This is a genomic window from Bacillus cereus group sp. MYBK30-2 (assembly GCF_051915945.1).
Taxonomy (GTDB): domain Bacteria; phylum Bacillota; class Bacilli; order Bacillales; family Bacillaceae_G; genus Bacillus_A; species Bacillus_A paramycoides.
Genome location: NZ_JBQAFR010000002.1, coordinates 1382957 through 1440627 on the forward strand (window position 1 = coordinate 1382957; position 57671 = coordinate 1440627).

Genomic DNA, 57671 nt, shown 5'->3' on the forward strand with positions numbered 1-57671 from the left:
CCTTTGCGACTTCAGGAACTGACCGATTGGCGGCCCTATACACGTAAGATTCTTGTTTACCTTCCTTTGCGACAGACTCAAGCGGATAGCGGTCTTGAATTGACTTCGCTTGACCACTTTGACAGCCTGATAAAGCATAACCCGCAATAACAAGTAATGTAACGATAGCAAGTATAGGGATTACGAACGATTTAATCATGGTAAACAATCGGTTTGACATGATTACGCCCCCCTTATGTTGCTCTTATGATTTGTACATCAGCAGGAATAATTGTTTCTCCCTCATACATCATTGTGCGACCATTTTGCCATTCAATACGTAATAATTTACGATTATCAGACTGGAATTCCCATACGTACTGTTCCTCCGAAGCAGCGAATGGTGTTTTCCCCATTACAACAACACGTCCATTATATTGTTCTTCCATGTGGTACTCTGTATCATCCATTTCAATTGTCGTCGGAATTTCATCAATTGAATCTAAACGACCGTCAATCGGTGTATATAATTTGTAATACGTATTTTCACGGTCTTCAATTTTTAAATAACGAATGTCTTTCCCGTCCTGCAGGGTTAAAACAATCTCCTTACGAGAATGCATGCTCGTTTTCCCAATCAATTCGTACATTACTAACGAAACTTCAATCATATCGCCAGGAGCTAACGTTAAAAGACTCTTTTCTGGTTTCGGCTGCTCCGGACTTTTCATTATATTTTTAATACGTTTGAATAAGCTCACAATATACCCCTCCTTCTCTATTTATAAACAAGCACCTAAAATAAGTGCACCAACAATATGTAATGAACCAGCTAACATCGCATGTGCTACGCTGCCTTCTTTCGTTCCTTCTTCTAAATCAAGACCTGCCATTTTTCTTAAAACAAATTCAATAAACATTTCTACAACTAATAAAATAACGAATGAAACTGCTGAGGCAAGAAGCGCTTGCCATAAATCATTTGCTTTCGTTATTGATTGTGACAAGATGTATCCTTGAGCGAATAGCTTCATAACGAAACGTGTTGTCACAGCCGTGTTCCCATTTTTTATTTCTTTTAAATCATTGTACTTTGTAAAAATCGAATCAATCCACATAATTGCAAATAAAAGTACCGCACTCGCCCCTGTCCATACGAGCATAGCTAACACATTCATCCATGTCATTGCAAAACCTCCTCTAAAATATAATAGAAAACCGACATGAATATATTTAGACATGTCGGTCCATTTGTCTCTATTCTATATTATTTCTCATACTGCTTCATAATACGAGCTAATTCATCGTCAACAGCAGAATTTTTGTTTAAGCTTGCGAATTCATCATCTAATGATTTTTCTTTTTTGTAAATTTCACCGCTCGCTTCTGCCTCAGCCTCTAATTGAAGAGCTTTCTCTTCCATACGGCTTAAACCAGCTTTTGCTGTATTTGCATCAAATCCAGACATCGCCTGATTAATATTCTTTTGTGCTTTCGCTGCATTTACACGTGCTACAAGTGTTTCACGTTTATTTTTCAGCTCTGTTAATTGCTTACGCATTTCTTCTAGCTTCGCACGAAGGTTATCAGCAGCAGCTTTATTTTGTTCATAGCTCACTTTATATTCATTCATCTTTTGCTCTGCATTTTGTTTTTCTTCAAGAGCACGACGCGCAAGATCTAAGTTACTAGCTTGAACAGCCATATGTGCTTGCTCTTCACGTTTTTTCACAAGTGCTTCTTGCTCTTCAAATAATAACTTGAACTTTTTCTCAAGTGCGATTTGAGCAGCTACACTTTTCTCAGCTTCTTGTACATCCGCTTGCATATCACGTAAATATTGATCCGTCATCTTAACTGGATCTTCAGCTTTTTCAATTAATGAATACACATTTGACATTGTTAAATCTCGTAATCGTTTAAATACAGACATTCAAATTCCTCCTATGATATACCTCATATTTCAAATTCACTACTTAGAAAAATTAAAAATCTCCCTTTACAGTAAGAATATTCATTTTTACAACCTATGTGTTTATTATAACAAAACTAAGATATCCTTACATGTTATTTCCAAAATACATCCAATATAATATGACATTCTAGATAGAATATTGTATTCCTACTATATTCTTATTATTTCTTTTCTCGAAATTAACTTATTTTTACGTACTTTCACTAAATTACATCATTGTAATGCTACTGTAAGCTAGCTCGATAGTTACATCTCTATATTTCTTATACACTAATACCAGAAGCAACGGAATAACAAAAAAGCTTCTCATAATGTAAGGACTAATACAGAAACTGTATTCACTATAAAACATATAAAAGGAGAAATCATCATGAAAAAATTAGTAGGAATCGGATTAGCAGCAGCAATTTCATTCGGAGCATTATCAGGTTGTTCTTTATTAGGAGAAAAAGCGAACGGCTTTGTATTATACGGAACAGAAGAGCAAGTTCAACAAATCGCAGATAAAAACAAAAAAGATGTAAAAGAAAAAGATATGTATAAAATGAAAGTTGCAACACTTGAAGGTAAAAAAGTACTTGTAATGGATAAGAAAACTGGCGAAGAACTTGTTAAGAAAGAACTCATTAGAAAAGTCGATAAAAACGACGACACAAAAGCAATTGATAAATTACCAGCTGTAACAGCAGAGCAAGGCGTGCTGTTTGCAAAAGATAAAGTAGAAAATGCTACACTTGATGGGGCAAAATTAAAATATGAAGGTAACACAATTATCGGAAGCGGCCGCGCATATGCAGACATGTTCGCAATTGTTGACGATGCAACTTACGGGAATGTAAAAGGTGAAGAGAAATCTGTAGGTGTACTAAAGTTCGATAAGGACCCTAGTAAAGAATTCCCTGGAAAAAATGGTGTAGAAGCATCACAACTTGTAAAAATTAAGAAATAAGTAAAAAAGCTTTGCGAAATTCGCAAAGCTTTTTTCTATTTATGAGCAATTTGCTCCATATCTGGACTACAAGTTTGCGACTGACACGACTTATTTAAAGAACATGCTGCGCATTTTCCCTTTTTACTTCTCTTTACAAAATTAACTAACGTATATGCTGCATAACCAAAAATGATAGCTCCAATTATAATATTGACCATCATTGTAATACATCTCCTTCTAGAATCCGAGTAAGGATCCAACTTGATATATAATGAGCGTTAATACATAAGCAACAACGAGTGGATAAACGACAGAGAAAATCGTCCATTTCACTGATCCAGTTTCGCGTTTAATAACAGCTACTGTCGCTAAGCACGGAACATATAATAAAATAAAGAACATAAATGCATATGCTGATAACGCAGTATAATGTGCCCCCATTACATTTCCTAGCACATCTTCTTTAACCGCATAAATAATTGCCATTGTAGAAACGACAACTTCTTTTGCCAAAAATCCTGTTAAAAGGGATGCCGCAGCTTGCCATGTTCCAAAACCGAGCGGTGCAAAAAGTGGTGCGATAAATCCGCCGATTACCGCTAAGAAACTATCTCCCATAGCAACACCGAATCCTGATGGGCCTGCATAGTTTAATAACCAAATGACAACAGAACCACCGAAGATAAATGTACCTGCTTTACGAACAAATCCTTTACCTTTCTCCCACGTGCTCAGCCATAGTGTTTTCACTTGTGGCACACGGTAAGGAGGTAGTTCAATTACAAAAATAGATTTTTCCGCTTTTAAAATAGTAAGGGACATAATTTTTGTAACGAGTAACGCAAGAACAATACCTGCAACATATAAAGAAAACACAACAGTCGCCTGACTATGAGGGAAGAACACTCCCGCAAATAATGCATATACAGGTAAACGTGCTGAACAAGACATAAATGGTGTTACTAAAATTGTAAGTAAACGTTCTTTCTCCTGCTCAATCGTTCTCGCTGCCATAATACCTGGAACGTTACATCCAAAGCCGATAATCATCGGGATAAATGCTTTTCCGTTTAAGCCGAAAAACTCCATAATTCTATCCATAACAACTGCAATTCGCGCCATATATCCTGAGTCTTCTAATAATGAAATGAAGAAGAATAGTGCAAAGATTTGTGGAACGAATACTAATACCGCACCAACACCGGCAATAATACCTTCTGTAACGAGCGCTTGAATAAAGTCAGAAGCCCCAACACTTGCGAGACCAGCTGTAACCCAATCAGTAAGTTGCCCGCCAAAAAATCCATCAAGCATATCAGATAAAGGTGTACCAATCCACGTAAACGTAACTTGAAAAATAAAAAACATAACTGCTAAAAAGATTGGAAGTCCTAAAATTTTATGTGTAATTAACTTATCGATTGTTTCCGAAAAAGGAATTTTTCCTTCTTTCTCATGCTGAATGACATTTGTTTTTAACTTTTCAATATACGCTTCACGAGTTTTGTAAATATGCTCCTCCAACGTACAATCAAGTTTTCCTTCTAAACGAGATCGAATGGCTATAAGTTCCTTATAAATTGGTAATGCTTTCATTTCTTTTTCTACTACTTCGTTATTGCTTAAAAATTGAAGGGCTAACCATCTTGGATGCTCATAATTCGCTGTCTCTAAAAGAGCGATTACCTCTCCAATCCCTTCATCCATTTGTACACCATATGAAATAACGAATGGTTTTTTCTCTTTTTGCTTCTCTTCATGAAGAGTAGCAAGTAATTCTTCACAGCCTTTTCCGCTTCTTGCAACGACAGGAACGACTGTTACTCCTAATATTTCTGATAATCGTTTTACATCAATAACAATTCCTCTTTGCTTTGCCACATCAATCATATTTAAACCAATTGAAACTGGCTTACCAAATTCAAGTAATTGCAATGTTAAATGCATATTTCGCTCAAATTGCGAAGAGTCCACTATATTTAACATATGATGAAATTCGTCTGTTAATAGAAAATTCGTAACGACACCTTCATCACGTGAAACTGGATTTAAATCATAAACGCCTGGTAAATCAATTAATGTTCCTTGCTTACCTTTTAATTTACCAACCTTCTTTTCTACTGTTACACCGCTCCAGTTCCCTACATATTCATAAGAACCAGTGAGCGCATTAAATAATGATGTTTTCCCTGTATTCGGATTCCCTAGCAAAGCAACCTTATTCACGCTAATTCCACCTTTATCATTTTCGCGTCACAATGACGAATACTAATTAGCTGTCCGCGACACTCCAATGTACAAGGACCTTTAAACATCGCTTTCTGTTTCAGGCGAAGTTCGCTTCCTTCCGCGAGACCGAAAGCAGCCAGTCTTCTCTTTAGTAAATTATCTAGCGACTGAATACTTTGTACTAACACTTTCTCACCAATTTTAATATCTACTAAGCTCATAACCTTCCCCCTCAGAAGAGAATGATAATTATTTTCAAGAAAATTATATCATACTCTATTTCATTTGGACTATATCTTTTTGCTTCATATTTATTAACATTTCAATACAATTATATTTCAATTATTGTCATACAAGGTTCATTTGCCATTCTCATCCATTTCGCTTACAATAAACAATAGCAAATAAAGAATCTCGTTATCACAGGGGGAGCCTTGCCGCTGAGAGGGAACACTTCGTTCCGACCCTTCGAACCTGTTAGTTAATGCTAACGCAGGGATTGTGCAAACGTCCGAAATACATACCTCTTTTTCATTTACGTATTTCGTATCCCTCCTATGATAATGTTCTTTTTTGTGCAACTTGGATTTAGGGGGAGACAACATGCGTAACACCAATTTACAAGCGATGATCGAATCTGCAATTCTTGCAGCCTTCGCCTTGATTATCGACATTTTACCATTATCAATTAAACTTCCAACAGGCGGTTCCATTTCATTTGCTATGATTCCTATTTTTATTATCGCATACCGCTGGGGCTTCAAAATGGCTTTCTTGGGAGGCTTAATTTGGGGACTTTTACAAATTGTCGTAGGTGATGCTTACATTTTAACGCCAGTGCAAGCATTCATTGAATACTTCATAGCCTTTGCATTTATCGGCTTTGCTGGATTATTCTATCGTCCAATTCAAAAAGCTCTTGCTTCAAACAGCAGTGATGCAGAACATTCAAGTTTTGGCAGTCGCAAAGATAAACCTACATCAAAACAAAACCAAGGAAAAAAAGCACTCGTATATATTATCCTTGCGACATTTATCGGTAGCTTTGCACGTTATTTCTGTCATTTTATTGCTGGTATTATTTTCTGGGGACAATACGCGCCGAAAGGACAATCAGCTGTTTTATATTCATTAATTGTAAACGGCAGTACAATGATCGGTTCTTTCATACTATGTACTGTATTACTAATTCTTTTATTTACAACTTCACCACGCTTATTCAAAAGCATGAGTGCTTATCAAATGAATTCACAAAAAAAGGGCGCTTAATTAGCGCTCTTTTTTCATATCGTAATATCAATTAAAAATACAATAAATGCACAAAGAAAAATAAAAACCATCACACCTAGTAAATTGCTATTCACGGCTAATCTACTCCTTACATAACCTCTTTTTCTAACCAGATTATATCGCTTAAAAATAAAGATTAAGTAAAGATAATATGAAATTAAATTAAAAAAGCGTAGATTGTATCATCTACGCTTTTTTCGGTAAATAGAAGTAAAATAACACACCATCTTCTGTATTCTTTGCCCCATATTCAGCATCGTGCAATTCTAAAATATTTTTAGAAATGGCCAGCCCAAGCCCCGTTCCACCTTGTGAACGTTTCCGTGCCGCATCCACGCGATAAAAACGGTCCCAAATCTTATCTAATTGTTCTTCTTCAATGTGAGCACCTTTATTTTCAATACACACTTTTATATGATTCGTCTCGTCTATTGTGGAAATAATAATATCTTCTTTATTTGGTGTATAACGTATTGCATTCGTAATGAAGTTCACGATGACTTGTTCAATCCGACTTTGATTTGCAATTACTTCAATTGGACATACATTTTTATGAACATGAAGTTCTTTTTTCTCTATCTCCACGGAAAGCTGTTCGCATATGTCTTCAATTACTGTATCAATATAAAATGAATCTTTTTTCATTTTATATGTGCCAGACTCAAATTTTGCTAACTCAAGCATATCCAAAATTAAAGTATCCATCTTGTCTACTTCTCGCTCCATCGCTTGAAAATAGTACTCTTTTTTATGCTCCGCTACCCCATCTTTTAAAATAGAAATACAGCTTTTCATAATACTTAACGGTGTTTTTAATTCATGTGAAACACCTGAAATAAATTCTTTTCTCGTATTTTCTAATTTTCTTTCCTTCTCAATATCTTGTTCAAGCTGTCCAATATGTGAATGTAGTTTATTAGATAGTGTATTAATATTTTGTGATAAATCACCAATCTCATCTTTTGAAGTAATCGGTATTTTTTCTGTGAAATCTAAATGAGCTATTTTCTTCGTTGTATCATTTATTACTAGTAATGGTTTTGCAATTTGTTTTGAATAGTAAAATGAAGCTAGAAATATAAGAACGACTACAAATGCAATGATGTAGATGTAATAATCTTGCACCATTTGTACAGCTTCATCTACAGGCTGTAAAGAAGCCATTGCATAAATATATGTTACCGATCCGTCTTTTTCTTTTATTGGTTTGATTAATAATTTATATTTTATATCATTTTTTCCATAGTCCATTGTCTTTGTTGAATACTCTATTTGATTACTCTCTTTTAGTAATACATCCGTTTGAAATTCTTTTATACTATCCAAAAATAAAGTGTTTTTATAAATTGGATTTACAGGTCCTTTTACATCTGGAAACTGTACTTTCGTAACACGCCCTCCTATGTAAACATCTGGTTCTTGGGCAGCTTGCTCCTGAACGGCCGGCTTCTTTTCCTTAACAACTTGTTCCTGAGCTACTTTCTTTTTCTCCTCATTTAATTTACTCATTTTCTCATTAAATGCTTTTTCTAACGGTTTATTAGATCCGCTTAAATTCTGCTTAGCTAACGAGAAAGAGAATGGAATAAAACTATCTTCTTGTTTCACTCCAGAAAAATAAATTTCTTGTCCTAAAAACTGCTCTGATGATTTATTATCAATCTCCTCTATATTGACGAGATTGTATAAGGGAATTTTGAATATTTGTTGTCCAAAGCTCTTTTGTTGCCTACGATCTATCGTTACCTCAAAATAAAAATCATCTGCATGTTTTAAATTCCCATTCTGATCTAATGTCGTGACCCACGTATTATTTTCTCTTAAAAAGTCTTGCTCCAATTTCTGAACTTCTTCTGCACTTCCTGTATGATTTAAATAATTCTTCTCAAAGGAATTTAATTTCACTTTAATGTCTTCTACTTTTCGATTTGCATAATATTGTTTAAAAAATATCGTTTGTCCAATAAAAATAGTTGCTAAAATTAACATACATAACGCTGTTGTGAGAGTAAATAATTTTAGTACAATCCCTTTTCTCATACATTCCCCTCAAATTTATATCCAGTTCGCACTACAGTTGTAATATACTTTGCTTTCTCTCCTAATTTATTTCGCAAATTACGAATATGGCTATTAACAGTTCGATCATCGCCAGCAAATTCATATCCCCAAATTTTTGAAATTAATTGTTCTCTTGTTAGTACAATTCCTTGGTTTTTCATGAAATACACTAATATTTCAAACTCTGTATGTGTTAAACTAACGTCTGCCTCATCAACAGTAACAGTACGTGACGGAAAATGGACGTGAATGCCATGAATTGATAACGTATCATCTTCATTCTCTAAAGGTTTCTTTGATGCTTTTCTACTTTCTAATAATCGTTTCGCTCTTGCTAATAAAATAGGCGGACTATACGGTTTCGTCACATAATCATCTGCTCCAAGTTCAAAACCAAGTAGCGTATCATCCTCATCAACACGTGCCGTCAGCATAATAATCGGAACTTGGGACGTCTTACGAATTCTTCGGCAAACAGACCATCCATCTAGTTCTGGTAACATAATATCAAGTATAACTAAATCAACCTCTTCTTCTTCAAATAAAACTAAAGCTTCTTTCCCATCTCTCGCTTCAAACACTATATATTGTTCACTCAAAAAATAATCTTTTAATATTTCACGTAAAATCTCTTCATCTTCAACAATTAAAATGTTTTTTGACATAATCTATGTCTCCCCCTCTCATTTTAAGTAGCTAGCATGTATCACTCTATAATTTTATTTTGAATTGCTCGTAACTAACTTTGCCTCGATAATATATCGATCTGGTGCATCCCCTATATAATCAAATGGATAGCAAGTCGTCAGTGTCAAAGTCGGTTCTTCTTTTTTCACAATGACAGTGCGATCATCCGCATGTGTAATCCACTTCTTTTGAATTTCATATGTGTAAATTTTATTGTCATACTCCACCAAAAGACTGTCTTTCTCTTTCAGGTCTCCCAATTCTGTGAATACAGTATCCCTGTGCCCACTTAATACAGTATGCCCTCCACCAGATGGCGTTGTCGTTAAATCACTAACAAACATACCGACTCCTTTTTTTAAAGTTGCATCGCTTGCTCCCCAATATATAGAAAACTTCTTCTTTATTTTTGGAATATGCAACATGGCTGCTTTTTCTCCTTCTTTATATTGTATTTGAGTAGAAGGCACTTGGGAAGTTACTGGTTTTTCATTAGAAAGCTGATTATCTTGTATATTTTTAAGACTCTTTATTTCTTCTTTTGTTAATTCTTGAGCGGCGCTTTTTCCTTTATACCATTCCACCGCATAATATGATCCCATACATAGCCCTATAGCCATTAATATAATACCGATATAATTGAGTAGCTTCATGTTTCACCCCTCCATGCAAAAAATGGTAGGAGTAACCTACCATTTTTAATATATGAAATTATCCCATTCTTTATAGGCTAATATTTTATTTACGCTTTAACCTTATTGCGACGATTCAATCCAAATAATGTACCTATTGCGACAAGACAGGCGCTTAATGCCATCATTGCTACATTGCTTGATGCTGTGTTTGGTAATTTTTCACCTTGCACAACTGGCTTCGCTACTTCTTTTTTGGCTACATCATTTTTTTGCCCGGCTTTTATCGCTTCTTCTTTTTTGGCCATATCACTTTTTAACTGTTCTTGTGCTATTCTCTTTTTCTCTTCTTCACTCTTTTTCTCGGCTTTTATTGCTTCCTCTTTTTTAGCCATATCACTTTTTTCTTGTACTTGCGCCGCTTGCTTTTTCTCTGCATCATTTTTTTGCTGTGCCTTAATTGCTTCTTCCTTTTTAGCTACATCTGACTGCACTTGCGCTGCTTCTTCCTTTGTCAGTGTTCCAGTTGAAGCACTCGCTACCGAAGAATAACCTACTGTTAAAAGTGCCATTGCACAAATTGGTAATAGTCTCTTTTTCATCTTCATTCTCTCCTTATACTTTATTCACATCACTTCGCACCGGATGTATTACTAGAATAAATAACAGATGTAAATATGAGATGCAGATGAAATATATTTCATTTAAAGATTTCATCTCAGAAAAAGAAAAAAACACCGTAATATATACGATGTTTTTTTGGATGTGTGTCTCGATATTTATTTGTTACTTTCGCGTGATTTAGAAGTAGGAAGGGCCGGAGTGATAACTAATTGTCTCGGCTCAGTTTTCTTGAAGTGATTTTTGACGTTACACTTACGACGTTGAACGACCCATGCTTTAATAGGGTTTGTTAAAATAATTTTTTGCCTTTCGTTAGGGGCCTCTTCTTCCGATTTACAACTATCGCTCCATTTACGCCATTTCATTGTAAACTTAGAAGAAGAATGATCGTCTTCTCGATCAAACATATGCAAAAAATCCATTTCTCCAGCTAGCATTACGGTGTTACTAGTAGCTAAAAAAGAAAAGGTCGTCCAACGTTTCTCCATGCCCTCCTACTCCTTTTTCACATATAGAGTGCCTAAAACTTAATTTACCTAAAATATGCTTGCCTTTTACCTTACACTTATAGTTTATCCAAAACACTACTATGCAACTATCGATTTGTCTTACAAATTACCTTACATTTTTGTAAGAAAAGAAAAAAACCTTCATTCTATATACGTGAAGGTTTCTCATTTCTTATCTATATGATCTTTCATATCATCCAATCCAGCTTCTTGCAGCTGCGACATCATACCGTGAGAAATTGCGCCTAATACTAAAGTCATTCCAATTAGTGAAATGCGAATCGCAGGTACATCAATTACGTAAGCCAACATACCAAGAACAATTGTTAAAAGTAATGCTTTTATAAATGTTACACTCGTATACTGTTTCTTTTTCATCATAATCACCCTTTATGGAAGCGTTTTCTTAATATAATCAGTATATCATATCATCTGATTATATTGTGGGTATTTCTGTAAAAACCTCTATTCTTCTTTGACTTTTTCCGTTCTATCCTTTACAGTCGAAATGTTCATAAGTTTTACATTGTAGGAGGATTCAAATGAATATTGAAATAAAAGACACTTTAATTTCTGAAGAACAATTACAAGAAAAAGTAAAAGAACTAGCTCTTCAAATCGAACGTGATTTTGAAGGGGAAGAAATCGTAGTAATCGCTGTATTAAAAGGATCTTTCGTATTCGCTGCTGATTTAATTCGTCACATTAAAAACGATGTAACAATCGATTTTATCTCTGCATCTAGTTACGGAAATCAAACTGAAACATCTGGAAAAGTAAAACTGTTAAAAGATATCGATGTAAACATTACTGGAAAAAACGTAATTGTCGTAGAAGACATTATCGATTCTGGTTTAACACTTCACTTCTTAAAAGATCACTTCTTCATGCATAAACCAAAAGCATTGAAATTCTGTACGTTACTTGATAAGCCCGAGCGTCGTAAAGTGGATTTAAAAGCTGAATATGTTGGCTTCCAAATTCCAGACGAATTTATCGTTGGCTACGGTATCGACTGTGCGGAAAAATATCGTAACTTACCATTTATCGCTTCAGTTGTAACGGAATAATATAATAAAATAAACTTCCATCAATTACTGATGGAAGTTTATTTTCTATCACGATTCGTAAAAGACAAAGGGAGAGAATAAAAATGACAAAGACAAAGTTTGAAAAAGTACTCCTCATCGTAAATCCAAAAGCAGGACAAGGTGATTTACATACGAACTTAGCGAAAATCGTACCACCACTTGCTGCCGCTTTTCCTGACCTACGCATCCTTCATACGAAAAAACAAGGTGATGCAACAAACTATTGCCAGGAGTTTGCTAGTAAAGTAGATTTAATTATCGTCTTCGGTGGTGACGGAACTGTATTTGAATGCACAAACGGCTTAGCTCCTCTTAAAATTAGACCTACACTTGCAATCATTCCAGGCGGAACTTGCAACGACTTCTCTCGCACACTCGGCGTTCCGCAAAACATCGCAGAAGCAGCAAAACTTATTACAAAAGGACATGTAAAACCTGTTGACGTCGCAAAAGCAAACGGACAACACTTCTTAAACTTCTGGGGCATTGGGCTTGTCTCTGAAGTATCAAACAATATTGATGCAGAGGAAAAAGCAAAGCTTGGTAAAATTGGTTACTATTTAAGCACAATTCGAACTGTAAAAAACGCTGAAACATTCCCAGTAAAAATCACTTACGACGGACAAGTATATGAAGACGAAGCTGTTCTTGTTATGGTTGGAAACGGTGAATATCTTGGTGGTATCCCGTCCTTTATTCCGAACGTAAAATGTGACGACGGAACACTCGATATTTTCGTCGTAAAATCAACAGGCATTCAAGCATTTAAAGATTATATCGGAAAGAAACTATTTGAAGACACAAACGAAAATGACATCTTCCATGTGAAAGCAAAATCAATTCATATTGAAACAGAAGAAGAAAAAGAAGTAGATACGGATGGAGAAAGTTCACTACATACACCGTGTCATATTGAACTATTACAAGGGCACTTTACGATGATTTATAATCCTGCGGTTGTGTAATGAAAAAAGACTATCCAAATTTCAACATTTTGGATAGTCTTTTTATTAGAAGAAAAGAGTTTCTATCTACTCTTTAATTTTTAATATGAGTTTTCGTAATTAAACTCCACCCAATTTTTCCAATGTGTATTAGCAGCCTTATTCACAATAACTCTTGGATCTTTCTTCTCTATCGCAGCAGCCACTGATTGGAAGAATTCATTTTCACTTACTTTCTCATCTGAAACATGTTGCCACTCTTCCGTTTCATAAGCTACTTCCCAATCGCCTTTTAAACCTACCTCTGCTAAAATTTCTTCTTTATTCCACCATAATAACTTTCTAGCTTCCTCATTAGTAGCAAGCATACGCATGAAATGTGTTGGATAAGATTCTGTCGTTTGCACATCTATTCCATTATTCACATAATCCTCTTCAGTAAATTGATATTCAATCTGTTGCTCACGAATATTCAAGCTACCTTTATGAATATCTAGTAGAAACTCACCTTCATCATCGAATACTTCATAGTCTCCATCACTTAGTTGCAAAATACCGTCATCAGCAATTGAATAATCGATTCTATCACCGTATATTTGAATATCATTAAATACGCCTAATGAGCCTACACCAACAAATTGAAACACCATTAACCATTCCTTATTCTCTTTAAAGAAAAGAGAGAATTTCACTTGGGAAGTATCTATATTTTCATTATCTAATGTAGGAAATTCATATTTACTTTGCTTTTTATCTAATATATTTAAAATATCTTTTTGCATATGTATCACCCTCTTCTCAAAAAAACAAAAAATCTTTTCAAATTCACTAAAGTATAACATAGATATATTGGCCTTTCACTTTCCAATAATACTACTAAAAAAATAACAAAATAGTCTGTTTGCATGTCCTAGTTATTTTTAGGTACAATAGGAATCGTTTTTTCTATAATCCTAACTTCGCCTTCGCACCATCAGGAATTTTATCTGTCGTTACTTGTACTTTATCATGTAAAAACTGCCCTCTCGTAATGACATGCCAATACGAGCCTTTCGGTAATTCATCTACTGCATCAATCGTAACTTCTTTTGATTCTCCTTTTTCATTATAAGCTGTCACTTTATATTCACGGCCTTTATTTCCGCCTAACTCTTTTCCATCATTATCAATCACTGCGTAACGATATTCTAAATCAAGAAATGGATTCATTCTATCAATCGCAGCACTCCCATTTAATAAATATGCTGCTCCTGCCACGATGATAAATACTGATGCAAGTATAAATCTTTTCATCTATATTCCGCCTTTCATTATGTTTTTCTGTAGGACGTTTCTAAGTATAGGGCGTATTCCTTAATAAAAACTCGTACGATTTCTTAACATTTTCTTAAACTAAAAGTGAAATATTAATTAACAAGATCAAAACAATATAAGGTAACTCCTTATACTATAATTGACAAAATTACACCTTTAGTGTAATTTTACACTATACAAGAAAGGAAGATGTATGATGGATAAGCAAGAATTTATTAAACTCGTCAATTCAAAATTAAAACTAATCCGTGTTGAAAACGATTTATCACAAGATAAAATGTCAGAGATTATCGGTTTATCAAAGAAAACATTAGTAGAAATTGAAAAGGGTAGACGTACCCTCACATGGGCAGGCGCAGTTTGTGTCGTAACACTCTTTGAACAGAGTGAGACAGTCCAGATGACATTCGGAGATGATGTTAATGAAATTATAAAAACGATCGCTTTTACACATTACAATACTAACTTCCCGAAGACTTTAGGAGGAAAGGTATGGTGGCGACAAATAAAAGAATTAAACGGTTATCAAATACAACAAAATATTCTATCTCAACATTATAGAATTTTAGATAAAGAAGACCGTAGACTATGTCATTCATTCGAATTGGATGAAATTGAAGAAAGATTTATGGAAATGGCAAAAGCCGCTCAATAAAAATATTTTATTTATACTAAAACAACGAAAGGAATAAAACGATATGAAAAAATTAATTATGACGACATTATCCATTGGTCTACTAATGGGATTATCAACTGTTGTGTTTGCAAATACAGGTACAAAAACTGGAATTTATGCAGAAGAACTAGCTCATTTCAAATTGACTAATCCTAATATCACAAGCTCAGAAGTCGATTCAATAATGAAGCAAAGAGAAGAATTAGACGTATTATATAAACAGCTAGATGAATTAGAACTACGTTATGGAATTCGTGTTGATAATACAAAAAATCCACATAAAGAACCGAAACACCTAGATGATTTACCAACGGCTCAGCGAGAAAAGTGCCTTCAGCTAAGTATCAAAATTGGGGATGAAGAGCTTCAGTTTTTAGATGCGCAATATAAAGCTGGTCTCATAAAAGAAGATATGTATTCAGTTGAAAAGAATAATTTTAAGTCCTTTAAAGAAAAAGATTTACAAGAATTAACTCAATTAACTAAGCGCTAATTGATACTATAATCACATTTCGGAGCGTAATTCAAATGAAGAAACAAACAATCATTACCACTTTAAACACCTTAATAATTAGTATGCTAGTATTAAATTTATTTATTTTCACATCACGAATGAGCTTTTTACCTTGGTATATTGAAGATGGTTGGGGATATTTAGGACTATTATTTACATCCGTTGTTTTCTTAATTACCTTCTTTATGTCTTCGCAGCTTCATAAAAATGGAGAGTTAACTACTTTACAAAAGTTCATTCCACTTGTTTCTGCCATACTTTCAATCTTTGTTCTCCTAATTCCATCAAGTGATTTTATGACTATATTAGCCAATCTGATCAATACAATTATATTAACAATTTATATAATCGTGTTTCAAACAAAGCCTGATTTAAATAATAAGAAGCTATTACATTGAAAAGAAAGGAGAGTTATTCTACAAAATAACTCTCCTTTTATAATTTTTTACACTACTCCCAATGATCATAAACCTTTATTCTATCTACTTACTCATCACTGTACTTCTTCTTTGCCTATACAAATAAGTACCACTCGTAACAACAAGAACAATCCCGCCAAAATACATACCATACTCTATCGCGATCGCTACAATACTTTCAATATGTTGTCCAAATAAAGAACCGAGTACAAAGTAAACGAGTGTCCAAACAAATCCTGTCGTATAGGAATACAAAGCATACGTCTTAAATCGCATGTTATTCATTCCAACTAAATACGGTACGATATGTCTTACAACTGGTATGAAGTAACTTGTGATTAACGCATAATGACCATACCTCTCTACCATTTGTTGAGATTTCAAAAGATATTTCGCTTTTTTCTTTTTCATTAGCTTATCAAGTACTTTCGTACCAAATATTTTCCCTAGTATATAACCTAAAGAAAGCCCGGACACAACACCTAAATATGTTAATAAAAATGCAGGAATGATGCTTAATACCCCTAGTGAGGATACAAAACCTCCACTCATTACAATCATTTCATCTGGAATCGGCATACCGATAATCCCTAACCATAAACAGAAAAATAGTGCCCAATAACCGTATTGCTCAATGTAGGATAATAATTCATTTAATTCCATTACGCATATGCTCTCCTTAGCTCTTTTTTACAGCTAAAGACGTAAGCTGGCGGGAAATTGAGCCACACTTTTTCTAGCGCAATTTCAGGGAAGAAATGCTGTATAAACCCTTTTTTCACAAGTGAATATTGAAATGTAATAAATTCACCGTTCTCATGTATCACTTCCATTACATTGTTTAAAATACGCTTTGAAACTTCTTCTGGTAAAGAAGTAAAAGGTAATCCCGATAAGACGTAATCAATGTATTCTATATTGAACTCTTCCATATACTTCTTTATATTTTCAGCTGAACCGTGTACAACAATGACGTTCTGCTCATCTTTAAATTTGCTCTTTAGCTCTTTGAAAAACACTTCATTAATTTCAATAAGAAGAAATATTGTCTCCTTCTTCTTTCTCTTCATAATCTCTCTCGTAAAAACCCCTGTACCAGGCCCTAACTCCACGATACACTTCGCTCTATTAAAATCGATTACATCTACCATTTTCTTCGCTAATATTTTTGAACTTGGCGCAATTGCGCCAGTATGTTTCGGATGTTTAATAAATTCATTTAAGAATGTTATGAGCTGCACGTAAACCTCTCCCCATTCGTTCAATTGTTTTTAACTTGTGTCTAAGTATAACTATCGTTTCTTAACAAAAATTAAGGAGATTTCTTAAGATTTTATGAAGAATAAAAAAAGCAGCTATCGCTTACAGCGATAGCTACCGTGAGATAAGAATGCATTTGAACAGCCTTCAAGCCAAGTTTATCAATGGCCATTTGTTTTTTTATAAACATCCTTTTAGCCTTATAAACAAAACATTTTATATTTCTTATATTATAATTATTCCACCTTAATAAATTTGTTTATTTGATATAATAGATGTTAAATGAAATTTTAATCGGTGGTGTTTTACAAACTACTTAAAAGGAGCAGATAGAAAATAATGAATAATTCCATCGACCTACAATACTTATGTGATCTTGTACATAGAACCTTTCATGTACCTGTTCAGTTTTTATCTACTAGCAAAAAAATTTTATATCAATCTACTTCTAATAATATTTACAGTCCCTTTTATTCTTCTAAAGAAGAACATCTTAGTGAACTTGATCAAGAGAACGCTCTTTGTAATTTTCCAATCTTCAAAGGAAATAAGTATCTTGAAAATTTCATTATAATTCATGTAACAAAACACGAACATATAAAAGGAACTATTATAATCGGTCCCACTACCTATCCAAAGGTATCAGATGAAATGGCTATCAAACTCATGGAAGATTTCAACTGTACCAAAAACATACAACAAGGGATAGATTACTATCAATTTCTACCTGAGATTAAAAAAAGTACTCTAATTGATATAAGCATTTGGTTGCATTACGTAATTTTCAATGAAAAATTAGATATAGGTATTGTTTGGGAAAAGAATAAAGTACTAGAGGACGTTTCTTATAAAATTGTAAATCCCGATTTATATATTTCAAAACGTCGTCGAAATGACCCTAAAAATTACAACATATCATTAGAACGTAATTTTTTTTCAGCAATCAAAGAAGGCGATAAAGAAAAAGTAATAAAATATGCGTATTCATTCCCACAAGAAGATGCGGCAATTTCATCAAAAGGAGACCAACTCAGAAACCAGAAAAATAATGGTATTATGGCAATTACTCTAGCTACTCGATATGCGATAGAGGGTAATCTTCCATCAGATATCGCTTTTCCACTTGGTACATTATATATCCAAACCATTGAAAAGCTAGATAACATGTACTCCGTAAATAGATTAATTGAAGATGCATTATGTACTTTTGCAGAACGCGTTAAAGAATATAGTAATCAAGCATATTCTAATTCAATAACTACATGCCTAAATCATATTCACAAACATATTTACGATGAAATATCTCTCAATGATCTTGCTAGCCTTTTAGATATTTCTCCTACTTATTTATCTAAGTTATTTAAAAAAGAAGTGGGCATCCCTTTAAGCGAATACATTCAAAGGGAACGAGTAGAAGAAGCAAAAAAATTATTAACATTAACGACATATCCATTATCAGATATTTGTACCTGGCTTAATTTTAATGATCAAAGTTATTTCACAAGAGTTTTCAAAAAAATCACTAGTATGACCCCTAGACAATATCGGGAAAATCATACCGTAATATAGAAGCGCTTTCTTAACACTAGGTGAGATGGGTGTAATACTAGCTCACCTAGATGCAAAATTCACAAGTTTGTTTTCTCCTCTCATTTTCGAATGGTAAGACCCACACCTCAAAATTGGTCGATTTGTTTATGCTTAAGTTAGTAAGTATACAATTCGATTTGATATTCTTTCTATTTTTACATGCCCTTATTCTCCTTGATCCAAATTTTCAATACTAATCATAATAAATTTCTAGCCGCTTCAAAAAAGTACAATAATGACAAATAAATTACTATAAATAAGTTGATAAATTTGGTAATTTTTTAATGCTAAGTAAATTAACAATAAAACTAATTCCACATAATTTCTTTGTTATATAAATTTTAAAGCTAAAATATCTTCCAAAATAGGCTGCTTATACAATGTATTCAGTTCCAGAAAATAAGAAATTTAGCATTCAAATTATCGGTAATATCTATTTCTAGTAACTGTTCTTCCTAGGTCAGAAAGATACAGAAAACATAGCGTTAGGAGAATATGAAGTATGGATAGCGCAAATATATCAAAAGATAGAGACACATTGAAATTAGCTCAAATGACTATTATGCCTAGAAAGCCTGCTGGCACACACAAGTGTATTAAAGAAATACTAAACATCTCACCACAAAATGATAGAGAGAGGATTGAAGATCATCTATTACGCTCATTCATTTCAGAAAAGGAAATATTGATTACTTATTATGAAGATGGTTATTTTCCTACAAGTTACATGACTGTAATTGAAATGAATCCTGTGAAGTGTTCTGTAATATGCATAGATGCCTTTAATCGTAAGCATACTTTTAATTTTATTGACATAATTGATGCCCATTGATTGTGTCAATAAAATCTAGGCTATTCCCATCAAATATAATTTATATCACTTCACTTATACCTTCTTAGCGGTCTAGTCAGAATAAGAGGCTTATGTTTCAAATCCGTATTTTTCTTAAATTTTATTTTATTCATACAAACTTATCTCTCACTGGCGCTTACTAAAACAAAAAATAACCATTCACCTAAGTAAAAAGAATTAGGTAAATGGCTATTTTTCTATTTTTTATTATCGTTTAATAAAGCAACAATCTGATAACTATCACCTATTACTTCGCACTCACAATCTTATAATAAGAACGAACTGTTAAGAAGTAATATCCGATATAAATGACACCGTATACTCCGATACTAATTAGGAGCGGAATCATAATTTCAAATGGTAGTAAGTTTGCTAAACCTTTTAGTGCAAATAGGCTGTGTAAAATTCCGATTACTAACGGAATCGCAAAGATAAAGCTTACTTGTTTTGCAATTGCTTTTTTCATTTCTTGTTTCGTTACACCGACTTTGCGAAGTACAACGTAACGCTCACGATCTGCATTTGCTTCTGTTAATTGTTTAAAGTAAATGATAGAACCTGTTGCTAGTAAGAATACAAGTCCTAAGAACATTCCGATAAACATCATTAGGCCAGTTCCTTCAAGCCCCATGTGGAAGCCAGTGTAGAAGTCTCTAAATGGTGGTACCATTTCTGATTCACCAGCTGGCATCACTTTTGTTAATTTTTCTGTTAATACTTTACTGTTTCTTTCATCTTTTACATCAATATTTTTTACAACGCGTGTTCCAAATGCTTGCTTCGCTTGTTCGTACATTTCATCTGAAACGACAACAACTAGTTCACCTAAATTCGTAATTGCATTATTATTTGCACCTTGGATTGCTAATGTCTTCGTTTCATTTCCAATTTGGAATACCGCTTTACTTCCTTTATATTCAGGACTAAACTCATACCCTTCAATATAAGAGCTATCATATATAAATGCTTCACCAGTAGCTACATTCACTGTCTCTACTTCCATTTTTTTAGCAAGTTTATTAAATTCAGACTGAGACATAAACTGATATTTTTCTGAGATTCTGTAGTTCATATTAAAAATGAAATCAACTTTATCTCCTTCAAACTTCCCTTTTACGGGAACCATCTCAATTTCAAATTGATCTTTTACAGGGTGATTTGCTTTCTCTTCGGCAAAAATCGCATTTACTTTCTTATCTAGCTCTGCATCTTTTTTCTCGTAAGAATAACTGTACGGCGCAACTGCTTTTGATTGCGTAAATGTGTTGTAATACATCGTAACTGACGTACCAACCGCTGTTAATGTTACCGCACTTAAAATAGAAATTGTCGCAAGTGACTTTGCATTTCCTTTAATACGGTATAGTAACTGTGACGTTGTTACCATATTCATACCGTTATAAAACGATGATTTATTATTTCTTGCACGTTTCAATACGAATACTGTAAAGAACATAAATAGTAAGTACGTACCTAATACTGTCGCAAGTAAAATATAAAGTGCGACTACCATAAAGTCTGCATACTTAAGTGCCTTCATATACATTAATGCTAAGAAATAACCTGAACCGATTAAGAAAACTGAAATTAATGCCATAATGACTGATCCTTTTGGCATTGCTTCTCCTTCACGTTCTGCACGGAAAAGTTCGATTAACTTAAATCGGTAAATTAAGCGGTACCCTTGAAGTGATGTATACAATATAATCACAAAGAAAATAATTGCTGTATCAATAATTGCAGCCATCGGTACTTCAAAATGAACATTTAAGTTTAATCCCATCATACTTACTAGTAGTTCAAGGAATAGTTTTGAAAGGACGCTACCAATCGCAATCCCGATAATTAAAGACATTAACCCCATTAACATATTTTCATAAAAGAGCATTTTACCAATCTGTCTTTTACGAATACCTAATAAGGAATATAATCCAACTTCTTTTTTACGTTTTCGTGTAAAGAATCCGTTTGAATATATAATGAACACTGCTACGAAAATAATAAGCATGACACTGGAAACTTGGAATGCACCGCTAATTTTTTTAGAACCTTCCGCGGCTTTTTCCATTTGCGAATTGTACTGCAGTGCTTTAAATGTAAAGTAAATTACAATACTAAAAATCATAGATGCAAAATATACAAAGTAGTCTTTAAAGTTCCGCTGTATGTTGCGGAGGGCAATGCTAGATAAGGTCATCAGCCATACCTCCAGAAATGGAAGACATTACGTCAACGACTTTTTGGAAAAATTGTTTACGCGTTGATTCACCGCGGTGCAATTCTTTATATAACTCACCATCTTTAATGAAAATAACTCGTTTACAATAACTCGCCGCAAACGCATCATGCGTTACCATTAAAATTGTAGAGTTATCATATTCATTTAACGACTTCATACTTTCTAATAAATCTGTCGCTGATTTAGAATCAAGCGCTCCAGTCGGCTCGTCCCCAAAGATCATACTAGGATTGGTAACGATCGCACGTGATGCCGCGCAGCGCTGCTTCTGTCCACCAGATACTTGATATGGAAACTGACTTAAAATATGATCAATGCCGAATTTCTTCGAGATTTCAAGAACGCGGCGATCAATTTCATTCGCTTTCACCTTTGATAATGCAAGAGGTAAAGCAATATTTTCTTTTACCGTTAATGTATCTAATAAGTTATAATCTTGGAAAATGAATCCTAAATGATCGCGGCGGAATAATGCTAGCTTATCATCATTCATCTTCACGATGTCTTTTCCATCAATTAAAATTTCACCGTCCGTCGCATTATCAATTGTAGAAAGAACATTTAAAAGAGTTGTCTTACCAGAACCAGAAGGTCCCATAATTCCAACGAACTCACCTTCTTTTACTTGTAAGTTAATACCTTTTAACGCTTCAAATTTATTACCACCTGTGTCATATACTTTTTTTATATTTTTTGCTTCTAACACCGTTTTCATCTCGACATCCCTCATTTCTTCTATTCTCTATTTTCAACTATATACACTCTCTACTCTTGCCACTATCGATGTTTCTTACACAAACATGACAGTTATGTAAGGCACACAAGTAAAGACATCATAATTTAACCTACTGAATGAAAGTACTTTGTTACTATAACATTGGGATATCATGCCATCCATTCATTCTCCTTACAGGAACATTACATTTTTGTAAGGTTAAAAATGCACCCGACAAAGTTGTGCATGAAATGTCGGATGGAGCTATTTCATTCCTGCTATTCTGTTTACAAAGGAGGTCATGTAATGGATTCACTTAAAAATATGAATGCGGCAATGCAATATATTGAAGACAACCTTGCACACGAAATTGATTTTAAAAAAGTAGCAAGGCTAGCTTTCTGCTCCGAATATCATTTCAAAAGAATGTTTTCTTTTCTAGCTGGCATATCACTATCAGATTATATTCGCTTTAGACGCCTTACTCTTGCGGCCTTTGAACTAAAAGATAGCGATGTAAAAGTCATCGATGTCGCTATAAAATATGGATACAACTCACCAGATTCTTTTTCACGTGCATTTCAAAATTTGCACGGAATAACGCCTTCAGAAGCTCGAAGTACTAGCCGTTCTTTGAAAGCTTATTCACCAATGACCTTCCAGTTATCGATTAAAGGAGGAAATGAAATGAACTATCGAATTGAAGAAAAAGAGCCATTTCTAATCATTGGTATACAAAAACGAGTACCGATTGTTTTTACTGGTGTAAATGAAGAAATTGCTTCTATGTGGAAAAGTTTAGACAGCCAATCAATCGAAACATTAAAATCCCTTTCAAATATTGAACCTACAGGAATTATTAGTGCTTCTACTAACTTTTCTGAAAGAAGAATGGAGGAAAAAGGCGAACTCGATCACTATATTGGAGTAGCCACAACGAAAGATTGTCCAGAGCAATTCAAACAACTTGAAGTTGCTGCTTCAACGTGGGCTATATTTGAAGCTATCGGTCCATTTCCTGATGCATTGCAAAACGTGTGGGGACGTATTTATTCCGAATGGTTCCCTTCTTCAAACTATGAACTAACAGCAGGACCAGAGATTTTATGGAATGAACAGAAAGATATCACATCATCAACTTTTAAAAGTGAGATTTGGATACCTGTTTTGAAAAAGTAATATAAGAGTCTAAACTTTTTTCAAAATAAAGAAGCTGCTCTCCCTTTAAAGGAAGAGCAGCTTTTTATTTTACACTTCTTCTCGATTCTTTCTTATACAAGAATATAGTAATAATCGCAAGCACTATAACAACTACAAAAGTAAATACTCTGTAGTTCGAGATAGCAGCAGTACCGATTAACAAGGCCGGTATAACAGCCACAATTAAGCCACCAAACATGCCAACAAATGATCCTACACTTTGTTTTACTACTTGAGTTTCTGATACCCAATCATAATAACCAAATCGATTATTAATAAAAATCCCCCATACTGCCGAAAAGAATGAATATATTATCGGTGTTATTACGATTAAAAGAGAACTCCAAACATCTAGTTTTAACCCTATTATCAGTAATACGGCACTAATAAATGATGCAGGTATACTTAATGAAAGATTCATAAGAATTTTACTGTCATAAATCATCTTTGGGGTAATAGGCAACGACTTAATAATCCATACATTTTTTCCTTCTAAAGACAATGACACACATGTTGTACATGTCATCGAAATCATTGCTGCAATAGCAAATGGTGCAACCTTTTGCAAAATCGTCTCAATTCCAGGATACGCTATTAATTGACTTGGTCCTATCACAACTATAGCCAGCGAGAAAGCTATCGCCAGCACAACTCCCATTCCACTATTTATTACATACACTGTAGAAGAAAAGAAACGCTTCAGTTCTTTTTTATACAATGCGACCAATACACTTTCTTTTCTCATACCAGTAATCTCATAATTTGAAAGCATATGATAAGTGGTAATCCCTGTGTTTATTTGCTTATATTTAAACGAAAGTATTTTTACAAAAAGATAATACCAAATAACCGATATCCCAACAAACAGGATGAAAGCTGCAATATCAGCATTAACAATTGCTTTTTGAAACATGTTAGCCAATGGATAAACCTTAGTTAATTGCTCTGAAACCATTGCACCAATTCCGTTCATATCATTAAGGCTATGTTGAGAATTCCCATTTTTCATCATAAAGAAACTAAATGTAATAATTACTATAAAACTTAAAATTGTAGTTATTTTATTCGTATTTTTAAATCTAGAAGCGATTGCCGTAATCGCAGCTCCAAAGACTGCTGCGAGTGTTGTTGGAATTAAAGATGCTATAAACATACTGATAAACCACATAAAGTAAAAAGAAACTGATGGATTCTCATATATGCAATAAACAACTCCCATTGGTAGCATGATTATGATTGAAAAGAGTGTATTCAGCAAATATAAATACAAGAACCTACTTGTAATAACAGTACTTACACGAATCGGTAATGACATTAAAAAATCGTAATCCTTAAAAGCAAAAATCTCTCCATTTGCCTTAAATATAGTAAAAAACAACGTCAATACACTGCTAATAACTAGTGCATAAACTGGGATAATTTCACTTATTCCTAGTCTCACCAACCCATATGCTGAGGCCCCACAATATAGCATTAACATGACACCAACTAAGACAAGAGATGCTGACAGCAAAATCTTATTCTGCTTCTTTTTCTTATCTTTTTCGTATCTAAAAGTATTTAAACCAAGCTGCGTTATCAACCGGATTTTCAAAAGGCCCAGACTATTAGTATTCATTAGCAAGCTCCTTCATAAAGAGCTCTTCCAATGAGCCTTCCTTTATTAAAGAATTCACTTCCCCTGAAAGTGCTAATTTTCCTCTATTAATCATCGCTATTTTATTACATAACTTCTCCGCCACATCTAAAACATGCGTAGAAAAGAAAATCGCACTTCCCTTTTCACAAAGCTCTTTCATAATCCCTTTCAATACTACAGCAGCCTTTGGATCAAGACCAACGAAAGGTTCATCTAAAACTAATAATTTCGGTTTATGCAAAACCGCTGATATAATCGCCACTTTTTGTTTCATGCCATGTGAATAAGAAGATATTAAATCTCCTAGATACGGTGTAATCTCAAAAGCATCTCCGTACTTTTGTATCTCCTTTTCCCGATCTTTTGCAGACACCTTAAAAACATCGGCGACAAAGTTCAAATATTGAACTCCTGTTAATTGCTCATATAAATCTGGATTATCAGGAATATACGCCATTACTCTCTTACATGTAATCGGATCCTTTTTTACTGAATGTCCATCAACAAAAATTTCACCTTCTTCAAAATCTATAACTCCTACTAACGACTTAATTGTTGTACTCTTCCCCGCACCGTTATGTCCAATAAACCCAAAGATATCTCCTGCTTGAACAGTAATATTTAACTGATCTACTGCTTTATTGCCACCTTTGTATGTCTTGCTAAAGTTTATAATTTCTAACATATGATTTCCCCCAAACCGTCTATTTATTAACCGAATTTTCAGACTATATAGCAAAAAAGTTACTCAGTAAGTTTTTCGTTATCCCCACTGAGTATTAAAATCTCTTAACACATAGAAACTATAAATATAAAATTTGACTAGTATAACTCACAATTGCATTTCTTTTTTATAAATAACATATGATTTTATTGTTGATATGAAGATACATATTAGTATCACTCCAACCGCCATAAAGATATTGAATGGATCTGTAAGTAACGCCCCAGCATATATACAGAGTGCCCCTATTACAAATACCTTCGAAGCGAATCGATGTGTTTTTCTCCATACTATAGGATTTTCTAATGTCCATTCCATTCGAATTCCTACTAAACCATTTGGCTTCGTTTGTTGCATATAATTACCGAGTACAAGAAATAGTGTTCCAAGTCCGAAATTCAATGCAATTGAAGCTGAAGCAATATAATTAGACGCTGCTAAGAGCGCAAATATGTTACAGCCGAACCCTATAAAAAGAATGGCATAGTTAATTGCAGAGAGGACTTTAGCTTGCCGTTTATACTTACCTTTCATTACATCAATATACCCAATAGCTAGCCACATTATATAAAGTACAAACATACTACCTATCGAAAAAGAACTTGCCTCCACTTTAGAGAAATATCCATCTACCATTCCTGCAGCATTATAATGACGTGGAATTTGCTCTGGTAAATCTGGCCATACAATATACCATCCAATTGCAGTTGCAATAATTAAACTCCATGGTAATATGTGTCTTTTCATCCTCTCTCCCCCATAGATTTTCTATTAAGCCCCTATCTCTTTCTTATAAGCCACATAAGAATATCCCATCGTTAGTCCTACTGCCCCAATAATAATCCCAACCATTAAGAAAGATTTCCATGCCACCGGTGCAAAAATACTTAAAATCATAATAACTCCTAATATAACAAACACCTTTCCGCTAAAACGGTGCGTCTTTCTCCACACTTCTTCGTTACTTAACGTCCAAGGGGTTTTTATACCTACAAAGTAATTTGGCTTGCACTGTGGTAAATAGTTGCCGATGACTATAAATAAAAGACCAACAAGAACATACGGTGTACTATTCATCGGAATGTCATAACCTAATCCTACCCCAATTACGAGCATGTTTACTAAAAATAATACTACTAATACGCTATAATTCATTATCGTATAACTTCTAGAAAATTTATCGTAATTCTTTTTCTTAGGATCAATTTTAGGAGTAACTGTTAATAAAACATAGGTAAAAATCATAATCCCAAGTAGTAACAGCATTGCATTAAATTTGGAAGCAAAGCCATTCACACCTTCAGTCCCCCAATGAATTGCCATAGTATCCGGTAAATTCGGCCATGCATATGCCCAAGCTAGACCAGTTATAAAAATTAATATAATTGCGATAAGATGCTTCCTCATTTCCCCTCTACCCCCTTATTCGTAAATGTAAACACCCAAGTTAATAAATCTTGAAATACAGTTGTGTTTAAAGAGTACACAACAAATTGTCCTCTTTTTTCATCTTGAATAAGTTCAGCATTTTTAAGCGCATTTAGGTGATGTGAAATACTTGGCTTTGTCATATTGAACTGTTCGGCAATTTCCCCAGCGGTTAAATCGCCTTCTTTTAATAAATCTAAAATTTGTCGCCTTGTTGGATCTGCTAATGCTTTAAATGCTTGATTCAATGTCTTTCTTCCTTTCAATAATTAGACATTTAGATATTTATCTAAATGTTAAAATGATTTCAGTTAATTGTCAATTATATATAAGGCCCTTTTTACTTTTTCCACTTTTGACCTATACTGTTTACTATATAAAGTGAAACTTTAATCAGTGGGGGTTTTACGGGCAGTTGATATCTTTGTTTTTACTTCGTACGGGGCAGAAAAAGGCTCTGACCGCTTCTATGCATGGCTGGATCCTCTCTCTCCCTAAAAAGAAAGGTTCTATGTCCTTTTTTAATTTGTATATTTATATAGCTTATATTTCAACATAATGAAAAGACTTGAAACACATGATACACTATAGCTACAATTGTTTTTTTGAGGAGGAATATACATATGTATAAAATTTTAATCGTTGAAGACGATCCAAATATTTCAACATTACTACAATCTCACATTCAAAAATATGGCTATGATGCTGTTGTTACGGAGAACTTCGATGATATTATGGAGTCGTTTAACGCAGTGAAGCCACATCTTGTTTTACTTGATGTAAATTTACCGAAATTCGATGGATTCTACTGGTGCCGTCAAATTCGTCATGAATCGACTTGTCCAATTATTTTCATTTCGGCACGTGCAGGTGAAATGGAACAAATTATGGCGATTGAAAGCGGTGCGGATGATTACATTACGAAGCCGTTCCACTACGACGTTGTAATGGCAAAAATTAAAGGTCAATTACGTCGTATTTACGGTGATTATGCACCAAATATTTCTGAGCGTATCGTTGAAGTAGAAGGGCTAAAATTATTCCCTGAACGTCCAGAAATCCATTTTGGATCTGAACAAGTTCTTTTAACGAAGAAAGAGGCGATTTTAGCGGAAATGCTATTATCTAAATTCCCACGTACAGCAAGTCGCGAAGATTTACTAGCCGCTCTTTGGGATGATGAAAGCTTCGTTGAGGAAAATACATTAAACGTAAACATCACGCGTCTTCGTAAAAAGTTCAATGAGCTTGGTATTGAAAATGCTATTGAAACAGTACGTGGACTTGGGTATCGTTTTAACGCAACTTGGAGTGAATAAGCATGAAGCTATTTTTACGTGATCATTTTGCATTTTTTCTACTATATGTATTAAACTTCGGAATTATTTTCGTTCTCTATGATGCAGTAGATGGATTTCAAAATAATAAGTTTTACTTCATCGTTTTAAGTCTATACTTATTTATCTGTTTCCTCGCTTATCGTTACGTTCGTAACCGTAGAATGTATCACAGATTAAGTGAGCCACCAGAAAAAATGGAAGATGCGTTTATTGAAAGAGCGACTGCTCCTATGCCTCACAGTGTAAACGAGCTCGTTCGTACGCAATATCGTCTATTCCAAAAAGACTTACAAACATTCGAAGTAAAACAGCAAGAGCACCAATTATTTATTAACCATTGGGTACATCAAATGAAAACGCCTGTTTCTGTCATGCAGCTTATGGTACTTGAAATGGAAGATGAACATTTAATCCCGAAATTTAAAAAAGAATTAGAACGACTAAATCAAGGACTCGATATGGCTTTATACATGGCGAGATTAAATAATTTCCATGAAGACTTCCATGTTGAGACGATTTCATTAAAAGATACTGTAACAAAAAATATTAACGGATTAAAAGAGCTATTCATTCGAAATGGCGTCTTCCCCGTTTTAGAAGTTCATTCAGATTTAAAAGTTGCTTCTGATGCGAAATGGCTAAAGTTCATCATTTATCAGTTAATGACAAATGCCGTTCGCTATTCTGGTGAACGCGGAAAAAAAGTTTTCTTATCAGCTTACCGAAATGGAAAAGATATTATTTTAGAAGTTCGTGACGAAGGCGTCGGTATTCCGCAAGAAGATGTTCGAAGAGTGTTTGAACCATTTTACACTGGAAAAAATGGTCGTACATTCGGAGAGTCTACTGGTATGGGACTTTATATCGTAAGTAAAATTTGTGATTATTTAGGTCATTCCGTGAAACTAGACTCTGAAGTTGGCAAAGGAACGACGATTAAAATCATCTTCCACAACGCTGCGAATAATCAAGCAGAAACTACGGAGAAGGTGACCGAAGCATGATTATAACATATGCTAGCAAAATGTATGAGAATTTACTCTCATACATTTTTTGCAATGAAACTACATATTTGCCTTCTAAACGGAGGTACATATTATGACGTTTTGGCAATTTGCGTTTAAAAATGTAACGCGCAACTCAAGAGCTTATTTTGCCTACTTTTTAAGCAGTTCCTTTTCAATTGCTGTTTTCTTTTCGTTCGCTGTTTATTTGTTTCATCCGAAATTACAAAATTCCACTATGATTTCTGAAATTGCAGGATTAATGATTTTTTCAGAAGTTGTCATTGTTTTATTCTCGTTCTTCTTTCTACTCTATTCAATCGGATCGTTTTTAAAAGTTCGTAAAAAGCAATTTGGGATTTTAACTGTTTTAGGTATATCAAAAAAGCAATTACATCGACTCGTTTTCACTGAAAATATGTTAATTGGTATTTTATCTATCTTTTTCGGTATGCAGTTTGGATTTGTATTTTCACAATTTTTCTTATTAGTGACAGCGAAAATTACACACCTACCAGGGATATATTTATATATACCTACGAATGCTTTCATTTTAACAACGATTGTGTTTCTTGGTCTCTTTATCGCTGTATCTGCATTCACACCAATGCTTATTCGAACAAAAAAAGCAGTGCACCTTTTAAAAACAAACAATGTAAAACAAAAAGAAAGAAAGCCATCCATATTCATTTCTCTATTTGGTGCTATCTGTTTATTAGGTGGTTATATTTTAGCTGTAAACCCTAAATATTTCTTCTCAATAAACCCGCAAGTAGGCGTTATATATATGGTTTCAAGTATTTTTGTGATTCCAGCACTTGTTGCAATTGGGACATATTTTTTCTTTTCTCAAACTAGTTTCTTACTTATTTATATTTTAAAAAAGAGAAGAAAGTTTTATATGAAACGTATTAATATGCTTTGGATTTCTGATTTAGCAAGTCGTATTCGAACGAATATTAATATGCTTTTTATTGTAGCAATGCTATCTACAGTTGCTTTTACAATGATTACGTTTTTATATGGGCTCGGTAAGTTTACAAAACTAGATGTTACGAGAAGTTCACCTTTTCCAATTTCTTATTTTTCATATGATACGAATCCTTTTGTTACTGAACACTTAAATTGGCTTGAACAACAACTACAAGCTGAACACTTCTCTTATAAGAAAATAAAGGCCGACTTATATGAAACACCATTGAAAGAAGATGAAGGTGTAGCTATTTATAATGACGTATATGCAATTAATCAAAGTGACTATAATAGACTTGCTAAATCCTTAAATATGAAACAACTCTTTATAAATGATAACGAAACGTATGTCTTAGCAGGTACATCTTATATCACTTTATTTAGCGAGTTTGAGCAAAGTTATAATCGAAAATACGTTACACTTTCTAGTACAAATCAGAAATTACAAGTGAAAGGGTATGAACATGTAAATGCGATGCCAACTAGCTTTGCATATCAAACATTAGTTTTACCTGATGTTGTTATCAATAGTTTACCGAATACGACAAAGCATATTTCAGCTTACAATTACAAAATATCCAACTGGGAGAAGACGTATAAAATTGCCGATGCATTTATACAGAGAGTCCAAAAAGATCGGGGAAAAGTACAATATAATGGGTTTCTTATGCGTCCATATGAATCAGCAGCTTCATTATATAGAATAACATCAGGTAGTGCTTCATACTTTCTGATTGGGACATTCCTTGGAGTCATTTTCTTTATTGGTGCTGGTAGCGTTCTTTATTTCCGGATGTATACAGACTTAACGAATGAACAAGAAAAATATGTAGCGATTTCAAAAATTGGTGTAACAGATGCGGAAATGAGACGCTCTGCAACAATTCAACTTAGTATTTTGTTTTTCATTCCATACATTATGGCATCCATTCATACAATGTTTGCGACAAAAATGCTACAAGAAGTAATTAATTTATCACTATTCAAAGAAATTTCAGCCGTTCTTATTATTTTTGGTGTAGTTGAAATCGTCTTTTTCTTATTCATTCGTTCCTTTTATATGCAAAAATTATCACAGTATACAAATGGATAAAATATTTAAAACAAACTTTATGAAAAAATTATTACATGAAAAGGGTATCTACCGTACCCTTTTCATGTTCACTCTACTAGGAGGTTTAGGTGAATGACATTTTGGCAGTTTGCATTTAAAAACGTAACGCGGAACGCCAGAGCTTATTTCGCCTATTTTGTAAGCAGTGCGTTTTCCATTGCAATTTTTTTCTCATTTGCAGTTTATTTATTTCACCCTAAACTGCATATGACAGACGTGAATTATGATCTGAACATATTAATGACAATTTCAGAAGTTGTCATTGTGTTCTTTTCATTTTTCTTTTTACTATATTCGATTGGTACGTTTTTAAAGGTTCGAAAAAAACAGTTCGGAATATTAACAGTACTTGGCATATCCCAAAAACAATTAAAAAGACTCGTTTTTTTAGAAAATATGTTAATTGGTGTTCTTTCTATATTTTTTGGCATTCAACTTGGACTTGTCTTTTCACAGTTCTTTCTATTAGTTACCGCCAAAATTACACATGTACCTGGTCTATATTTATATTGGCCTACAAGTGCTATTATTTTAACAACGATAATTTTTCTCGGACTCTTCATTCTCGTATCTTCCTTTACACCGATGCTGATCCGTACGAGAAAAGCTGTACGACTTTTAAAAGAAGGTAAACAGCATAAAGAAAGAAAAGCATCCGTACTCATCTCTCTATTTGGTGCGATATGTTTAATATCTGGATATATATTAGCAGCAAATCCGCTATACTTTATGTCACTTGGAGATATAGTTGGCCTTTTGTATGCCATCTCTAGTATATTTGTCATTCCATCACTTTTTGCAGCTGGGACATATTTTTTCTTTTCACAAATTAGCTTCTTACTCATTCGCATATTAAAGACAAGAAGAAAATTTTATATGAAACGTATTAATATGCTCTGGATTTCTGATTTAGCAACCCGTATTCGGACAAACATTAACATGCTCTTTATTGTGACGATGTTATCAACGCTCGCTTTCACAATGATTACTTTCTTATATGGATTTGGGAAATTCACAAAATTTGATGAAATAAGGAAAAATCCTTTCCCTTTTACTTATTTATCACATACTGAAAATACATTAGCTGATGAACATTTAAATTGGTTAGAACAAAAATTCAATGAAGAGCAATTTACTTATAAGAAATTTAAAACGGATATATATGAAGTTTCTTCGGCCGAAGAAAGCCCGCAGCTCTATTATGCAATTAAACAAAGTGACTATAATATACTTGCTAAAGCATTAAACTGGGAAAATCTCACCGTGAATAGTAATGAATCTTATATCCTTATGAAAGACTTAGATGATCAAGTCATTGGAACAATTCATGATCAAGAAAAGAGAAATACTCTTACACTTAATCAAAACTCTTTACATCTAAAAGTGAAAGAATATAAAAGTTATAACCCTTTCCCAAATAGCCTAATATCCCAATTACTCGTACTATCTGATGAAAATGTAGAAGCCTTATCAACCGTTTCAAAACAGATGAGTGTATATAGCTTTAAAGTTAAGGATTGGGAAAAAGCGCATAACATCGGTTCAGCATTTACAACAAAAATTAATAAAGATAATGAAGCTATCCAAGCAGAACATCCACCGTTCCATGCAAGTGAAGCGAGCGACTCTCTATACAAGACAAAACTAAATGCCGCTTCGTTCTTCTTAATTGGCACTTTCCTTGGCGTTATTTTCTTTATCGGAGCTGGTAGTGTTCTTTACTTCCGTATGTATACGGACTTAACAAATGAGCAAGAAAAGTATATAACTGTTACAAAAATTGGTTTAACAGAAACTGAGATGAAACGTTCAGCGACAATTCAACTTGCGATCTTATTCTTTGTTCCTTACATTATGGCGTCCATCCATACGATGTTTGCGACAAAGATGCTACAAGAAGTATTAAATCTCTCTTTATTCGCTGAGATTACAGTTGTACTTGTAATCTTTGGAACGGTTGAAATTCTCTTTTTCCTTTTAATTCGTTCCTTTTATATGCAAAAATTATCACAACATATTAAGTTTTAAAGAATAGAAAGGTGATTATTATGGAAGAAGTATTACACATTAAAAACGTCTCAAAAGTGTATGAGGGAAAAGTCCCTCATACTGCTTTGAAAAATATAAATTTACACGTAGATAAAGGTGAATTCGTTGCGATTATGGGACCATCTGGAAGTGGGAAATCCACATTTTTAAACGTTATCTCTACAATTGATTCCCCTACTTCTGGTGAGGTCGTTATTAACGGAAAACAACCGCACACATTCCGTAGAGAAAAGTTAGCTATTTTTCGTCGCCAAGAATTAGGATTTGTTTTCCAAAACTTTAACCTACTAGATACACTAACAATCGGCGAAAATATCGTATTACCTTTAACGCTAGATAATGTTCCTTTGAAAGAAATGGACGAAAAACTCGATAACATTTCAAAAAAACTTGGAATTGATCACATTTTAAATAAACGTATTTTTGAAGTTTCTGGAGGACAAGCACAGCGTACTGCAGTAGCACGTGCCGTTATTCATCATCCGTCACTTCTACTTGCGGATGAACCGACAGGGAACTTAGATTCGAAAGCAGCTATTGATGTAATGGAGCTATTTACGAAGTTAAACAAAGAAGAAAATGCGACCATTTTAATGGTTACGCACGATCCGTTTGCAGCTAGTTATTGTAACCGTGTTATTTTCATAAAAGATGGTGGGCTTTACAATGAACTACACCGCGGATTATATCGCGAGAAATTTTATCAAGAAATATTAGATGTTTTAGCGTTATTAGGAGGAAGACGTGGATGACATTTTGGCAATTTGCATTTAAAAATGTCTCGCGTAATTCTAAAGCATATTTTGCTTATTTTGTAAGTAGTGCGTTTTCTATAATGGTTTTCTTTTCTTTTGCTGTTTATATGTATCATCCGCGCCTAAAAAATGCACTGGACTATCAAGAACGTGATCCTCTAATGAATTTAGCTAGTACAGCACAGTTTGTTATCGTTATGTTCTCGTTCTTCTTTCTCTTATATTCAATCGGAACATTTTTAAATGTGCGGAAACAACAATTCGGGGTACTCACTATTCTCGGTATCTCACAGAAACAATTAAAAAGACTTTTATTTACCGAAAACATGATAATCGGGATATTATCTATCTTTATCGGTATTCAAGGTGGGTTTGTTTTTTCTAACTTTTTCTTATTAGTCACTTCAAAATTAACAAGTGCGAAAGGCCTCAATTTATATTTGCCAACAAAAGCAATAATCGTTACAACCGTAACATTTATCATTTTATTTCTTATCGTTTCTACGTTTACACCAATGTTCATTCGTACTCGTAAAACGTTACATCTCATTAAAGATAACAAGAAAATAAAAGCCGAAAAAAGACCGTCTATACTCATTTCGTTATTCGCTTTAACGTGTTTAGGGCTATGCTATTATATTGCCTGTTACCCGCAAGGCTACGTAACAGAAAAAAATGTCCAAAATGGATCTGTATTCTTTATTATGTTATCCATTTTGCCACTCGTAGTGATCGGGACATATTTATTCTTTTCACAAACATTTCTTCTCTTTATCTTTATTTTAAAAAAGCGAAGAAAGTTTTATATGAAGCAAATAAATATGTTATGGATTTCAGATTTAGTTGCTCGAACTCGTAGCAATATAAATGTGCTCTTTATCGTTTCTATGTTATCCGCACTTGCATTTACAATTATTATTGGTTTATTTGCTGCTAATAACAATACAAAAGCATCGATACTAGAACGCTATCCTGTTCCTTTCACATATACATCTGAAGGTGACAATTTACTGGAACAAAAGCACATTACTACAATTGAAACTGAGCTTACGAATGCTAATTTTCAATACCAAAAATATAAATTTACATTATTAAAGGATACAGCTTTAAAAGAAGATATTGCTCTTATGAAAATGAGTGATTATAACGCAATTGCTAAACAATTACAGAGACCAGAAATAGCTCTTGATTCTTCACAAGTTTATATTATTTCTCGCCACTCACCAAAGCTCTTAAATCTTGTATCAAATCCATTTGCGAAACAAAATACAATTACACTCGGATCAAATAAAAAAGAGTTTTATATTAAAGGATTTATTAATAAAGGAATAGAACCATCCTTTGCATTACCCCATTTAATTGTTATACAAGATGATGTAATTGATAATATGATTCCTCATATTGAAACAATAACTGTTTATAACTATTTTGTGGAGAACTGGGAAAATTCGATTGTTCCGACAAAAAATATGTTGCGTGCTATTGGTGATGATGCACATGACTTTTACGAAAAAAGTAAAGAAGGAAAAGAGCCAATTCCTTTTCACATTGCTACAGCTACTGACGAACTAATTCACAGTAAAGAAAGCTCGATTGCATATTTCTTTATTTGGGCGTTTCTCGGTTTTATTTTCTTTATCGGTGCAGCTAGCGTTTTATATTTCCGTATGTATAATGATTTAACGACTGAAAAACAAAAATATATTACGATTACAAAACTCGGATTGACAGAAACAGAAATGTTTCGCTCTGCAACAATTCAATTAGGAATTCTATTTTTCGTTCCCTATATCGTTGCTGGTATTCATACCATATTTGCGATTCAGTTTTTACAAAGTATGTTTGCCTTTTCTTTACTAAAAGAATTATTAATTATACTCACTTTATTCGGGATTATCGAGATTATTTTCTTCTTCTTAATCCGTTCTCTTTACATTAATAAATTATCACAGCATGTTAAAATATGAATAAAATAGCCTTGTGCAGTATGCACAAGGCCATTTTCAATAGTTTTTAAATAATTAGCAGCCATATCCACCAAAGCCGCCGCCATAGCCACAAGAACCGCCGTAACCGCCGTAGCCACCATAACCGCATCCGCCGAAGCAGCTAGCACCGATAATGATTAATAAAATAAACAATACGATTAGAAGCGCAAAGCCGCCTCCGTGGCCACGTCTGCGGTCGCAATCATCATGTCTGTGTTCACAATTTTCGCCCATTATTCTATTCCTCCTTTAGTATCATTCATAACAAGTTCTTCTTGTTCTAAATGAGGGGATTCCATTTATATTATGTTTTCAGGGCAAATCGGAAGCTTGCCCTTCTTAAAAACGGGCTTGTTTCATGAAAAGGGCTGCAAAAGAAAAAGAAGATATCTTTAATTATGTACCTTCTTTCTTTTAGTAAATATGTTCAGCTAAAGTGATAATTAATAAGTATGTATCCATATCCTATCCCCCTTGATACGGATTATTTTCATAAAAAAAGAGGGAGTATTCTCCTCCCTCTTCACTTCCTACAAATCATAATTAACTACATAGTGCTGCATTTCCGTATTGTAGTAGCCCTCACTATATTCAATTACTTCGCCTACTTCAGATAGCTTTCTTCTCTATTCCTGAACCGTTACAATAACCCCATCCATATTGTTCCCCGAAATTTCATACTGCTTATTCACCGGAACATTCACGTTCATACGATCTGAAGCTTTATAATAAGAAACCGTATATTTCTTACCTTCAACATCGGTTGAAATTTCTTTTCTCTCTTTTAGGAAGTCTAAATATTCTTCTAATGTAATTTTCTTTTTTTGCATAATGGCACTATGAGGTAAACCGACATAACGGATATGCCACGGCTCATATTGAATGCCAGTAATGTTACTTTTATTTTTCGGGTAACGTAAAACAAATCCATATTTCCATACGTTTTCTTCAATCCATTTTCCTTCAGGAGCTTTCTCCATTTTCTTTTGAGTAGACCCAACGTCCAGTGATAACCCTAAATTATGTTCACTATATCCTGCTGGAAGTGCATAATCTGATCCCATTTTTTCATATAGTTGTCTTTGCTCTTGGAAATCTCGATAGCCACTACTAATCAAAAAATGATTAACACTTTCTTTTCCTGCCGCATCTATAACGTTCAAAAACTTTTTCACAATATCCTTTGATAAGCGAATGTTTCTATCCAATACAACATAGCCTCTTATTAATTCACTATTTTGAGCTACATTTATAATATCAGACCTTATGCTATCTTTCTTAACCGGGTAATCTTTATTAACTAATAATAGATTTCCTTTATAAACTTGTTCTTCTGTAATCTCTATCTTTTTCGTATTTGCATCCTTTATCGCACTATCTTTTCCGCCGATTTTAACATCGATCTCCTTTTGAAATAATGGTGATATATAAAAGCCTACACAGACTGTACATAATATAAAAAGAGAAATAAATACCCACTTTTTCATTTCTAGTTCCTCCTTGACCTAACATACGTATAGGATAGAAAAAACTATTAAAATAAAAAGTGGGGTAAAGTTTAAATTTTTATTAAATTTCCAAATTATCCTCTTTTGGTAATCTCACTTCAAATATTGTTCTAATTACATTACTTTCAGCAGAGATTTTCCCATTATGCTGCTCAACAATATTTTTTGCAATAAATAAACCAAGACCTGTGCCGCCCTGTTGCTCCGATCTAGCCTTATCCCCTGTATAAAACATATCAAAAAGATACGGCAAATCTTCTTCTGGAATACTATCTCCATAATTAATAATTTGTATAACTACCTCTTCACGATCAATATATCCGTTCACATCAACAAACTTTCCATCGTACCCATAGCGAATCGCATTTGTTAAAAGGTTTTCAAATACTCGGGCTAATAATTTCCCATCACCGTTAATAGGTAAATGGGGAGCAATATTCAATCTCGCTTCTAAATCCTTTTTTTCTAATAACGGATATAATTCTTCATCTAACTGTATGAGTAATTCACTTATATCAATTGGTCTTTTCTCAAGCTGCAACATACCATAATTCATTCTCGTGATTTCAAATAATTCATCAATTAAGCTTTCCAGCCTTTCGGATTTCGTAAAAGCAATTGTGGAAAAATGTTTAATTTGTTCCTTCGTCAAATTCTCATCTTTAAGAATTAAATCTAAATAACCTAAAACAGATGTTAACGGTGTTCTTAAATCATGAGCTAAGTTAACAATTAGCTGGTCTTTACTACTTTCCGCAAAATCTCCTCGTTCAACCGCTTCTTTTAACTTTTCACTCGCTACATTAATTTCACGTGCGATATATCCAAACTCATCATTTGATGAAATCCCAACTTGATTTGTGAAATCACCGTTCGCAAGATGATGAATCCCATTAGAAATCTCATCAAAATATTTTAAATACGGTCTAGTAAGAAAGAAGAAAAACATAATGGACAGAGGAATAAATATAATTAAAAAGAAATTAATATCTCCAATTTGTCTTATAACTGAGCGAAATTGAGCTAAAGGATCCTCATAACGAACTACTAATTTATAATAGAGCCGTAATCCTTCATAAATTAAATACGTTACGCCAGCTGCTAATACCATACTTAACGCAAATAGCATAACCATCTTTGAGCGAAAGCTTCTCATCTTTTTAGCCATTGAAAGTATACCCTACTCCCCACACTGTTTTTATTAATTTATTCTTTCTTTTATCTTCCCCAAGTTTTTTCCGTAACGTACGGATGTGCACCATTACTGTATTTCCGCCTTCATAATAGCCTTCTGCCCATACTTGCTGAAAAATATTTTCCACACTGTACACTTTCTTCGGATGACTCGCTAATAAATATAAAATATCAAATTCTTTTGGCGTTAACTCAATTTGTTCTCCGTACACATTGACCGTTCTTTGTTCAGAATCAATAACAACTCCGCCGACCTCTAAAGCCGATTTATTCTCCACTACTCTCGGTTGATTTAACGTAAGAAATCGGCGCAATTGTGCATTTACACGTGCGACTAATTCAATCGGTGTAAAAGGTTTCGTCATATAATCATCTGCGCCTAGTACAAGACCTGTCACTTTATCAAAATCAGATGTTTTCGCACTTAAGAAAATAATCGGCATATGATGTTTCGCACGAATTTGACGCGTCACTTCATAACCGTCCATTTTCGGCATCATAATATCTAAAACCACTAAGTCGATTGGCTGAGTTTGAATAACATGCATCGCCTCTTCTCCATCAACTGCTTTAACGACATGGTAACCTTCTTTTTCTAAATGTATCGCAATTAAATCAGCAATTTCCGCCTCATCATCAGCTATTAAAATTGAAATGCGCTTCATTTTTGTCCCCTACCTCATTCCGTTTTTATACGCTCGATTGTAAACTAGTCTATCCAATTTGTACAATAAGAAAAGGCTACCCGTGAGAGGCATGCCCATCAACTTAAGAATTCAGAATTACCCAAAACGAAAAAATGAGTTTTTTTGTTACAAGTTAGCACAAAATTTCGTTCTGGGGGTACTAAAAAAATTTAGCTTGATAGCTATGGGGTACCGCCAGCATTTCGGAAAACCCCCACGCTAAGCAAATTCCGACAAAAAAAGAGCCCGATTTTACTCCGCTAAGAGTAAACCGGCTCTTTTTTATTTAATGGACGTAAATTACGTAAACTTGAATCATATGCTACATCAAAGTTATATTCATCTAGAAAGTTTATGTGCCCCCAACCTACTGGGGACACGTGGGGCACTAACTCTTTCCTGAATTCTCCCTTTTTTTGAGTTCTTCTTGTACTTAAAGTTAAAAAATAAACGAACCCATATCGGAAAAATAATAATTCCCCCCTAAAATAAGTGGAAAAACTTTCAAATTACTATTCTACTGTAGAATGAAAATGATACATTAATAATTAAGGTAATACGGTTCACTATTTAATTTTAAATTATTTAGAAAGATATTGAGGTGCAACAGATGATACATAATATTCCAGATATTTATACAAAAAAAATTCTTATAGTAGATGATGAAAAAGAGATTTTAAATTTGTTGGAAGCAGTTTTAAAGAAAGAGGGGTTTCAACATATTTATACGTGTACAACAGGAGAAGAAGGAATACACATGTGTAAGCAAGTACAGCCAGATCTTATAATATTAGATATTATGCTTCCAGATTTAGATGGATATAGTGTTTGTCAGCAAATTCGACAGTTTACATTCGTTCCAATATTCTTCTTATCGGCGAAAAATGAAGATTTAGATAAAATACTTGGATTAAGTATAGGTGGCGATGATTACATTACGAAACCTTTTAGTCCGAAAGAAGTAGCATATAAGATGAAAGCATTTTTTCGACGCAATCAATATCAAGAAAAGGCTCGGATTATGTATCAGTTTGGAGACATTACGATAGATGAGGTACAAGGGACAGTGTTAAGGGGTGATACATTACTAACTTTAACAGCAAAAGAATTTAATATATTACTATTTTTAATAAAAAATCCAAATCAAATTTTTAGTAAGGCCCGCTTATATGAAGCTGTCTGGGGAGAAACATATCTCGGTAATGATAATATTATGATGGTGCATATGAGGCATTTAAGAGAAAAAATAGAGGATAATCCTTCCAAACCCCATTATCTTGTAACAGTAAGGGGACTAGGATATAAACTTAATACAAAAGGTGATGTAAGATGAAGTGGAAGGTCACGAGACTATATATTGCATCATTAATAGGATTAATTATGTTTATCCTAATCGTTCAATTTTTTGCTTTTAGTTATTTAGTATTTACTTATAACTATGAGGGAGTGGACAATCCAGAAGGCTCAGTATTAGCTTTTCAAAAAGAAATCACAGTAGAGCATGAAACTATTTCTATAACAAATCAAGGAAAAAAATTTTTAAAAGAACATGGAGCCTGGTTACAAGTTTTAAATCATAATAGTGATGAAGTATTTCAAATGTATAAGCCTAAAAATACACCAACTCACTATACTCCTAGTGAGTTGATTTTACGCTATAAGTACGATATTGGGAATTATACAACGTTTGTGGGTAAGTTAGATAAAAGTACACAAGTAGAAAGTTACATTGTCGCTTTCCCGTCAAACCAAGCATTGCGAAAATCTGTCTATTTGAACTTCAATAATTTATCTAGTTTCTATCCATATGGGATTTTAATGTTAATAGGAGTAACAGTAGTTTGTATTTTATTATTTGCTTACATTGTAGCCAGGTATATGTCAAAACCTGTTGTCATGATAATTGAACATATTAATAAATTAAAACAAGGACAATATAAACAAGTACCGGAAGAAAAGGGAATCTATGCAGAGGTGTATACAAATCTGAATCAGTTATCACATCAACTACAGGATATTAACGTTCAAAGAAAAAGACTAGATACGATGCGAGCAGAATGGATTATAAACATCTCTCATGATTTAAAGACACCGCTTTCCTCTATTAAAGGCTATAGTGAAGTTATAGGGAATCGGGAGTATAAAATTACTGCACAAGAAATGTACCAATATGCAGAAGTAATTCAAAGTAAATCAATTTATATTGAAAAACTGATTGAGGATTTAAAACTTACATATCAATTAAAGAATGCATTATTGCCTATCCATAAAACCCCAGTAGATATTGTGAATCTCACCCGAGAAACAATTATTGAATTTATGAATATGCCTCATTATGAGAATCGATTAATTGAATTTGAATGCCCTCAGGAAGAACTAATTATAAAAGCAGATCAGGGATTAATTCAACGTGTCACAGTAAACTTATTGAATAATGCTCTCATTCATACTGATGTTAAAACATTAATACAAGTTCGTATAAAACAAACATCCGGATACACCATAGTTACGATTGAGGACAATGGTGACGGAATAAATAAAAATGATTTACCACATATTTTTGATCGATACTTCCGTGGTACAAATACAGATCCAAAAAGTGGTTCAGGTTTAGGAATGGCAATTGTAAAGGAAATCATCGTAGCTCACGGTGGAGAAATTGCAGTAGAGAGCACCAAAGGAAACGGTACTAAAATTACATTTCAGCTTCCGTTAGAAAATTAAGCTAAACTTAAGGTCAGCTCAATTCAAGATTAAGCAAGAACTTTCATAATAAATGATAGCTTAATCAAGAAAAAGAGGTGCCAATAATGGGAACATATATCGTTGAAACAGAAGATTTGACAAAGACATATGGAGCGGTAAATAGTGTGAATCAATTACAAATGCAAGTTGGTAAAGGTGAAATTTATGGATTCCTAGGCCCAAATGGGGCTGGGAAAACGACGACAATTAGAATGTTACTGGGATTAATAAAACCGACTACAGGTAATATTAAAGTATTCAATCGAGATTTAAAAACCAATCGAATAGATATTTTAAGAGAAGTTGGCTCTCTTGTTGAATCGCCATCTTATTATGGACATTTAACAGGTCATGAAAACCTAGAAGTAATTCGGCAAATGTTACAAGTACCAAAAAAGAATATTGATGAGGTATTGCGTATTGTTCGATTAGAGAAACAAAAAGATAAACTAGTTAAGCAATACTCACTTGGAATGAAGCAACGCCTTGGCATAGCAATGGCACTACTTGGAAATCCAAAATTGTTAATTTTAGATGAACCCACAAACGGATTAGACCCTGCCGGGATTCAAGAAATTCGTGAACTCATCAAACAACTGCCAAAGCAATATGATATGACAGTTGTTATTTCTAGTCATTTGCTAAATGAGATGGATCAAATAGCAACACAAGTGGGCATTATTAATAGTGGACAGCTTATTTTTCAAGACAAAATTGAAATGTTACGCAGAAAAAGTCAGGCATCAATGAAAATACGTGTAAATGATGTAGTAAAGGCACATCAAATTTTAGAACAGCATCAAATTCATCTTGGACTTGAAGGTGATTGTCTTGTTACGCATCAACAAGAAGATCACCTTATTTCTCACATAAATCATTTATTAGTACAGCAGAATATATCAGTGTATCGAATTGAAGAAGAGAAGCATTCGTTGGAAGAAATATTTCTAAGCTTAACAGAAAAAGGTGGTGTTCTATAGTGATTGCTGCCTTAAGAAGTGAATTATTGAAATTAAAAAGAAAGAAATTATTTTTAGTGGTATTTTTGATACAGTCTTTAGCATTACTTTGGTTATTTGCTATTGTGTCACAAGACAAAAAGGAATTTCTAAATTGGGAGTCGCTTCTTTCAAGAGTAAGTATGATAAATGCATTATTTTTACCTACAATGATTGCGACAATTACATCTCGAATAATTGATTTTGAAAATAAGGGGAACACTTGGAAGCTATTGTGTGCAATTCCCACATCCAGGCAGCTAGTATATATAACCAAAATTATCTTTAGTCTCTTTTTTCTTGTATACGCAGGTATAATTTCTATCTCTGTAATTATATTAATAGGAAAAATTTTTAACTTTGAAAGTGGAATTCCGGTGATATTATTACTGAAATATGGTTGTTTTACCATTATAGGATGTATTCCAATGGTTATTTTGCAACTCTGGATATCTTTGGTAGTGAAAAATCAAGTATTTGCTTTAACGGCAGGTGTAATCGGCTCATTTCTTGGGTATTTCGGGCAGATGTTACCTTGGAAAACATGGATAATTTGGACCTATTCATCTCTGACAAATCCAATTTCTTGGGCATTTTCCAATGGGAAAATAGTGTTTTTCCCAAACCAAGGAGTCACGATGAATCTTTTGTTAAGTTTAGGAGTTAGTTTATTATTTATCGTTCTTAGCACTGCCCATTTTTCGCAAAAAGATATTCATTAGGAGGATGCAGATATGTTATTAAGCTCATTTCGATGCGAATTATTAAAATTAAAACGTTCAAAAATATGGATTGTAATGACATTCATTCCGCTTATTTGTATTGCGCTTGGATTCATAAATTTTCAAGTAAACTACGATGTCTTAATGAAAGTCTCAACAAATGAGTGGGAGAAAGCTTGGACACAAGTTGGATTAATTTATGGATTATTTTTATTTCCTGTCGTAGTAAGTATTTATTGTGCATTTGTATGTCGCTTTGAACATAGCGAGGGAAATTGGAAAAAGATCATCTCTTTACCAATTCCATTTCGATATGTGTACATGGCAAAGTTATTAGTAATCTTTATGTTAACTTTATTGACACAAGTATTCTTTTTAATTGCTTATATCTTAATTGGTAAGCTACTAGGTATTACAAGTCCTATGCCTTGGATTTCATTATTAAATTGGTCATTCAATGGATGGATTGGTACATTTTCAATTGCTGCACTACAATTATTTCTTTCATCTTCTATAAAAAGTTTTGCTGTTCCAGTTGGAATGAGTTTTGGTTTTACATGTATAGGAATGATATTTCATTACTTAAATATCGAGTATGTATGGCCATATGCGCAACCAGGATTAGCAATGGACCCTATTCATCTAGAAGGCTTGCAGACTTTCTTTCAATTTAGTAGCTTTTATGTGTTAAGTTGCTTATTTGTTATTATATTTACTTTTGTGGGAGTTCGAAGATTTGCAATAAAAGATATTATATGAATAGGAGTACAGCGAATTTATTGAAATATTAGGCGACAGAACAGATAAAATTTCTAGGTAAAATACGTGCATTAATAAAAGAGCTAACTTTACTTTTAATAGGGTAAAATTGGCTCTTTTCATCGAGGCTTGCTTAGCGTAGGTTTTTCCGAAATGCTGGCAGTACCCCACATCCATCAACTTAAGGATTTAGACTATTTTTGGAGTTAAAGCACGTTACTATTCTCTTATGTTAATGAGAAAGGGTGACGTGACCCCTATTAGTGTGTGATGCCCGCATTATATCAGCAGAATCACTTATAAACATGTTGACTGAAAGTTGCAATTAGTATATATTCATTTGAGATAGATTATCAATATCAATTATATGACTGGGAGAGACATATATGATTAAAAAAATTTTCAATCTTAAAACCATACTGATCACAATTTCGCTTCTTATGGTTGTAGGCGTAATTGTATGGCAAGGTATATACTTTCAAGGGAATCCTGACCCAACTGCCAAAAATATAGGTACTGGATCAGCCATTATCAATACCGCTATTCTCGTTTTCAGGGAAGGGTTAGAAGCGATACTAGTTTTATCCGCTATCATTTCTGGATTGGTTCGCAAGAAGCAAGATGCTCTTTGGAAACCTATTACTTTAGGAGCTGGTGTTTCGTTATTAGCAACAGTGGCAACTTGGTTTATTGTTATAGCTATTATTTCTTCGGTAAATGCATCTGAATTGAATATTCAGGCATTTACAGGCTGTTTAGCAGTCATTGTTTTACTTATCATTATGAACTGGTTCTTTCATCAAATTTATTGGACTGGTTGGATTAAACTCCATAATCAAAGAAAAAAAGAAGTTACTTCTAACAGCGGGGAAATTGTACAAAAAACCACGTTTTGGTCTCTATTTGTTATCGGTTTAACATGCATTTATCGAGAAGGATTTGAAGTTGTTCTATTCCTTCAATCTCTGCGACTAGAAGTAGGCTCCGCTATCGTTTATCAAGGTGTATTAATTGGCTTCGGTTTAACAATAATTGTAGGAGTTCTCACCTTCTTAGCTCAAAAACGACTACCACATAAAAAAATGTTGGTATTTACAGGGGCATTATTAGTAATGGTTCTCGCGGTAATGGTCGGTGAAACAGTACAAGAAATGCAGTTAGCTGGATGGATAAGCACAACACCGATTCATAATCTTGTAATTCCTCAATGGATGCAAGTTTGGTTTTGTGTATTCCCAAACGTAGAATCTTTAGCTTTACAAGGGCTAGCTGTTGTGTATGTATTAGGTTCTTATTTTGCACAACGTTACATCACAAAGAAAAAAGCCATCAAGAAAAAAATCATTACAGCAACTGGAGAAGTAACAGTTTAAATGTAAGAGAGAAGCAACCTAAGGTTGCTTCTTTTTTATCATTATGCCTTTTTTATTGAGTCAAAGGTACTGTATATTTTATACATTCACACCACAGCAGGATTTAGCTGCCTCAACTGTTCCCATAGTCTGTATACAATCCTACATATCCTTAGCGTATAAAATCCTCGTTTTGAAGTACCCCCTAAACGAAAATTCACTTTCTCTACAGGTAGTTACTTTGAGAAGTCAGCACATTTTTTCGTTTTAGGGGTGTTTTCTTTTCTTAAGTCGATGGGCATGACTCATGAGAGTAACCTTTGTTATTGTGCAAAGATAATAGTACATGAAATTATATCGAACATAACTTGGATTATATCGACGTTTCGACAATTAACGGAAAAATTATCCTGTAAAAGCCCGATTGGTGTGGGCTAATAATCAGTGGTGGATGGCCCCCACTGATTAAAGTTTCAATTCATCTCTCAAACACAATCCGTTGCTTCGTGATTTTTTCTAACCTCTCGCGGTCTACTTCATACTCACGTTCAATACTTTGCGGTACAATTACTTTCCCGCCCTCTAGCATCACTTCCGGTGAAATAATATCCTTCTCCCAATGTCTACTAGAAGCAGATATATCTCCTGGAATCGTAAAGTTTGGTAACGAAGCTAGGGCAACGTTTTGCGCTCGCGAAATCCCCATCTCTACCATACCGCCGCACCAAACTGGTATATTATGTTCCATACAATAATTATGGATTTGAACTGATTCTGTTAATCCGCCCACTCGTCCCGGCTTAATATTGACGATACGACAACTGCCAAGTGTAATGGCAACGCGAGCATCCTCTAAACTATGGATGCTTTCATCTAAACAAATCGGTGTTTCGATTTTCTTTTGTAATTCTGCATGATCAAGAAAATCATAATCTGCTAGTGGTTGTTCAATCATCATAAGTTGGAATTCATCTAATCTTTTGAGCTTGTCAATATCCGCTAATGTGTACGCTGAGTTTGCATCAGCCATTAATGGGATGCTCGGAAACTCTTTACGAATTTCTTTAAACAATTCGTAATCATGTTCCGGCTTTATTTTCACTTTAAAACGCTTGTATCCGTCTTCCGCGTACTTCTCAATTTGTTTTAACATAATCGGAATTGTACTTATCCCAATAACAACGCCAACTTCAATTTCAGGCCTAGTTCCACCAAGTAATGTCGCTAAAGAACTCTTTTGACGTTTCGCATATAAGTCCCAAATGGCTCCTTCAATTCCCGCCTTTGCCATTCGGTTTCTCTTTATATATTGGAACAGACCTGGCACTTCATTCGGATGAGAGATTTCAGCTTTCAATAAATCTGGTAATAGAAAGTCTTGAAGTACATGCAGCGCTGTCTTCACCGTTTCTTCCGTATACCACGGTTCAGAAAATGCGACGACTTCACCAAAACCAATGTATCCATCCGTGTCTTCTAATTCAATGACAATACTCTCACGCTTTTCGTAAGTTCCGTAACTTGCGGAAAATGGGATTACGAGTGGCATTTCCGTTATATAAAGTGTCGCTTTTTTGATCTCCACTTACATCTCCTCCACTAATTGTCTTAACTCTCTTCTTAACAATTTCTTCGAAGCATTTCGTGGTAATTCCTCTAGGAAGCACACTTTCTTTGGCACTTTATATTTCGCTAATTTCCCCTCACAAAAATGGATAATCGCCTCTTCTGTTACCTCACCAGTTTTCACGATAAAAGCAGCTGGCACTTGCCCCCACTTTTCATCTTCCATACCAACGACGCCTGCCTCCGCTACCACCGGATGGGAAAGAAGTACTTCTTCAATTTGAGCTGGATAAATATTTTCCCCACCAGAAATAATTAAATCACTGCGGCGATCTAATACATATAAAAATCCTTCTTCATCTAAATAACCGAGGTCACCAGTATGAAGCCAGCCATTTTGAATTGTCTCGCGCGTCGCATCTTCACGGTTAAAGTAGCCACCTGTTACGTTCGGCCCTTTTACCACAATTTCGCCCTCAGTGTGAGGTGGTACTACTACTCCGTCTTTCTCAATACGAAGCTGACACTGGAATAGAGGTTTTCCAGCTGATCCTACTTTCGTTAACATATAATCTGCTGATAACGTACAAATTTGCGAAGACGTTTCTGTCATACCGTACGTTTGATAAACTGGAATTCCCTTTTCCACACACGTTTCTAATAACGGTTTCGGCGCAGGTCCCCCGCCTAATAACATACATCGTAAAGAAGATGGATATGTTTCATCTCCAAGTCTATCTAATAAATCTGTTAGCATTTTAGAAACGACAGAAATAATCGTAACGCCTCTCGTTTGAAGTGCTTCATGAATGAAGTTAGCATCATATTTCGGAACGAGTAAAATACGCATACCGTACATAATATTTTTCATTAAAAGAGATAACCCACCAACATGGAACATTGGCATACAAGCTAACCAACAATCATCTTCACGAAGTCCTAAATTAAGTGAAGAACCAACTGCACTTGCCCAATGATTACCGTACGTTAAAATAACGCCTTTCGGTTTTCCTGTCGTCCCTGACGTATAAATAATTGTCATCGCTTCTTCTAAAGAGAATTCTTCTTCTATAGATGCTTCCGCCTTCGCTCCATTCATCACTTCAGCAAATGAATATACCGGAACATTTTCCGTCTCAAACTCTTGATCCGTCACTAAACAAACAACTTCAGCATCATCCATTTGCCAAAGTAGCTCTTCTCTTGAAAGACGCGTATTTAAAAGCACAGCTACTGCACCTACATAAGATAAGGCGTGAATAACTGTAATCATCTCCATACCATTTTTCATCAGAACAGCCACCTTTTGCGCCCGCTTCACTCCTACATGCGAAAGGTGTTCACAAACAGATACTACTTTTTCATGTAACTGCACGAAGGTAACCTTCTCCTCTTCAATTTCAATTGCAGTGCGATCAGGTGTTAAAAATGCACGTTGCATTAACCAATTCGGCATCGTCTCCATTATTCATTCTCCTTTCATGAAAGAAAGAGACTTGATATGAAATCAAGTCTCTTAGTTGTTTTGTTTCCGGGTTCGATCTATTTCGGCTGCGCCTCTTGTTCTAAACGAGCCGCTTCCGCTTTTGATCAAGGGAAACGAGGGAATTGACCGAAGTCCGGACTGCGTTTTTCTTTGAACGCGTCGCGGCCTTCTTTTGCTTCGTCAGTTGTGTAGTACAATAACGTTGCGTCTCCAGCTAGTTGTTGAATACCAGCTAAACCGTCTGTGTCTGCGTTGAATGCAGCTTTTAAGAAACGAAGTGCCATTGGGCTATTTGCTAAAATTTCTTGTGCCCATTGTACTGTTTCTGCTTCAAGTTCTTCTAATGGTACAACTGTGTTTACTAAGCCCATATCAAGCGCTTCTTGTGCGTTGTATTGACGGCATAGGTACCAAATTTCACGTGCTTTCTTATGGCCTACCATACGAGCTAAATAACCAGCTCCGTATCCACCATCAAAGCTACCTACTTTAGGACCTGTTTGTCCGAATACAGCGTTGTCTGCAGCGATTGTTAAGTCACATACGATATGAAGTACGTGTCCACCACCGATTGCATAACCTGCTACCATTGCGATAACTGGTTTAGGGATTGCGCGAATTAGACGTTGTAAGTCTAATACGTTTAAACGTGGGATTTGGTCGTCACCTACATATCCACCATGACCGCGAACTTTTTGGTCGCCGCCAGAACAGAATGCACGTCCACCTTCACCTGTTAAAATGATAACGCCAACATTTGCATCATCACGAGCGTGTGCAAATGCATTGATTAACTCCATTACCGTTTTAGGACGGAATGCGTTATGTACTTCAGGGCGGTTAATCGAAATCTTTGCGATACCATTGTATGTTGAATAAATAATATCTTCGTAATTGCCTTCTTTTACCCATTCAATAGCCATTACTATTACCTCCTTTTATATTTCTGATCTCCTCTATAAGTTCAACTTCCTTCTCGATGAAAAAGTATCACTGCATAGTTTTAAGAAATCCCTTTACTATTGTATCAAACTTTTCCGGTTGTTCCACATGAATTGCATGGCCAGCACCATCAATTTTGACAAATTTCGCGTGTGGGATGCATTTTTCGATGTTTTTTAATAGGCGAAAGAACTTTTCATCGCTTTCTCCATTCAGTAAAAGGACAGGCATTTTTAGGTTTTGTAGCTCGTTCCACCATGAAGGCTGAGCTCCTGTTCCCATGCCGCGAAGACTATTTGCAAGCCCTTTCGGATTGTTAGCAAGTCGTTCTTTCCGCACATCTTCTTTTACGTTTTGGGATAAACGTTTTTGCGTTTCAAACAGCGGAATATTTTCCCACATCGATACAAAACTTTCGATGCCTTCTTGTTCAATTTTATCGGCAAGTCGTTCATCTTTTTCCCGGCGTTCTTTTCGCTCCTCTGCACTTTTGAGCCCAGCTGTACAGTTTTCTAAAAGAAGAGAACGCACATATTCTGGATATAAGCACGCCATCGTAATCGCAAGTCTACCGCCCATTGAATAGCCAAGTATATGTGCTTTTTCAATATGAAGATGATCCAGTAGTTCTTTCATTTGCAGTGCCACATTTTGAATGTCATACTGCGTCACATCTTCAGGACTTTCCGTTTTTCCGTGTCCAACAAGATCTACTAGAATGACTTGAAACTGCTCGCTCCAAGAAGGAATAAAGGAACGCCACGTTTCCATGCTTCCCGTAAAACCATGAAGAAGTAGAAGTGGTTCCCCGCTTCCTACTACCCCATATTCATACGTCACACCTTGCAACGTTACTTTCATTTTGATTCACCTTGCAGAGATGTAGTAATAACGTCCATTGTTTTTGCCCATAATTCACGATGTAATTTCAAGTTTTCTTCGCGATTCGTACAAATTTCTACAACGTGTAATCCTTTTGTTGTCGTTCCCTTTTGTACTTCTTCTCGGAAGTTTTCCCACCCGTTTACACGACTAAATGAACCATCATACATTTTGACAACATGTTCATAATTAAGCCCAATTGGTGTTCCAAATAATGATTCGAAATGTTCCTTTTTCTCGTATTGTGGTAAGAATGAGAAAATACCTCCACCATCATTATTTACAACAACAATCGTTATATTTAACTCATGTAATTTTGCGGCTAATAGTCCGTTTAAATCGTGATAAAATGATAAATCGCCGATTACTAATACGAGCGGATCACAAATAATGCTCGCTCCTAATGCTGTCGAAATGATTCCATCAATACCATTTACACCACGGTTCGCCATTACTTGAATGTTTTTATCCGATGTGAAGAAAAATGAATCCGTATCGCGAATTGGCATACTATTACTTGCAAATAACGTTGCCCCTTCTGGTAATACGCGTACAATATCCGTAATTACTTTCCCTTCAAATGCAGTTTCATATGTTTCCATCTCACGAAGCGTTTCCTTCGTTTTCTCGTTTATATGTTTCCACATTCCGAACCAATCATTCTTTTTCATAACTGGCATTTTCTCTATTAATGCTTTACAAAAATCGTTATCGCTTGCACATACTACTTCAGTCGCAACAAGAGCTGGATCTCTCCATTGCCCTGATTCATCTACAACGATATGAACCGCTGTCGTTTGTTTCTTTATGAACTGCGTTAACGCTTTAGAAACAGGCATACCGCCGAAGCGAATAATCACATCTGGCTTCCATGATTCTTTTAACAATTCATTTCGTAAAAATGTATCGTAACAATCAATAACCATCGTTTTATCATGATGCCCGCTACGAATATTAGAAAGTGGATCTGCTAAAATTGGATACCCTGTTTTCTCAGCAAGTTTCGTAACAACCGCTGTAATTTCCGGATGACTATCATCTCCACAAATAATAAGCCCCTTTTCCATATTTGAAAGGCGCCCTACAAGAGAATTCACATATTCACTCGGCATCGTCACATTCCCTTGCTGAACTACTCCTGTATATTCACCACGACCTTTATCCCATAAGTTTTCTAATGAGAAATCTGGGATTAGCGGCTCGCGAAGCGGAAAATTAAGATGAACAGGCCCCTGCGGTGCTAGGAGTGCGCTTGCTATAGCACGCTGGGTCGTCATACGAGCGTAATGATACATCGTTTCGCTCGCCTCCGGAAGTGCCATCTCCATAAATTGCTTCACAAAAGTACCGTATAAATTAAATTGATTCATCGCCTGTGGTGCACCCACATCTCTTAATTCATGTGGTCTATCCGCTGTTAATACAATAAGCGGCACTCGTGAATGAAAAGCTTCACATACAGCTGGATAATAGTTCGCTGCTGCCGTTCCTGACGTACATAATAGCGCAACGGGACGTTTTTTTGCTTTCGCAATACCGAGCGCAAAAAATCCCGCTGATCTTTCGTCTACATGTAAATATGTTTTCATTCCTTCATGTTGTTCCATTAGTAAGGCAATCGGCGTTGACCGTGAGCCTGGACTAATGACAACATCACATACATTTAGACGCGTCAGTTCATCCACGAACGCGCCTAAATAATATGATAATGCTTCTATATGATTGTTCATTTCATTAATTCCTCCAAAGCACCAAGCATCGGTCTAAACTTCAAACTTGTTTCTTCATATTCAAGCTGTGCTACTGAATCAATTACAATACCACAGCCGGCAAATAAGGATGCTTTCTCGCCATTTAATAATCCGCAACGCAACGCAACCGCAAATTCACCATTTCCTTCATCATCTATCCAGCCAATTGGTGCACCATACAATCCTCTATCTAAAACCTCTATATCACGGATTAACTTCAACGCCTCATGACGAGGTGTACCACCAAGAGCTGGCGTTGGGTGCAATTCTTCTACCATCGTTAAAAGACTTGAGTCACCTTTTGCTTCCACAGGTGTATATAAATGGATTAAGTTTTTCGTCGTTAATAAGCCTGGGCTCTCCGGAATATTAACAGATTCGCAATGCTCGCTTAGTACACCCCGAATCATGTTAACTACATAGCCGTGTTCTGCCAAATTCTTTTCATCATGAAGAAGCGTCTCACCATTTTGTTTACTTTCTTCTATAGAACTACCATGACCAATTGAACCAGCAAGGCACATTGATGTAAACTTCTCGCCTTCTTTTCGAATCAATCGCTCAGGTGTGGCCCCTAAGAAGCATGCTCCTTTATAATCAAAAGAAAATACGTAACAATCCGGTTGCCCAATGCGAAGCGCTTCTAAAACAAGAGAGGAATCAATATGCTGATCCATCGTTAATTTTAGCTCCCTTGCTAATACAACCTTCTGCACGTTCCCTTGCTTCATCTCATCTTGCACTTTTCCAATCGCATTCATCCAGCCCTTCGGATCAACTTCTACTTTAGAAGTAACTGTTAGTTGTTCTCCTTCTAGTGCACATTTACTCTCTTGTAAAATTCTCTCTTCTAAAGAAATAATTTCGTTATAAAGAGTTTCTGCACAATCTTCAGCTGAAACAAACTTATTAATCGTTAACCACGCTTTTTCATTTTTTACAGTTAATAAAAATGCTGGTAGTAAAAATGTTGTATCTTTAAATTCCTTCCAAAGGTCCGTTTTCTCTTTTTCTTGGTCAAATGAAAATCCGCCAAATAAAAGAGGTCCTGTTCCAAATTCGTATTCTTCTCTTTGAACAATCGCTTTTTCCTGCAATTGATGCCACTCATCACGAGCACTTTGAAAGCGTTCGTGAGAAGAATTTGCTATAGTGAAAACAGAGCCAATTCCAGCCAATATTACATGCTGAGCTGGGTCTGCAAAATAACATCTATTTTCGAATGCAATCCTTTTTCCTGCTGCATAAAACAGAAGTGGATCCACCCAATCTATTTGTTTTACAAAACTAACCAATGTTTTTTCATCAGTCGCACGCTTAATAGCTGTAACAAGAACTTCTTGTAAGCCTTTTTGTTTCGTTTGAATCACAATTGTCTCCCCCCTATGGGCGAAAAATAGTCATAATTACGCTTGATTTTAAGATACACCTCAAAGGAAAGGCCTGTCAACGTTTAGCATTTCTGAGAAATTCACCTTCTCTTCCTAGAAAATAAACGTTGACACTAAATGATGCTTTTTCTACACTTAATTGTGTACAATATGTGACCAAGGAGGATTCAACATGGAAATGAACGTCGAAACGAATTCCTCTCCTACGGCGCCAAAGCCAAGTAAACAAACAGGCTGGCGCATTTGGTGGAGTTTATTACGTCCCCATACATTAACAGCAGCTTTCGTTCCTGTTTTCATCGGAACAGCTTATGCAATGCAGGTCGGAGGTATAAATCAAATACATCTTCCTCTATTCTTTATGATGCTTCTTGCTTGCCTTCTCATTCAAGCAGCAACGAACATGTTTAATGAATACTTTGATTATAAAAGAGGATTAGATCATGAAGGTTCAGTTGGAATTGGCGGCGCTATCGTCCGCGATGGCATTAAACCAAAAACCGTGCTTAACTTAGCATTCGGATTTTTTGGTATCGCAATACTATTAGGTGTTTATATTTGTATGAACTCTAGCTGGTGGCTTGCCGTGATTGGTCTTGTTTGTATGGCCGTTGCTTACCTTTACACAGGCGGCCCAATTCCAATTGCATATACACCATTTGGAGAGCTAACAGCAGGATTATTTATGGGTGTCATTATTATCGGTATTTCATTCTTTATCCAAACAGGAGCAGTAACATCAGAAGTAGTTTTACTATCTATTCCAAGCTCCATTTTAATCGGTGCAATTTTACTATCTAACAACATCCGTGATTTAGATGGTGATAAAGAAAATGGTCGTAAAACATTGGCGATTCTCGTTGGACGCGAAAGAGCAGTTGGTGTTCTTGCTTCTATGTTTATCGTTTCCTACATTTGGACAATTGCTTTAATTATCGTTAACATCGTATCACCATGGATGCTTATCGTATTCTTAAGTGCACCAAAAGCATTTAAAGCGACAAAGGGCTTTATCGGCAAAAGCATTCCAATGGAAATGGTACCTGCTATGATTGCAACAGCAAAAACAAACACTATCTTCGGTCTCCTAATGGGAATCGGATTATTACTTGGATATTTCCTATAAGAAGGAGCTGCTTAGGCGGCTCCTTTTTCATATATCAGCGATTTTTCTAATATATCGACCGCAACTCCAAATATATCGGCGATTTTTCAGTTATATCGACCTCTCGCCAAATCACGGCACTGAAATTCATCTCATAATTCCTCTCGCCAACGCTCATACTACATAAAGAAACTGAATTGTAGGAGGGTGGACGACTATGTTAACTCCACAACAAATAAATCAATTTAAATCCATTTTAGAAAAACAACAGCAAGAAGTTGAACAAACAATACAAACCCATGAGAATACAGACCGCGCTTCTGAACGTGATTCAGTGGGAGAATTATCTGCTTATGACAACCATCCTGGTGATATGGCTACAGAATTGTACGAACGTGAGAAAGATTTCGGTCTCATCGAATTTTGGCATAAACAGTTAGAAGATACGAAACATGCCCTGCAAAAAATTGAAGCTGGTACGTACGGAATTTGTGAAGTATCTGGTGAAGAAATTCCGTTCGAAAGATTAGAAGCAATGCCGACTGCTACAACGTGTATTCAGCACACTACAAATAAATTAGATATGAGGGCGCGCCCAGTTGAAGAAGAAGTGTTGGCTCCTTCGTTTCACAAACACGACGAAGATCGCTCTGTTGAATACGATGCTGAAGATGCATGGCAAGATGTTGCAAACTACGGGACGTCAGAAACACCGTCTGATTTAGAAAGACAGGATTCAAAAAACTTTAATGGAATGTACGTAAATAGTGAAGAGAATGTTGGCTATGTAGAGGATTTCGAAAACTTTATCGGAACAGATATGTATGGAAAAAACCCGCAAGTTTTCGCAACAGAGGAACATGAAGAATATGAACAAATGCTTGATGACTTTGAAGAACGCACCTTTAAAGGTGACTTATCTTCAGATGAGTCTGGTTCTAAAGCATAAAAAAAGCATTCCGAAGTTCGGAATGCTTTCTTTTCGCTAGCTAATTAGTTTTTTGTAACGTTAGCTGCTTGTGGTCCGCGGTTGCCTTCAACGATTTCGAAAGAAACTTCTTGACCTTCTTCTAAAGTTTTGAAGCCTTCGCCTTGGATTGCTGAGAAATGTACGAATACGTCTTCTCCGCCTTCAACTTCGATGAAGCCAAAACCTTTTTCGCCGTTAAACCATTTAACTTTACCTGTTTGCATGTCATGTACCTCCTAAATAAAAATGAAACTATGAATCCACATGAAAAGGTGGATATAAAGGACATGAATGTATAACAAGCTTACAGCCTTTAATTCAACGTGCTTTATTTCCGTACCACATTATGTAGCTCAATAGTGACTTCACTATATCACGCTCAATCCAATACGTCAAATGAGAACACTTTCATCCCATCGTTTTTTATAATCCTAGTATAACCTTAAGTTTTCATTCTATTTTTATTCAAAAATTTACAAAAATACAGTATTCTAATTCCTTTGATTTCTATACAATATAATTACTACATATTATGAGGTGAAAAAATGCAAGCACATGAAATCGAGTATAAATTATATGGCGATGATATGCAGTTCGTTGAAATTGAATTAGACCCAGAAGAAAGCGTTATCGCTGAAGCCGGTGCAATGATGATGATGGAAGATCATATCGAAATGGAAACGATCTTCGGTGATGGTTCCGGACCATCTGGTGGTCTATTCGGCAAATTAATGGGCGCTGGTAAACGTCTCGTTACAGGGGAAAGCATGTTTATGACTGTATTTACAAATACGGGCCATGGCAAACGACACGTATCATTCGCCGCTCCTTATCCAGGAAAGATTGTTCCAGTTGATTTAACAGAATAT

60 protein-coding genes, 1 pseudogene and 1 riboswitch (2 of these 62 running past the window's edge) are annotated in these 57671 nt (G+C 34.9%); of the genes and pseudogenes, 25 read left to right on the forward strand and 36 right to left on the reverse strand.

What is annotated here, in order from left to right:
- The 4 genes from ACTFQM_RS18840 to ACTFQM_RS18855 all read right to left on the reverse strand — a co-directional run.
- On the reverse strand, positions 1-220 hold the 5' end (the start) of the coding sequence (locus tag ACTFQM_RS18840; protein WP_071718161.1) for a DUF4247 domain-containing protein. The gene continues 596 nt to the left of window position 1, outside the view; 220 of the gene's 816 nt are visible here — the first part of the coding sequence; its start codon is at positions 218-220; the stop codon falls past the left edge of the window.
- A 13-nt stretch (positions 221-233) separates the two neighbouring features.
- The gene (locus ACTFQM_RS18845; protein ID WP_048374405.1) at positions 234-740 is read right to left on the reverse strand and encodes a DUF4178 domain-containing protein; all 507 of its coding nucleotides are present in this window, start codon (positions 738-740) and stop codon (positions 234-236) included.
- A 21-nt stretch (positions 741-761) separates the two neighbouring features.
- Positions 762-1166, reverse strand: a complete 405-nt coding sequence (locus tag ACTFQM_RS18850) for a DUF350 domain-containing protein (protein ID WP_440035649.1) — start codon at positions 1164-1166, stop codon at positions 762-764.
- An 80-nt stretch (positions 1167-1246) separates the two neighbouring features.
- Positions 1247-1912 carry a PspA/IM30 family protein gene (locus ACTFQM_RS18855; RefSeq protein WP_440035652.1) on the reverse strand — a complete coding sequence of 222 codons (666 nt, stop codon included), beginning with the start codon at positions 1910-1912 and terminating at the stop codon, positions 1247-1249.
- A 412-nt stretch (positions 1913-2324) separates the two neighbouring features.
- Between ACTFQM_RS18855 and ACTFQM_RS18860 the strand changes: the two genes are divergently transcribed.
- On the forward strand, positions 2325-2903 hold the full coding sequence (locus ACTFQM_RS18860) for a lipoprotein BA_5634 family protein (protein WP_440035653.1): 579 nt from the start codon (positions 2325-2327) through the stop codon (positions 2901-2903).
- A 35-nt stretch (positions 2904-2938) separates the two neighbouring features.
- Here ACTFQM_RS18860 and ACTFQM_RS18865 read toward each other — a convergent pair whose 3' ends face one another.
- Genes ACTFQM_RS18865 through ACTFQM_RS18875 form a run of 3 tightly spaced genes read right to left on the reverse strand, consistent with a single transcriptional unit; the run spans position 2939 to position 5335 of the window.
- Positions 2939-3106, reverse strand: coding sequence for a FeoB-associated Cys-rich membrane protein (locus ACTFQM_RS18865; protein WP_000989597.1), 168 nt, complete (start codon positions 3104-3106; stop codon positions 2939-2941).
- A 16-nt stretch (positions 3107-3122) separates the two neighbouring features.
- Positions 3123-5111 carry a ferrous iron transport protein B gene (gene feoB, locus ACTFQM_RS18870; RefSeq protein ID WP_440035654.1) on the reverse strand — a complete coding sequence of 663 codons (1989 nt, stop codon included), beginning with the start codon at positions 5109-5111 and terminating at the stop codon, positions 3123-3125.
- Entirely contained in the window at positions 5108-5335 is a 228-nt protein-coding gene (locus tag ACTFQM_RS18875; RefSeq protein ID WP_025148865.1) for a FeoA family protein, read from the reverse strand. The genes feoB and ACTFQM_RS18875 overlap by 4 nt, the downstream gene beginning before the upstream one ends.
- A 194-nt stretch (positions 5336-5529) precedes the next feature.
- A riboswitch (TPP riboswitch) is annotated at positions 5530-5631 on the forward strand.
- An 86-nt stretch (positions 5632-5717) separates the two neighbouring features.
- Here ACTFQM_RS18875 and thiT point away from each other — a divergent pair.
- On the forward strand, positions 5718-6383 hold the full coding sequence (gene thiT / locus ACTFQM_RS18880; RefSeq protein ID WP_440035656.1) for an energy-coupled thiamine transporter ThiT: 666 nt from the start codon (positions 5718-5720) through the stop codon (positions 6381-6383).
- Between the two features lie 207 nt (positions 6384-6590).
- On the opposite strand, the gene ACTFQM_RS18885 is transcribed toward thiT, so the two are convergent.
- The 6 genes from ACTFQM_RS18885 to ACTFQM_RS18910 form a co-directional block, all read right to left on the reverse strand.
- Positions 6591-8444, reverse strand: coding sequence for a sensor histidine kinase (locus tag ACTFQM_RS18885; protein WP_440035658.1), 1854 nt, complete (start codon positions 8442-8444; stop codon positions 6591-6593).
- Entirely contained in the window at positions 8441-9130 is a 690-nt protein-coding gene (locus ACTFQM_RS18890; RefSeq protein ID WP_440035660.1) for a response regulator transcription factor, read from the reverse strand. Before ACTFQM_RS18890 ends, ACTFQM_RS18885 begins: the two co-directional genes overlap by 4 nt.
- Positions 9131-9184: 54 nt before the next feature.
- A complete protein-coding gene (locus tag ACTFQM_RS18895) occupies positions 9185-9805 on the reverse strand; it encodes a class D sortase (RefSeq protein WP_440035661.1) in 621 nt (206 codons plus the stop codon).
- Between the two features lie 89 nt (positions 9806-9894).
- Positions 9895-10386 (reverse strand): LPXTG cell wall anchor domain-containing protein, encoded by a 492-nt coding sequence (locus ACTFQM_RS18900; protein ID WP_242273615.1) that lies wholly within the window; start codon positions 10384-10386, stop codon positions 9895-9897.
- A gap of 177 nt (positions 10387-10563) precedes the next feature.
- The gene (locus tag ACTFQM_RS18905; protein ID WP_327908370.1) at positions 10564-10896 is read right to left on the reverse strand and encodes a hypothetical protein; all 333 of its coding nucleotides are present in this window, start codon (positions 10894-10896) and stop codon (positions 10564-10566) included.
- A 186-nt stretch (positions 10897-11082) separates the two neighbouring features.
- Positions 11083-11298: a hypothetical protein gene (locus ACTFQM_RS18910; RefSeq protein WP_048374395.1), complete on the reverse strand. Its 216-nt coding sequence runs from the start codon at positions 11296-11298 to the stop codon at positions 11083-11085.
- Positions 11299-11459: 161 nt separating this feature from the next.
- On the opposite strand from ACTFQM_RS18910, the gene hpt reads away from it, so the two are divergent.
- Both hpt and ACTFQM_RS18920 read left to right on the forward strand, forming a co-directional pair.
- Positions 11460-11987: a hypoxanthine phosphoribosyltransferase gene (hpt, locus tag ACTFQM_RS18915; protein WP_025148857.1), complete on the forward strand. Its 528-nt coding sequence runs from the start codon at positions 11460-11462 to the stop codon at positions 11985-11987.
- An 83-nt stretch (positions 11988-12070) separates the two neighbouring features.
- Entirely contained in the window at positions 12071-12973 is a 903-nt protein-coding gene (locus ACTFQM_RS18920; protein WP_440035663.1) for a diacylglycerol/lipid kinase family protein, read from the forward strand.
- An 80-nt stretch (positions 12974-13053) separates the two neighbouring features.
- Here ACTFQM_RS18920 and ACTFQM_RS18925 read toward each other — a convergent pair whose 3' ends face one another.
- Entirely contained in the window at positions 13054-13734 is a 681-nt protein-coding gene (locus tag ACTFQM_RS18925) for a DUF7003 family protein (RefSeq protein ID WP_440035665.1), read from the reverse strand.
- Positions 13735-13897: 163 nt separating this feature from the next.
- Entirely contained in the window at positions 13898-14245 is a 348-nt protein-coding gene (locus tag ACTFQM_RS18930) for a YxeA family protein (RefSeq protein ID WP_265622122.1), read from the reverse strand.
- 217 nt (positions 14246-14462) lie between these two features.
- On the opposite strand from ACTFQM_RS18930, the gene ACTFQM_RS18935 reads away from it, so the two are divergent.
- From ACTFQM_RS18935 to ACTFQM_RS18945, 3 genes are read left to right on the forward strand one after another with little or no spacing between them, the layout of a single operon-like run.
- Complete coding sequence (locus ACTFQM_RS18935; RefSeq protein ID WP_440035667.1) at positions 14463-14921, forward strand: helix-turn-helix transcriptional regulator; 459 nt, start codon at positions 14463-14465, stop codon at positions 14919-14921.
- A gap of 58 nt (positions 14922-14979) precedes the next feature.
- Entirely contained in the window at positions 14980-15435 is a 456-nt protein-coding gene (locus ACTFQM_RS18940) for a hypothetical protein (RefSeq protein WP_440035668.1), read from the forward strand.
- A gap of 35 nt (positions 15436-15470) precedes the next feature.
- Positions 15471-15854 carry a hypothetical protein gene (locus ACTFQM_RS18945; protein WP_440035671.1) on the forward strand — a complete coding sequence of 128 codons (384 nt, stop codon included), beginning with the start codon at positions 15471-15473 and terminating at the stop codon, positions 15852-15854.
- A gap of 84 nt (positions 15855-15938) precedes the next feature.
- Here ACTFQM_RS18945 and ACTFQM_RS18950 read toward each other — a convergent pair whose 3' ends face one another.
- Both ACTFQM_RS18950 and ACTFQM_RS18955 read right to left on the reverse strand, forming a co-directional pair.
- Positions 15939-16538 (reverse strand): DedA family protein, encoded by a 600-nt coding sequence (locus tag ACTFQM_RS18950; RefSeq protein WP_440035672.1) that lies wholly within the window; start codon positions 16536-16538, stop codon positions 15939-15941.
- On the reverse strand, positions 16538-17116 hold the full coding sequence (locus ACTFQM_RS18955) for a class I SAM-dependent methyltransferase (RefSeq protein ID WP_440035674.1): 579 nt from the start codon (positions 17114-17116) through the stop codon (positions 16538-16540). Before ACTFQM_RS18955 ends, ACTFQM_RS18950 begins: the two co-directional genes overlap by 1 nt.
- 358 nt (positions 17117-17474) lie before the next feature.
- Here ACTFQM_RS18955 and ACTFQM_RS18960 point away from each other — a divergent pair, with 358 nt between their 5' ends.
- Both ACTFQM_RS18960 and ACTFQM_RS18965 read left to right on the forward strand, forming a co-directional pair.
- Complete coding sequence (locus ACTFQM_RS18960; protein WP_440035676.1) at positions 17475-18704, forward strand: helix-turn-helix domain-containing protein; 1230 nt, start codon at positions 17475-17477, stop codon at positions 18702-18704.
- A gap of 523 nt (positions 18705-19227) precedes the next feature.
- Positions 19228-19557 (forward strand): YolD-like family protein, encoded by a 330-nt coding sequence (locus ACTFQM_RS18965; protein WP_440035677.1) that lies wholly within the window; start codon positions 19228-19230, stop codon positions 19555-19557.
- Between the two features lie 268 nt (positions 19558-19825).
- On the opposite strand, the gene ACTFQM_RS18970 is transcribed toward ACTFQM_RS18965, so the two are convergent.
- The gene (locus tag ACTFQM_RS18970; RefSeq protein WP_440035679.1) at positions 19826-21775 is read right to left on the reverse strand and encodes an ABC transporter permease; all 1950 of its coding nucleotides are present in this window, start codon (positions 21773-21775) and stop codon (positions 19826-19828) included.
- Complete coding sequence (locus tag ACTFQM_RS18975) at positions 21762-22532, reverse strand: ABC transporter ATP-binding protein (protein WP_002173944.1); 771 nt, start codon at positions 22530-22532, stop codon at positions 21762-21764. Before ACTFQM_RS18975 ends, ACTFQM_RS18970 begins: the two co-directional genes overlap by 14 nt.
- 306 nt (positions 22533-22838) lie before the next feature.
- Here ACTFQM_RS18975 and ACTFQM_RS18980 point away from each other — a divergent pair, with 306 nt between their 5' ends.
- Positions 22839-23711, forward strand: a complete 873-nt coding sequence (locus ACTFQM_RS18980; protein ID WP_440035681.1) for an AraC family transcriptional regulator — start codon at positions 22839-22841, stop codon at positions 23709-23711.
- 64 nt (positions 23712-23775) lie between these two features.
- On the opposite strand, the gene ACTFQM_RS18985 is transcribed toward ACTFQM_RS18980, so the two are convergent.
- From ACTFQM_RS18985 to ACTFQM_RS19005, 5 genes are all read right to left on the reverse strand, one after another.
- Positions 23776-25350: a putative ABC transporter permease subunit gene (locus tag ACTFQM_RS18985; protein ID WP_440035683.1), complete on the reverse strand. Its 1575-nt coding sequence runs from the start codon at positions 25348-25350 to the stop codon at positions 23776-23778.
- Entirely contained in the window at positions 25340-26056 is a 717-nt protein-coding gene (locus ACTFQM_RS18990) for an ABC transporter ATP-binding protein (RefSeq protein WP_440035686.1), read from the reverse strand. The genes ACTFQM_RS18985 and ACTFQM_RS18990 overlap by 11 nt, the downstream gene beginning before the upstream one ends.
- 147 nt (positions 26057-26203) lie before the next feature.
- A complete protein-coding gene (locus ACTFQM_RS18995) occupies positions 26204-26842 on the reverse strand; it encodes an SdpI family protein (protein ID WP_440035688.1) in 639 nt (212 codons plus the stop codon).
- 24 nt (positions 26843-26866) lie between these two features.
- Positions 26867-27502 carry an SdpI family protein gene (locus tag ACTFQM_RS19000; RefSeq protein WP_440035691.1) on the reverse strand — a complete coding sequence of 212 codons (636 nt, stop codon included), beginning with the start codon at positions 27500-27502 and terminating at the stop codon, positions 26867-26869.
- On the reverse strand, positions 27499-27771 hold the full coding sequence (locus tag ACTFQM_RS19005; protein ID WP_440035693.1) for an autorepressor SdpR family transcription factor: 273 nt from the start codon (positions 27769-27771) through the stop codon (positions 27499-27501). The genes ACTFQM_RS19000 and ACTFQM_RS19005 overlap by 4 nt, the downstream gene beginning before the upstream one ends.
- 375 nt (positions 27772-28146) lie before the next feature.
- On the opposite strand from ACTFQM_RS19005, the gene ACTFQM_RS19010 reads away from it, so the two are divergent.
- The 6 genes from ACTFQM_RS19010 to ACTFQM_RS19035 all read left to right on the forward strand — a co-directional run bounded on the left by ACTFQM_RS19010 (position 28147) and on the right by ACTFQM_RS19035 (position 36724).
- Entirely contained in the window at positions 28147-28842 is a 696-nt protein-coding gene (locus tag ACTFQM_RS19010; protein ID WP_178938706.1) for a response regulator transcription factor, read from the forward strand.
- A gap of 2 nt (positions 28843-28844) precedes the next feature.
- A complete protein-coding gene (locus ACTFQM_RS19015; RefSeq protein WP_242273598.1) occupies positions 28845-29867 on the forward strand; it encodes a sensor histidine kinase in 1023 nt (340 codons plus the stop codon).
- A gap of 94 nt (positions 29868-29961) precedes the next feature.
- Entirely contained in the window at positions 29962-31932 is a 1971-nt protein-coding gene (locus ACTFQM_RS19020; protein ID WP_440035698.1) for an FtsX-like permease family protein, read from the forward strand.
- Positions 31933-32025: 93 nt separating this feature from the next.
- Positions 32026-33981 (forward strand): FtsX-like permease family protein, encoded by a 1956-nt coding sequence (locus ACTFQM_RS19025; protein ID WP_440035701.1) that lies wholly within the window; start codon positions 32026-32028, stop codon positions 33979-33981.
- Between the two features lie 20 nt (positions 33982-34001).
- Positions 34002-34754, forward strand: coding sequence for an ABC transporter ATP-binding protein (locus tag ACTFQM_RS19030; protein WP_002173956.1), 753 nt, complete (start codon positions 34002-34004; stop codon positions 34752-34754).
- Complete coding sequence (locus ACTFQM_RS19035; protein ID WP_440035703.1) at positions 34751-36724, forward strand: ABC transporter permease; 1974 nt, start codon at positions 34751-34753, stop codon at positions 36722-36724. Before ACTFQM_RS19030 ends, ACTFQM_RS19035 begins: the two co-directional genes overlap by 4 nt.
- 54 nt (positions 36725-36778) lie before the next feature.
- On the opposite strand, the gene ACTFQM_RS19040 is transcribed toward ACTFQM_RS19035, so the two are convergent.
- The 5 genes and pseudogenes from ACTFQM_RS19040 to ACTFQM_RS19060 form a co-directional block, all read right to left on the reverse strand.
- Positions 36779-36979 carry a YjcZ family sporulation protein gene (locus ACTFQM_RS19040; RefSeq protein ID WP_440035706.1) on the reverse strand — a complete coding sequence of 67 codons (201 nt, stop codon included), beginning with the start codon at positions 36977-36979 and terminating at the stop codon, positions 36779-36781.
- Positions 36980-37275: 296 nt separating this feature from the next.
- Positions 37276-37371: pseudogene (locus tag ACTFQM_RS19045) on the reverse strand (GntR family transcriptional regulator); the annotation flags it as partial.
- Positions 37372-38232 (reverse strand): M15 family metallopeptidase, encoded by an 861-nt coding sequence (locus ACTFQM_RS19050; RefSeq protein ID WP_440035708.1) that lies wholly within the window; start codon positions 38230-38232, stop codon positions 37372-37374.
- A gap of 82 nt (positions 38233-38314) precedes the next feature.
- A complete protein-coding gene (locus ACTFQM_RS19055) occupies positions 38315-39421 on the reverse strand; it encodes a HAMP domain-containing sensor histidine kinase (RefSeq protein WP_400528885.1) in 1107 nt (368 codons plus the stop codon).
- Complete coding sequence (locus tag ACTFQM_RS19060; protein ID WP_098304223.1) at positions 39414-40112, reverse strand: response regulator transcription factor; 699 nt, start codon at positions 40110-40112, stop codon at positions 39414-39416. Before ACTFQM_RS19060 ends, ACTFQM_RS19055 begins: the two co-directional genes overlap by 8 nt.
- A 631-nt stretch (positions 40113-40743) precedes the next feature.
- Here ACTFQM_RS19060 and ACTFQM_RS19065 point away from each other — a divergent pair.
- The 6 genes from ACTFQM_RS19065 to ACTFQM_RS19090 all read left to right on the forward strand — a co-directional run bounded on the left by ACTFQM_RS19065 (position 40744) and on the right by ACTFQM_RS19090 (position 46730).
- Complete coding sequence (locus tag ACTFQM_RS19065; protein WP_440035712.1) at positions 40744-41466, forward strand: response regulator transcription factor; 723 nt, start codon at positions 40744-40746, stop codon at positions 41464-41466.
- Positions 41463-42857, forward strand: a complete 1395-nt coding sequence (locus ACTFQM_RS19070; protein ID WP_440035715.1) for a sensor histidine kinase — start codon at positions 41463-41465, stop codon at positions 42855-42857. The genes ACTFQM_RS19065 and ACTFQM_RS19070 overlap by 4 nt, the downstream gene beginning before the upstream one ends.
- A gap of 86 nt (positions 42858-42943) precedes the next feature.
- The gene (locus ACTFQM_RS19075) at positions 42944-43858 is read left to right on the forward strand and encodes an ABC transporter ATP-binding protein (RefSeq protein WP_440035717.1); all 915 of its coding nucleotides are present in this window, start codon (positions 42944-42946) and stop codon (positions 43856-43858) included.
- Complete coding sequence (locus tag ACTFQM_RS19080) at positions 43858-44598, forward strand: ABC transporter permease (protein ID WP_440035719.1); 741 nt, start codon at positions 43858-43860, stop codon at positions 44596-44598. Before ACTFQM_RS19075 ends, ACTFQM_RS19080 begins: the two co-directional genes overlap by 1 nt.
- Positions 44599-44610: 12 nt before the next feature.
- Positions 44611-45357 carry an ABC transporter permease gene (locus tag ACTFQM_RS19085; RefSeq protein ID WP_440035722.1) on the forward strand — a complete coding sequence of 249 codons (747 nt, stop codon included), beginning with the start codon at positions 44611-44613 and terminating at the stop codon, positions 45355-45357.
- A gap of 386 nt (positions 45358-45743) precedes the next feature.
- Positions 45744-46730, forward strand: coding sequence for an FTR1 family iron permease (locus tag ACTFQM_RS19090; RefSeq protein WP_440035725.1), 987 nt, complete (start codon positions 45744-45746; stop codon positions 46728-46730).
- A 457-nt stretch (positions 46731-47187) separates the two neighbouring features.
- On the opposite strand, the gene menC is transcribed toward ACTFQM_RS19090, so the two are convergent.
- From menC to ACTFQM_RS19120, 6 genes are all read right to left on the reverse strand, one after another.
- Positions 47188-48294, reverse strand: coding sequence for an o-succinylbenzoate synthase (gene menC, locus ACTFQM_RS19095; protein WP_440035727.1), 1107 nt, complete (start codon positions 48292-48294; stop codon positions 47188-47190).
- Positions 48295-49740 carry an o-succinylbenzoate--CoA ligase gene (locus tag ACTFQM_RS19100; RefSeq protein WP_440035728.1) on the reverse strand — a complete coding sequence of 482 codons (1446 nt, stop codon included), beginning with the start codon at positions 49738-49740 and terminating at the stop codon, positions 48295-48297.
- Between the two features lie 125 nt (positions 49741-49865).
- The gene (menB, locus tag ACTFQM_RS19105; RefSeq protein WP_016079909.1) at positions 49866-50684 is read right to left on the reverse strand and encodes a 1,4-dihydroxy-2-naphthoyl-CoA synthase; all 819 of its coding nucleotides are present in this window, start codon (positions 50682-50684) and stop codon (positions 49866-49868) included.
- 67 nt (positions 50685-50751) lie between these two features.
- Positions 50752-51564 (reverse strand): 2-succinyl-6-hydroxy-2,4-cyclohexadiene-1-carboxylate synthase, encoded by an 813-nt coding sequence (gene menH / locus ACTFQM_RS19110; protein WP_440035732.1) that lies wholly within the window; start codon positions 51562-51564, stop codon positions 50752-50754.
- Positions 51561-53315, reverse strand: a complete 1755-nt coding sequence (gene menD, locus ACTFQM_RS19115) for a 2-succinyl-5-enolpyruvyl-6-hydroxy-3-cyclohexene-1-carboxylic-acid synthase (protein ID WP_098474942.1) — start codon at positions 53313-53315, stop codon at positions 51561-51563. Before menD ends, menH begins: the two co-directional genes overlap by 4 nt.
- Complete coding sequence (locus tag ACTFQM_RS19120; RefSeq protein ID WP_440035734.1) at positions 53312-54706, reverse strand: isochorismate synthase; 1395 nt, start codon at positions 54704-54706, stop codon at positions 53312-53314. The genes menD and ACTFQM_RS19120 overlap by 4 nt, the downstream gene beginning before the upstream one ends.
- A 193-nt stretch (positions 54707-54899) precedes the next feature.
- Between ACTFQM_RS19120 and ACTFQM_RS19125 the strand changes: the two genes are divergently transcribed.
- Together ACTFQM_RS19125 and ACTFQM_RS19130 are read left to right on the forward strand one after the other, a co-directional pair.
- On the forward strand, positions 54900-55853 hold the full coding sequence (locus ACTFQM_RS19125; RefSeq protein WP_440035736.1) for a 1,4-dihydroxy-2-naphthoate polyprenyltransferase: 954 nt from the start codon (positions 54900-54902) through the stop codon (positions 55851-55853).
- Positions 55854-56049: 196 nt separating this feature from the next.
- Complete coding sequence (locus ACTFQM_RS19130) at positions 56050-56781, forward strand: yteA family sporulation protein (protein ID WP_440035738.1); 732 nt, start codon at positions 56050-56052, stop codon at positions 56779-56781.
- 44 nt (positions 56782-56825) lie between these two features.
- On the opposite strand, the gene cspD is transcribed toward ACTFQM_RS19130, so the two are convergent.
- Entirely contained in the window at positions 56826-57026 is a 201-nt protein-coding gene (cspD, locus tag ACTFQM_RS19135) for a cold-shock protein CspD (protein ID WP_001193053.1), read from the reverse strand.
- A 321-nt stretch (positions 57027-57347) separates the two neighbouring features.
- On the opposite strand from cspD, the gene ACTFQM_RS19140 reads away from it, so the two are divergent.
- Positions 57348-57671 carry the beginning of a TIGR00266 family protein gene (locus ACTFQM_RS19140; protein WP_440035741.1) on the forward strand. 459 nt of this gene lie beyond the right edge of the window, so 324 of the gene's 783 nt are visible here — the first part of the coding sequence; its start codon is at positions 57348-57350; its stop codon lies off the right edge, out of view.

Coding starts and splice junctions, on each gene's coding strand:
- ACTFQM_RS18850 (WP_440035649.1), bottom strand. CDS start 1,166: ATGACATGGATGAATGTGTTAGCTATGCTCGTATGGACAGGGGCGAGT.
- ACTFQM_RS18855 (WP_440035652.1), bottom strand. CDS start 1,912: ATGTCTGTATTTAAACGATTACGAGATTTAACAATGTCAAATGTGTAT.
- ACTFQM_RS18860 (WP_440035653.1), top strand. CDS start 2,325: ATGAAAAAATTAGTAGGAATCGGATTAGCAGCAGCAATTTCATTCGGA.
- ACTFQM_RS18865 (WP_000989597.1), bottom strand. CDS start 3,106: ATGATGGTCAATATTATAATTGGAGCTATCATTTTTGGTTATGCAGCA.
- ACTFQM_RS18875 (WP_025148865.1), bottom strand. CDS start 5,335: ATGAGCTTAGTAGATATTAAAATTGGTGAGAAAGTGTTAGTACAAAGT.
- thiT (WP_440035656.1), top strand. CDS start 5,718: ATGCGTAACACCAATTTACAAGCGATGATCGAATCTGCAATTCTTGCA.
- ACTFQM_RS18885 (WP_440035658.1), bottom strand. CDS start 8,444: ATGAGAAAAGGGATTGTACTAAAATTATTTACTCTCACAACAGCGTTA.
- ACTFQM_RS18890 (WP_440035660.1), bottom strand. CDS start 9,130: ATGTCAAAAAACATTTTAATTGTTGAAGATGAAGAGATTTTACGTGAA.
- ACTFQM_RS18895 (WP_440035661.1), bottom strand. CDS start 9,805: ATGAAGCTACTCAATTATATCGGTATTATATTAATGGCTATAGGGCTA.
- ACTFQM_RS18900 (WP_242273615.1), bottom strand. CDS start 10,386: ATGAAAAAGAGACTATTACCAATTTGTGCAATGGCACTTTTAACAGTA.
- ACTFQM_RS18905 (WP_327908370.1), bottom strand. CDS start 10,896: ATGGAGAAACGTTGGACGACCTTTTCTTTTTTAGCTACTAGTAACACC.
- ACTFQM_RS18910 (WP_048374395.1), bottom strand. CDS start 11,298: ATGATGAAAAAGAAACAGTATACGAGTGTAACATTTATAAAAGCATTA.
- hpt (WP_025148857.1), top strand. CDS start 11,460: ATGAATATTGAAATAAAAGACACTTTAATTTCTGAAGAACAATTACAA.
- ACTFQM_RS18920 (WP_440035663.1), top strand. CDS start 12,071: ATGACAAAGACAAAGTTTGAAAAAGTACTCCTCATCGTAAATCCAAAA.
- ACTFQM_RS18925 (WP_440035665.1), bottom strand. CDS start 13,734: ATGCAAAAAGATATTTTAAATATATTAGATAAAAAGCAAAGTAAATAT.
- ACTFQM_RS18930 (WP_265622122.1), bottom strand. CDS start 14,245: ATGAAAAGATTTATACTTGCATCAGTATTTATCATCGTGGCAGGAGCA.
- ACTFQM_RS18935 (WP_440035667.1), top strand. CDS start 14,463: ATGGATAAGCAAGAATTTATTAAACTCGTCAATTCAAAATTAAAACTA.
- ACTFQM_RS18940 (WP_440035668.1), top strand. CDS start 14,980: ATGACGACATTATCCATTGGTCTACTAATGGGATTATCAACTGTTGTG.
- ACTFQM_RS18945 (WP_440035671.1), top strand. CDS start 15,471: ATGAAGAAACAAACAATCATTACCACTTTAAACACCTTAATAATTAGT.
- ACTFQM_RS18950 (WP_440035672.1), bottom strand. CDS start 16,538: ATGGAATTAAATGAATTATTATCCTACATTGAGCAATACGGTTATTGG.
- ACTFQM_RS18960 (WP_440035676.1), top strand. CDS start 17,475: ATGAATAATTCCATCGACCTACAATACTTATGTGATCTTGTACATAGA.
- ACTFQM_RS18965 (WP_440035677.1), top strand. CDS start 19,228: ATGGATAGCGCAAATATATCAAAAGATAGAGACACATTGAAATTAGCT.
- ACTFQM_RS18970 (WP_440035679.1), bottom strand. CDS start 21,775: ATGACCTTATCTAGCATTGCCCTCCGCAACATACAGCGGAACTTTAAA.
- ACTFQM_RS18975 (WP_002173944.1), bottom strand. CDS start 22,532: ATGAAAACGGTGTTAGAAGCAAAAAATATAAAAAAAGTATATGACACA.
- ACTFQM_RS18980 (WP_440035681.1), top strand. CDS start 22,839: ATGGATTCACTTAAAAATATGAATGCGGCAATGCAATATATTGAAGAC.
- ACTFQM_RS18985 (WP_440035683.1), bottom strand. CDS start 25,350: ATGAATACTAATAGTCTGGGCCTTTTGAAAATCCGGTTGATAACGCAG.
- ACTFQM_RS18990 (WP_440035686.1), bottom strand. CDS start 26,056: ATGTTAGAAATTATAAACTTTAGCAAGACATACAAAGGTGGCAATAAA.
- ACTFQM_RS18995 (WP_440035688.1), bottom strand. CDS start 26,842: ATGAAAAGACACATATTACCATGGAGTTTAATTATTGCAACTGCAATT.
- ACTFQM_RS19000 (WP_440035691.1), bottom strand. CDS start 27,502: ATGAGGAAGCATCTTATCGCAATTATATTAATTTTTATAACTGGTCTA.
- ACTFQM_RS19010 (WP_178938706.1), top strand. CDS start 28,147: ATGTATAAAATTTTAATCGTTGAAGACGATCCAAATATTTCAACATTA.
- ACTFQM_RS19015 (WP_242273598.1), top strand. CDS start 28,845: ATGAAGCTATTTTTACGTGATCATTTTGCATTTTTTCTACTATATGTA.
- ACTFQM_RS19020 (WP_440035698.1), top strand. CDS start 29,962: ATGACGTTTTGGCAATTTGCGTTTAAAAATGTAACGCGCAACTCAAGA.
- ACTFQM_RS19025 (WP_440035701.1), top strand. CDS start 32,026: ATGACATTTTGGCAGTTTGCATTTAAAAACGTAACGCGGAACGCCAGA.
- ACTFQM_RS19030 (WP_002173956.1), top strand. CDS start 34,002: ATGGAAGAAGTATTACACATTAAAAACGTCTCAAAAGTGTATGAGGGA.
- ACTFQM_RS19035 (WP_440035703.1), top strand. CDS start 34,751: ATGACATTTTGGCAATTTGCATTTAAAAATGTCTCGCGTAATTCTAAA.
- ACTFQM_RS19040 (WP_440035706.1), bottom strand. CDS start 36,979: ATGGGCGAAAATTGTGAACACAGACATGATGATTGCGACCGCAGACGT.
- ACTFQM_RS19050 (WP_440035708.1), bottom strand. CDS start 38,232: ATGAAAAAGTGGGTATTTATTTCTCTTTTTATATTATGTACAGTCTGT.
- ACTFQM_RS19055 (WP_400528885.1), bottom strand. CDS start 39,421: ATGGCTAAAAAGATGAGAAGCTTTCGCTCAAAGATGGTTATGCTATTT.
- ACTFQM_RS19060 (WP_098304223.1), bottom strand. CDS start 40,112: ATGAAGCGCATTTCAATTTTAATAGCTGATGATGAGGCGGAAATTGCT.
- ACTFQM_RS19065 (WP_440035712.1), top strand. CDS start 40,744: ATGATACATAATATTCCAGATATTTATACAAAAAAAATTCTTATAGTA.
- ACTFQM_RS19070 (WP_440035715.1), top strand. CDS start 41,463: ATGAAGTGGAAGGTCACGAGACTATATATTGCATCATTAATAGGATTA.
- ACTFQM_RS19075 (WP_440035717.1), top strand. CDS start 42,944: ATGGGAACATATATCGTTGAAACAGAAGATTTGACAAAGACATATGGA.
- ACTFQM_RS19085 (WP_440035722.1), top strand. CDS start 44,611: ATGTTATTAAGCTCATTTCGATGCGAATTATTAAAATTAAAACGTTCA.
- ACTFQM_RS19090 (WP_440035725.1), top strand. CDS start 45,744: ATGATTAAAAAAATTTTCAATCTTAAAACCATACTGATCACAATTTCG.
- ACTFQM_RS19100 (WP_440035728.1), bottom strand. CDS start 49,740: ATGGAGACGATGCCGAATTGGTTAATGCAACGTGCATTTTTAACACCT.
- menB (WP_016079909.1), bottom strand. CDS start 50,684: ATGGCTATTGAATGGGTAAAAGAAGGCAATTACGAAGATATTATTTAT.
- menH (WP_440035732.1), bottom strand. CDS start 51,564: ATGAAAGTAACGTTGCAAGGTGTGACGTATGAATATGGGGTAGTAGGA.
- menD (WP_098474942.1), bottom strand. CDS start 53,315: ATGAACAATCATATAGAAGCATTATCATATTATTTAGGCGCGTTCGTG.
- ACTFQM_RS19125 (WP_440035736.1), top strand. CDS start 54,900: ATGGAAATGAACGTCGAAACGAATTCCTCTCCTACGGCGCCAAAGCCA.
- ACTFQM_RS19130 (WP_440035738.1), top strand. CDS start 56,050: ATGTTAACTCCACAACAAATAAATCAATTTAAATCCATTTTAGAAAAA.
- cspD (WP_001193053.1), bottom strand. CDS start 57,026: ATGCAAACAGGTAAAGTTAAATGGTTTAACGGCGAAAAAGGTTTTGGC.